49 protein-coding genes and 1 tRNA gene (1 of these 50 running past the window's edge) are annotated in these 57,671 nt (G+C 67.9%); 29 read left to right on the top strand and 21 right to left on the bottom strand.

Annotated features, from left to right (window positions below; translation table 11 throughout):
• A protein-coding gene (locus Q0A27_RS05460; RefSeq protein ID WP_291474049.1) for a hypothetical protein crosses the window boundary here: on the top strand, positions 1-73 show its 3' end. The gene continues 764 nt to the left of window position 1, outside the view; 73 of the gene's 837 nt are visible here — the last part of the coding sequence; its start codon lies beyond the left edge, outside the window; it ends in the stop codon at positions 71-73.
• A gap of 22 nt (positions 74-95) precedes the next feature.
• Here Q0A27_RS05460 and Q0A27_RS05455 read toward each other — a convergent pair whose 3' ends face one another.
• Complete coding sequence (locus Q0A27_RS05455; RefSeq protein WP_291474048.1) at positions 96-515, bottom strand: DUF5319 domain-containing protein; 420 nt, start codon at positions 513-515, stop codon at positions 96-98.
• Positions 516-650: 135 nt separating this feature from the next.
• Between Q0A27_RS05455 and guaB the strand changes: the two genes are divergently transcribed.
• The 3 genes from guaB to guaA are packed head-to-tail and all read left to right on the top strand — an operon-like array spanning position 651 to position 5,006.
• Complete coding sequence (gene guaB, locus Q0A27_RS05450) at positions 651-2,180, top strand: IMP dehydrogenase (RefSeq protein WP_291474047.1); 1,530 nt, start codon at positions 651-653, stop codon at positions 2,178-2,180.
• Between the two features lie 27 nt (positions 2,181-2,207).
• On the top strand, positions 2,208-3,365 hold the full coding sequence (locus Q0A27_RS05445; protein WP_291474046.1) for a GuaB3 family IMP dehydrogenase-related protein: 1,158 nt from the start codon (positions 2,208-2,210) through the stop codon (positions 3,363-3,365).
• A 51-nt stretch (positions 3,366-3,416) separates the two neighbouring features.
• Positions 3,417-5,006 (top strand): glutamine-hydrolyzing GMP synthase, encoded by a 1,590-nt coding sequence (gene guaA / locus Q0A27_RS05440; protein ID WP_291474045.1) that lies wholly within the window; start codon positions 3,417-3,419, stop codon positions 5,004-5,006.
• 31 nt (positions 5,007-5,037) lie between these two features.
• Here guaA and Q0A27_RS05435 read toward each other — a convergent pair whose 3' ends face one another.
• Positions 5,038-5,475, bottom strand: a complete 438-nt coding sequence (locus Q0A27_RS05435) for a hypothetical protein (RefSeq protein WP_291474044.1) — start codon at positions 5,473-5,475, stop codon at positions 5,038-5,040.
• A 411-nt stretch (positions 5,476-5,886) separates the two neighbouring features.
• On the opposite strand from Q0A27_RS05435, the gene Q0A27_RS05430 reads away from it, so the two are divergent.
• From Q0A27_RS05430 to Q0A27_RS05420, 3 genes are read left to right on the top strand one after another with little or no spacing between them, the layout of a single operon-like run.
• Entirely contained in the window at positions 5,887-6,624 is a 738-nt protein-coding gene (locus Q0A27_RS05430) for a hypothetical protein (protein WP_291474043.1), read from the top strand.
• Positions 6,621-8,255, top strand: coding sequence for a DNA polymerase Y family protein (locus Q0A27_RS05425; RefSeq protein WP_291474042.1), 1,635 nt, complete (start codon positions 6,621-6,623; stop codon positions 8,253-8,255). Before Q0A27_RS05430 ends, Q0A27_RS05425 begins: the two co-directional genes overlap by 4 nt.
• Before the next feature lie 11 nt (positions 8,256-8,266).
• Positions 8,267-9,592 carry a sucrase ferredoxin gene (locus Q0A27_RS05420; RefSeq protein WP_291474041.1) on the top strand — a complete coding sequence of 442 codons (1,326 nt, stop codon included), beginning with the start codon at positions 8,267-8,269 and terminating at the stop codon, positions 9,590-9,592.
• 2 nt (positions 9,593-9,594) lie between these two features.
• Here the strand turns inward: Q0A27_RS05420 and Q0A27_RS05415 are convergent, their stop codons facing one another.
• From Q0A27_RS05415 to Q0A27_RS05400, 4 genes are all read right to left on the bottom strand, one after another.
• The gene (locus Q0A27_RS05415; protein WP_291474040.1) at positions 9,595-10,266 is read right to left on the bottom strand and encodes a hypothetical protein; all 672 of its coding nucleotides are present in this window, start codon (positions 10,264-10,266) and stop codon (positions 9,595-9,597) included.
• A 144-nt stretch (positions 10,267-10,410) separates the two neighbouring features.
• Positions 10,411-11,106, bottom strand: coding sequence for a methionine ABC transporter permease (locus Q0A27_RS05410; RefSeq protein WP_291474039.1), 696 nt, complete (start codon positions 11,104-11,106; stop codon positions 10,411-10,413).
• Positions 11,103-12,137, bottom strand: coding sequence for a methionine ABC transporter ATP-binding protein (locus Q0A27_RS05405; protein ID WP_291474038.1), 1,035 nt, complete (start codon positions 12,135-12,137; stop codon positions 11,103-11,105). The genes Q0A27_RS05410 and Q0A27_RS05405 overlap by 4 nt, the downstream gene beginning before the upstream one ends.
• Positions 12,137-13,042 carry a MetQ/NlpA family ABC transporter substrate-binding protein gene (locus Q0A27_RS05400; RefSeq protein ID WP_291474037.1) on the bottom strand — a complete coding sequence of 302 codons (906 nt, stop codon included), beginning with the start codon at positions 13,040-13,042 and terminating at the stop codon, positions 12,137-12,139. Before Q0A27_RS05400 ends, Q0A27_RS05405 begins: the two co-directional genes overlap by 1 nt.
• Before the next feature lie 281 nt (positions 13,043-13,323).
• Between Q0A27_RS05400 and Q0A27_RS05395 the strand changes: the two genes are divergently transcribed.
• Positions 13,324-16,458 (top strand): error-prone DNA polymerase, encoded by a 3,135-nt coding sequence (locus tag Q0A27_RS05395; protein ID WP_291474156.1) that lies wholly within the window; start codon positions 13,324-13,326, stop codon positions 16,456-16,458.
• A gap of 103 nt (positions 16,459-16,561) precedes the next feature.
• On the opposite strand, the gene Q0A27_RS05390 is transcribed toward Q0A27_RS05395, so the two are convergent.
• Both Q0A27_RS05390 and Q0A27_RS05385 read right to left on the bottom strand, forming a co-directional pair.
• Positions 16,562-17,536 (bottom strand): MinD/ParA family protein, encoded by a 975-nt coding sequence (locus Q0A27_RS05390; protein ID WP_291474036.1) that lies wholly within the window; start codon positions 17,534-17,536, stop codon positions 16,562-16,564.
• A gap of 626 nt (positions 17,537-18,162) precedes the next feature.
• Complete coding sequence (locus tag Q0A27_RS05385; RefSeq protein WP_291474035.1) at positions 18,163-19,515, bottom strand: lipase family protein; 1,353 nt, start codon at positions 19,513-19,515, stop codon at positions 18,163-18,165.
• Between the two features lie 114 nt (positions 19,516-19,629).
• On the opposite strand from Q0A27_RS05385, the gene Q0A27_RS05380 reads away from it, so the two are divergent.
• Positions 19,630-20,724: a PHB depolymerase family esterase gene (locus Q0A27_RS05380; protein WP_291474034.1), complete on the top strand. Its 1,095-nt coding sequence runs from the start codon at positions 19,630-19,632 to the stop codon at positions 20,722-20,724.
• Between the two features lie 18 nt (positions 20,725-20,742).
• Here Q0A27_RS05380 and Q0A27_RS05375 read toward each other — a convergent pair whose 3' ends face one another.
• Positions 20,743-22,095, bottom strand: a complete 1,353-nt coding sequence (locus Q0A27_RS05375; RefSeq protein ID WP_291474155.1) for an aminopeptidase C — start codon at positions 22,093-22,095, stop codon at positions 20,743-20,745.
• Positions 22,096-22,122: 27 nt separating this feature from the next.
• Complete coding sequence (locus Q0A27_RS05370; protein WP_291474033.1) at positions 22,123-23,523, bottom strand: C1 family peptidase; 1,401 nt, start codon at positions 23,521-23,523, stop codon at positions 22,123-22,125.
• A gap of 51 nt (positions 23,524-23,574) precedes the next feature.
• On the opposite strand from Q0A27_RS05370, the gene Q0A27_RS05365 reads away from it, so the two are divergent.
• Both Q0A27_RS05365 and Q0A27_RS05360 read left to right on the top strand, forming a co-directional pair.
• Entirely contained in the window at positions 23,575-24,837 is a 1,263-nt protein-coding gene (locus Q0A27_RS05365; RefSeq protein WP_291474032.1) for a circularly permuted type 2 ATP-grasp protein, read from the top strand.
• A 9-nt stretch (positions 24,838-24,846) separates the two neighbouring features.
• Positions 24,847-26,676, top strand: coding sequence for a prolyl oligopeptidase family serine peptidase (locus Q0A27_RS05360; RefSeq protein WP_291474031.1), 1,830 nt, complete (start codon positions 24,847-24,849; stop codon positions 26,674-26,676).
• 161 nt (positions 26,677-26,837) lie between these two features.
• Here Q0A27_RS05360 and Q0A27_RS05355 read toward each other — a convergent pair whose 3' ends face one another.
• Positions 26,838-28,172 (bottom strand): HNH endonuclease signature motif containing protein, encoded by a 1,335-nt coding sequence (locus Q0A27_RS05355; protein ID WP_291474030.1) that lies wholly within the window; start codon positions 28,170-28,172, stop codon positions 26,838-26,840.
• 121 nt (positions 28,173-28,293) lie between these two features.
• On the opposite strand from Q0A27_RS05355, the gene Q0A27_RS05350 reads away from it, so the two are divergent.
• The 9 genes from Q0A27_RS05350 (at position 28,294) to Q0A27_RS05310 (ending at position 36,199) form a co-directional block, all read left to right on the top strand.
• The gene (locus tag Q0A27_RS05350; protein ID WP_291474029.1) at positions 28,294-29,592 is read left to right on the top strand and encodes a M18 family aminopeptidase; all 1,299 of its coding nucleotides are present in this window, start codon (positions 28,294-28,296) and stop codon (positions 29,590-29,592) included.
• A gap of 26 nt (positions 29,593-29,618) precedes the next feature.
• On the top strand, positions 29,619-30,101 hold the full coding sequence (locus tag Q0A27_RS05345) for a tRNA (cytidine(34)-2'-O)-methyltransferase (RefSeq protein ID WP_291474154.1): 483 nt from the start codon (positions 29,619-29,621) through the stop codon (positions 30,099-30,101).
• 20 nt (positions 30,102-30,121) lie between these two features.
• Positions 30,122-30,979: a bifunctional methylenetetrahydrofolate dehydrogenase/methenyltetrahydrofolate cyclohydrolase gene (locus Q0A27_RS05340; RefSeq protein ID WP_291474028.1), complete on the top strand. Its 858-nt coding sequence runs from the start codon at positions 30,122-30,124 to the stop codon at positions 30,977-30,979.
• A 6-nt stretch (positions 30,980-30,985) separates the two neighbouring features.
• Complete coding sequence (locus Q0A27_RS05335; protein WP_291474027.1) at positions 30,986-31,357, top strand: DUF3017 domain-containing protein; 372 nt, start codon at positions 30,986-30,988, stop codon at positions 31,355-31,357.
• Positions 31,358-31,383: 26 nt separating this feature from the next.
• Positions 31,384-32,331: a TIGR03571 family LLM class oxidoreductase gene (locus Q0A27_RS05330; RefSeq protein ID WP_291474153.1), complete on the top strand. Its 948-nt coding sequence runs from the start codon at positions 31,384-31,386 to the stop codon at positions 32,329-32,331.
• A gap of 142 nt (positions 32,332-32,473) precedes the next feature.
• Positions 32,474-33,631: an extracellular solute-binding protein gene (locus Q0A27_RS05325; RefSeq protein WP_291474026.1), complete on the top strand. Its 1,158-nt coding sequence runs from the start codon at positions 32,474-32,476 to the stop codon at positions 33,629-33,631.
• Complete coding sequence (cysT, locus tag Q0A27_RS05320; protein ID WP_291474025.1) at positions 33,628-34,413, top strand: sulfate ABC transporter permease subunit CysT; 786 nt, start codon at positions 33,628-33,630, stop codon at positions 34,411-34,413. The genes Q0A27_RS05325 and cysT overlap by 4 nt, the downstream gene beginning before the upstream one ends.
• Positions 34,410-35,216, top strand: coding sequence for a sulfate ABC transporter permease subunit (locus tag Q0A27_RS05315; RefSeq protein WP_291474024.1), 807 nt, complete (start codon positions 34,410-34,412; stop codon positions 35,214-35,216). The genes cysT and Q0A27_RS05315 overlap by 4 nt, the downstream gene beginning before the upstream one ends.
• The gene (locus tag Q0A27_RS05310; RefSeq protein WP_291474023.1) at positions 35,213-36,199 is read left to right on the top strand and encodes a sulfate ABC transporter ATP-binding protein; all 987 of its coding nucleotides are present in this window, start codon (positions 35,213-35,215) and stop codon (positions 36,197-36,199) included. Before Q0A27_RS05315 ends, Q0A27_RS05310 begins: the two co-directional genes overlap by 4 nt.
• A 73-nt stretch (positions 36,200-36,272) precedes the next feature.
• Here the strand turns inward: Q0A27_RS05310 and Q0A27_RS05305 are convergent.
• The 6 genes from Q0A27_RS05305 to Q0A27_RS05280 form a co-directional block, all read right to left on the bottom strand.
• A tRNA-Leu gene (locus Q0A27_RS05305) sits at positions 36,273-36,358 on the bottom strand.
• A gap of 112 nt (positions 36,359-36,470) precedes the next feature.
• Positions 36,471-37,592 carry a homoserine O-acetyltransferase gene (locus tag Q0A27_RS05300; RefSeq protein WP_291474022.1) on the bottom strand — a complete coding sequence of 374 codons (1,122 nt, stop codon included), beginning with the start codon at positions 37,590-37,592 and terminating at the stop codon, positions 36,471-36,473.
• Between the two features lie 9 nt (positions 37,593-37,601).
• Positions 37,602-38,942 (bottom strand): O-acetylhomoserine/O-acetylserine sulfhydrylase, encoded by a 1,341-nt coding sequence (locus tag Q0A27_RS05295; protein ID WP_291474021.1) that lies wholly within the window; start codon positions 38,940-38,942, stop codon positions 37,602-37,604.
• 163 nt (positions 38,943-39,105) lie between these two features.
• Entirely contained in the window at positions 39,106-40,254 is a 1,149-nt protein-coding gene (locus Q0A27_RS05290; RefSeq protein WP_291474020.1) for a SufD family Fe-S cluster assembly protein, read from the bottom strand.
• A gap of 46 nt (positions 40,255-40,300) precedes the next feature.
• On the bottom strand, positions 40,301-41,026 hold the full coding sequence (locus Q0A27_RS05285; RefSeq protein WP_291474019.1) for an ATP-binding cassette domain-containing protein: 726 nt from the start codon (positions 41,024-41,026) through the stop codon (positions 40,301-40,303).
• Positions 41,027-41,400: 374 nt separating this feature from the next.
• Positions 41,401-43,641, bottom strand: a complete 2,241-nt coding sequence (locus tag Q0A27_RS05280) for an NADP-dependent isocitrate dehydrogenase (RefSeq protein WP_291474018.1) — start codon at positions 43,639-43,641, stop codon at positions 41,401-41,403.
• 532 nt (positions 43,642-44,173) lie between these two features.
• Between Q0A27_RS05280 and Q0A27_RS05275 the strand changes: the two genes are divergently transcribed.
• From Q0A27_RS05275 to Q0A27_RS05265, 3 genes are read left to right on the top strand one after another with little or no spacing between them, the layout of a single operon-like run.
• On the top strand, positions 44,174-45,361 hold the full coding sequence (locus Q0A27_RS05275) for an MFS transporter (protein WP_291474152.1): 1,188 nt from the start codon (positions 44,174-44,176) through the stop codon (positions 45,359-45,361).
• Between the two features lie 10 nt (positions 45,362-45,371).
• Complete coding sequence (locus tag Q0A27_RS05270; RefSeq protein ID WP_291474017.1) at positions 45,372-46,346, top strand: exodeoxyribonuclease III; 975 nt, start codon at positions 45,372-45,374, stop codon at positions 46,344-46,346.
• A 46-nt stretch (positions 46,347-46,392) separates the two neighbouring features.
• Positions 46,393-47,235, top strand: a complete 843-nt coding sequence (locus tag Q0A27_RS05265) for an NAD(P)-dependent oxidoreductase (protein WP_291474016.1) — start codon at positions 46,393-46,395, stop codon at positions 47,233-47,235.
• On the opposite strand, the gene Q0A27_RS05260 is transcribed toward Q0A27_RS05265, so the two are convergent.
• Positions 47,236-48,081: a hypothetical protein gene (locus Q0A27_RS05260; protein WP_291474015.1), complete on the bottom strand. Its 846-nt coding sequence runs from the start codon at positions 48,079-48,081 to the stop codon at positions 47,236-47,238.
• A 203-nt stretch (positions 48,082-48,284) separates the two neighbouring features.
• Between Q0A27_RS05260 and Q0A27_RS05255 the strand changes: the two genes are divergently transcribed.
• The 3 genes from Q0A27_RS05255 to Q0A27_RS05245 all read left to right on the top strand — a co-directional run bounded on the left by Q0A27_RS05255 (position 48,285) and on the right by Q0A27_RS05245 (position 50,993).
• Positions 48,285-49,214 carry a LysR family transcriptional regulator gene (locus Q0A27_RS05255; RefSeq protein WP_291474014.1) on the top strand — a complete coding sequence of 310 codons (930 nt, stop codon included), beginning with the start codon at positions 48,285-48,287 and terminating at the stop codon, positions 49,212-49,214.
• Positions 49,215-49,225: 11 nt separating this feature from the next.
• Positions 49,226-50,233, top strand: coding sequence for a tryptophan--tRNA ligase (gene trpS / locus Q0A27_RS05250; RefSeq protein ID WP_291474013.1), 1,008 nt, complete (start codon positions 49,226-49,228; stop codon positions 50,231-50,233).
• A 127-nt stretch (positions 50,234-50,360) separates the two neighbouring features.
• Positions 50,361-50,993, top strand: a complete 633-nt coding sequence (locus Q0A27_RS05245) for a hypothetical protein (protein ID WP_291474012.1) — start codon at positions 50,361-50,363, stop codon at positions 50,991-50,993.
• Here Q0A27_RS05245 and Q0A27_RS05240 read toward each other — a convergent pair.
• The gene (locus Q0A27_RS05240; RefSeq protein ID WP_291474011.1) at positions 50,905-51,777 is read right to left on the bottom strand and encodes an N-acetylmuramoyl-L-alanine amidase; all 873 of its coding nucleotides are present in this window, start codon (positions 51,775-51,777) and stop codon (positions 50,905-50,907) included. The genes Q0A27_RS05245 and Q0A27_RS05240 overlap by 89 nt on opposite strands.
• A gap of 30 nt (positions 51,778-51,807) precedes the next feature.
• Positions 51,808-52,374 (bottom strand): hypothetical protein, encoded by a 567-nt coding sequence (locus Q0A27_RS05235; protein ID WP_291474010.1) that lies wholly within the window; start codon positions 52,372-52,374, stop codon positions 51,808-51,810.
• 365 nt (positions 52,375-52,739) lie between these two features.
• On the opposite strand from Q0A27_RS05235, the gene Q0A27_RS05230 reads away from it, so the two are divergent.
• Both Q0A27_RS05230 and Q0A27_RS05225 read left to right on the top strand, forming a co-directional pair.
• Positions 52,740-53,384, top strand: a complete 645-nt coding sequence (locus Q0A27_RS05230; RefSeq protein WP_291474009.1) for a hypothetical protein — start codon at positions 52,740-52,742, stop codon at positions 53,382-53,384.
• 285 nt (positions 53,385-53,669) lie between these two features.
• Positions 53,670-54,785 (top strand): YhjD/YihY/BrkB family envelope integrity protein, encoded by a 1,116-nt coding sequence (locus tag Q0A27_RS05225; RefSeq protein WP_291474008.1) that lies wholly within the window; start codon positions 53,670-53,672, stop codon positions 54,783-54,785.
• A gap of 18 nt (positions 54,786-54,803) precedes the next feature.
• Here Q0A27_RS05225 and Q0A27_RS05220 read toward each other — a convergent pair whose 3' ends face one another.
• On the bottom strand, positions 54,804-56,039 hold the full coding sequence (locus Q0A27_RS05220) for a D-alanyl-D-alanine carboxypeptidase family protein (RefSeq protein ID WP_291474007.1): 1,236 nt from the start codon (positions 56,037-56,039) through the stop codon (positions 54,804-54,806).
• Between the two features lie 36 nt (positions 56,040-56,075).
• Here Q0A27_RS05220 and Q0A27_RS05215 point away from each other — a divergent pair, with 36 nt between their 5' ends.
• Complete coding sequence (locus Q0A27_RS05215) at positions 56,076-57,410, top strand: adenosine deaminase (RefSeq protein WP_291474006.1); 1,335 nt, start codon at positions 56,076-56,078, stop codon at positions 57,408-57,410.
• Positions 57,411-57,671 lie beyond the last annotated feature (261 nt).

Below are 57,671 nucleotides of genomic sequence, written 5' to 3'. Positions count from 1 at the left end.
CGTTCCCTCGACCGACAAGGTCGACGACGGCACCACCGGCCAGGCTGCGGCCGGGGCCATCGCCGGCTCCTAGTCGCAGCAGCAGGGGAGGGGGATCAGAACCGGAACCGGGGGTTGCTGGCCCGGTGCTCCTGCTCGATCCAGTCGACGGCGTCCGCGTAGCCGGCGCAGTACTCCCAGGACACGTAGAAGTCCGGGTCGGGGGCGGCGCCGGGTTCGTGGACCGGGACGGCGTCCCCGCTGAGGAGGGTGGAGATGTTGGCCAGGATGATCGGCCAGTCGTAGTAGTGGAGCTCGTCGCAGTCGTCGCACAGCATCGAGATCCCGCGGACGCCGCGGGGCTCGAGCAGCTGGCGGAAGCGGCGGACATTGGTCAGGTCCTCCCGCAGCAGGGCCCGCTCCTCGTCGGAGACCGGCCCTTCGGGATAGTCGTCGTCGGGCTCCAGGAACGACGCCGGGTCATTCGGGTCCCCGGCGAAGGGGTCCGGAGGCATCAGCGCGTCATCGTAGTTCACACCGTCCACCGTACAGGTCTGCTCCGGCACCGCAGTAGAGGCAATGCTGGACGCGTGGACGCCGGGGGTTATTCTGGTGCGTACACGGTTGCGCGGGACCGGCGACAACCACGGATGCAGGAGGAACTCAAGGGCATGACCGACGCTCAGTACGTGACCACCGGAGGCGACGACCCGCGGAAGGTGGAGCTAGTCGGCCTGACATTCGACGATGTGCTGCTGCTTCCCGCAGCCTCGGACGTCGTCCCGTCCAATGTGGTCACGAAGACCCAGTTGACCCGCAACATCACCCTCAATGTGCCGATCATCTCCGCGGCGATGGACACCGTCACCGAGGGTCGGATGGCTGTGGCGATGGCCCGCCAGGGCGGCATGGGGATCCTGCACCGCAACCTGTCCATCGCGGACCAGGCGGAGCAGGTCGAGATCGTCAAGCGCAGCGAGGCGGGCATGGTGTCCGACCCGGTGACCTGCACCCCCGACATGACCATCGGCGAGGTGGACGCACTCTGCGGCCGTTACCGCATCTCCGGTCTGCCGGTCGTGGACGCCGAGGGCATGCTCGTCGGCATCTGCACCAACCGTGACATGCGCTTCGAGGAGGACTTCTCCGCGAAGGTCGCCGACGTCATGACCCCGATGCCGCTCATTGTCGCCGAGGAGGGCGTCTCCGCCGACGCCGCCCTGCGTCTGCTGAGCCAGCACAAGGTCGAGAAGCTGCCGATCGTCAACGGCGCGGGCAAGCTCACCGGCCTGATCACCGTGAAGGACTTCGCCAAGCGCGAGAAGTTCCCGAACGCCGCCAAGGACGGCTCCGGTCGCCTGCTGTGCGGTGCCTCCATCGGTACCGGTGAGGATTCCCTGCGCCGCGCCGGCACCCTCGTTGACGCCGGTGTGGACGCCCTGGTCGTCGACACCGCCCACGCCCACAACACCGGCGTGCTCGAGATGGTCGCCCGTGTGAAGAAGGAGTTCGGCGACAAGATCGACGTCATCGGCGGCAACCTCGCCACCCGTGGCGCGGCCGAGGCCATGATCGAGGCCGGCGCGGACGCCCTCAAGGTCGGTATCGGCCCAGGCTCGATCTGCACCACCCGCGTTGTCGCCGGCGTCGGTGCCCCGCAGATCACCGCGATCCTCGAGGCTGCGGTGCCCGCCCGGAAGGCCGGCGTCCCGATCATCGCCGACGGTGGCATGCAGTACTCCGGTGACATCGCCAAGGCGCTGGCCGCCGGTGCGTCCTCGGTGATGCTCGGCTCCCTGCTCGCCGGCACGACCGAGGCCCCGGGTGAGATCACCGTGGTCAACGGCAAGCAGTACAAGATGTACCGCGGCATGGGTTCGCTGGGTGCGATGAAGGGCCGTGGCCTGCACGGCGAGCAGCGTTCCTACTCCAAGGACCGCTACTTCCAGGCCGACGTCACCAGCGAGGAGAAGCTGGTGCCGGAGGGCATCGAGGGTCGTATCCCCTTCCGCGGGGACGCCGGAGCGATCGTCTACCAGATGGTCGGCGGCCTGCGTGCCGCGATGGGCTACACCGGGTCCCGTACCGTCGCCGAGCTCAATGACGCACACTTCGTGCAGATCACCGGCGCCGGTCTGCGCGAGTCCCACCCGCATGACATCACCATGACCGTCGAGGCCCCGAACTACTACCAGCGCTAACCAGGCGCGGATCAGAAGGATCACCACATGCAGGATCAGGTCAGCATCGGCATGGGCCGCACGGCCCGTCGGGTCTTCGGCCTCGACCAGGTCGACATCGTCCCGTCCCGTCGTACCCGCTCGTCCCATGACGTGGACACCACCTGGAAGATCGACGCCTACCGCTTCGATATCCCGGTGATGTCCCACCCGTCGGATGCCGTGGTCACCCCGGAGTTCGCGATCGAGTTCGGGAAGCTCGGCGGTCTGCCGGTCATCAACGCCGAGGGACTGTGGGGTCGCCAGGCCGACCTCGAGGGCGCGCTGGAGAAGGTCCGCACCGCGGCCGGTGGGGATGACCCGTTGGGCGTGCCGGAGCCGGACTTCGCCGCCCAGGCGGTGCTGCAGGAGCTGCATTCCGTCCCGGTGGACGCCGGTCTGCTCACCGAGCGCATCGCCCAGGTCCGTGACTCCGGTGTCACCTTCGGTGTGCGAGTCTCCCCGCAGCACGCCCGTGAACTGGCCCCGGCCCTGATCAGGTCGGGTCTGGACCTGCTGGTCATCCAGGGCACGCTGATCTCCGCCCAGCACGTCTACTCCGACGGTGAGCCGCTGGACCTGCGCGATTTCGTCGGTTCCCTCGATGCCCCGGTCATCGCCGGCGGCGTGGTGGACTACTCGACCGCCAAGCACCTCATGCGCACCGGTGTCGCCGGTGTCATCGTCGGTGCCGGCACCACGACGAACACCTCGACGCTGGGCATCGACGTGCCGATGGCCACCGCCATCTCGGACGCCGCGGCCGCCCGCCTGGATTACCTCGACGAGACCGGTGGACGCTACGTCCACGTCATCGCCGATTCCGAGCTGCAGTCCTCCGGCGACATCGCCAAGTCCATCGCCTGTGGCGCGGACGCGGTGTCCCTCGGTGCGCCGCTGGCCCTGGCGGAGAGCTCCGGCGGACACGGCTACTTCTGGCCGTCGGTCGCCGCCCACCCGCAGCTGCCCCGTGGCGAGGTCGACGCGGTCACCGGACTCTTCGGTTCCCCGTCCACGGACGCCCTGCCGCTGGAGAAGCTGCTCTTCGGTCCGACCGACAACCCCTACGGCCGGGAGAACCTCGTCGGTGGCCTGAAGCGGTCCATGGCCAAGTGCGGTTACACCGACCTGAAGAGCTTCCAGAAGGCTCCGCTGGTCGTGCGCTAGTCGGGTGACCTGGTAGCGGTCGGGGCGGGGCGTCCGGTAAGGTGGGGGACCGTGACGCACCCAGAGAACCCCAGTACGCCGGGTAACCCACGCCCGGTCCTCGTGGTGGACTTCGGGGCCCAGTACGCGCAGCTCATCGCCCGCCGCGTCCGTGAGGCCCGGATCTACTCCGAGGTTGTCCCGCACACCATGTCCGCCGAGGACGTCGCCGCGAAGAATCCGGCGGCCCTGATCCTGTCCGGTGGCCCCTCCTCCGTCTACGCCGACGGCGCCCCTGCCCTGCAGCCCGGTCTGCTGGAGCTCGGCGTCCCGGTCTTCGGCATCTGCTACGGCTTCCAGGCCATGACCCATGCCCTCGGCGGTACGGTCTCGCAGACCGGTGACCGTGAGTACGGCCGCACCGATATCACCGTCGACGGTGGTTCGCTGCACACCGGTTTCGAGGGGACCCACAAGGTCTGGATGAGCCACGGGGACGCCGTCTCCGCAGCTCCGGAAGGCTTCGAGGTCACAGCGCACTCCGAGGGTGCCCCGGTGGCGGCCTTCGAGTGCCCGGCGAAGCAGATGGCCGGCGTGCAGTACCACCCCGAGGTGCTGCACTCCCCGCACGGCCAGGAGGTGCTGGCCCGCTTCCTCTACGAGACCGCCGGGCTGGAGCCGACCTGGACCGCCGGCAATATCGCCGAGCAGCTCATCGAGGCCGTCCGCGAGCAGGTCGGTCCGGAAGGACGCGCGATCTGCGGCCTGTCCGGTGGCGTGGATTCCGCCGTGGCCGCCGCTCTCGTCCAGCGTGCCATCGGCGACCGCCTGACCTGTGTCTTCGTCGACCACGGCCTGCTGCGTAAAGGTGAGCGGGAGCAGGTCGAGACCGACTTCGTCGCCGCGACCGGTGCCAAGCTCGTCACCGTCGACGAGCGCGAGGCGTTCCTGTCGAAGCTGGCCGGGGTCTCCGATCCGGAAGCCAAGCGTAAGGCCATCGGCGCGGAGTTCATCCGTTCCTTCGAGCGCGCCGTCGCCGGCGTCCTCGATGACGCCCCGGAGGGTGCCGGCGTCGACTTCCTCGTCCAGGGCACCCTGTACCCGGACGTCGTGGAGTCCGGTGGCGGTTCCGGTACCGCGAACATCAAGAGCCACCACAATGTGGGCGGTCTGCCGGACGACGTGGAGTTCACGCTCGTCGAGCCGCTGCGTCTGCTGTTCAAGGACGAGGTCCGTGCGGTCGGTCGCGAGCTCGGTCTGCCCGAGGTCATCGTCGGCCGTCAGCCCTTCCCCGGCCCGGGCCTGGGGATCCGCATCATCGGTGAGGTCACCGCGGAGCGTCTGGACATCCTCCGTGAGGCGGACGCCATCGCCCGTGAGGAGCTCACCGCCGCCGGCCTGGACAACACGATCTGGCAGTGCCCCGTCGTGCTGCTGGCCGACGTCCGCTCCGTCGGCGTCCAGGGTGACGGCCGTACCTACGGTCACCCTGTGGTGCTGCGTCCGGTGTCCAGTGAGGACGCCATGACCGCCGACTGGACCCGTGTGCCCTACGAGACGCTCGAGGTGATCTCCACCCGCATCACCAATGAGGTGGCCGAGGTCAACCGCGTGGTGCTCGACGTGACGAGCAAGCCGCCGGGAACCATCGAGTGGGAATGACGCGTCCGTGAGCTGACGCGTGTGGCCCGGGTCAGCTGCGGACGGGCAGCTTCTCGGCGTTCCGTGTGCCGTCGATGAAGGGGATGATCAGCCAGCTGTAGGCCGCGCCGACGACGGCGATGCCGAGGCCTGCGAACCAGTTGCCCAGCTCGAATCCGGGGACGAGCATGAGGGCGAGCCACAGTGGCAGCAGCGGGATGAGCTGGCTGAACTTCGTGGTGTAGCGGTGACCCCGGGACTCGACGGCCTTGCGCACGTCACGACGGTAGGGGTGGCTGAAGATCCACAGCAGGCCGGCGCCGAGGAAGCCGATGAGCAGGGCCGCCTGGACGGTGCGGTCCAGGGGCGTGGCGAGTGCGCCGACGCCGAGGCCGAAGAGTGCGGCTGCTCCGATCCTCAACTCGGTCGGGGTGTCCGGGACCGGTGCGGGGGTCGGGGTGACCTTTCTCTTCCGTGCCTTGTTCGCCATGCCCGGCAGTCTACCGGGTGGGCCCGGTGCTCAAGTGAGGTACGGGGAGGTGGGAGGTCAGCCAGCCGTTCATCGCGACCCAGGCAGGGACGGAACCTTCGGGCGTCCATCCGTTGGGGGTGGAGATTCCACCGGAGTTCTCGGGAGATCCCGGGCGGCCGGGTCGGTGGCGGCGGGTCCGATGCTGAGGCGTCGGGTGGCGCGGGCATGGTGTTCTCCTGAAACGGTTGAAAGTGCATGCGCCCCCGGAACCACGGACGATCCCCGACTGTGACAAGGGGGTTTGACGATGTATATCGAACGGGTGTTTGATGGTCTATACCGGCTGATACGGCACTGTCCGGCGCCCACGGTACAACGGTGGGGACTGCAAATCACCAGTTCAGAACAAGTGACAAGGAGGTTGGCGGCATGGTTGACGTGGCGGAGAAGGCAGATGCTCCACTCGCTGATGTGGTCGATGACCTGCGTCGTCGGATCACCCTCATCACCGGGGAGCCGCAGGCTGCTCCGACGCCCGGACCGCTGCAGGAGGTGACCCCCGTTGACCACCCGGTCTCCCCGGCGTCCGACGCTCTCGGCGTCCCCTCCTGGCTGGGACGCCACCTCACCCGCGGCGGCTTGCCCCGTGGTGCGGTCACCGACGCCGCCGACTGCCCCGCAGCCCTCATCGATGTCCTCGCCACGGTCACCGCGTCCGGCGGGTGCGCGGCCGTGGTCGGCTACCCGCAGCTCGCCCTCGCCGCGGTGGAGGCGGCCGGCGGGGACCTCGACCGGACTGTCGTCATCCCCGACCCGTCGCCGCACACCGGTGCAGTGCTCGGCACCCTTGTGGAGGGCCTGGACCTGGTCCTGCACCACACGGTGAAACCCGTGGCTCCCACCGCAGCCCGCCCGGTGGACGCCCGGTTGCGCCGCAGCAGCTGTGCTCTCGTGGTCATCGGTGGTTGGCCGGGAGCCCGACTGCACCTCGACTGGCGGGTGGACGGCGTCACCGGCCTGGGACGGGGCTCCGGACGGATCCGTGGTGTGACCCTCACCGGTCGGGCCCGCGGTCAGGGCCAGCCGCCGGTGAGCTTCCGGGAGAGTCTCGGCGGGTCCGTGACGCAGCCTGCGACATCCTCCCGTCTGCTGGAGCGTGCGCTGTGAGGACCATCGCACTGCGGTTCCCGGACTGGCCGGTGTACGTCATCGCCTGGGCGCAGGGCTGGGACCTGCTCGCTCCGGCGGCGGTGGTCGACAACCACCGGATCGCCGCAGCCAACAGGGCCGCCCGGCACGCCGGGGTGAAGGTCGGAATGAAGGCCCGGCACGCTCTCGGCGTCTGCCCGTCCCTGACCGTCGCCGAAGAGGACGCCGAGGCAGAGGCCACCGCCCATGAGGAGGTACTCACCGGCCTGGAGCAGGTCACCGCGTCGGTGGAGACGTTGCGTCCCGGACTGCTCGCTGTGCCCGCCGGGTCGCTGACCCGCTACTACGGCTCCGAGGAACAGGCGGTGGAACTGCTGGTGGACGCCGCCGCCCGTGCCGGTGTGGACTGTGTCCCCGGTGTCGCCGATGACCTGGTGACGGCCGTGTGGGCGTCCTTCACCGGGACTGTGCTCGCCCCCGGGGCGTCGGCGGCGTGGGTAGCCACGCAGCCGGTCGGCATTCTCACCGCAGAACCGGTACTCGGTGCGCCGACGGTGATGGTGGAGACCTTGTCCGACCTGGGCATCCGCACGCTCGCGGACTTCGCCGCCCTGCCGCGTCGCGATGTCGTCGGACGCTTCGGAGCGGACGCCGCCACCTGGCACCGTATCGCCGCGGGGGAACCCGAACGCACCGTCTCTCCGGTACAGGTCACCGGGCAGCCACAGGTCCACGTGGAACCGGATGAACCGGTGACTTCGACCGAGGCGGCCGCCTTCCTCGCCCGGCGGGCCGCAGCTCAACTGCACGCCGCACTCGCCGCCGCCGGGTCGGCCTGTCTGCGACTGTCGGTGACGGCCACGCTCGCGCCGCCGGAGAGCTACGCCGGGCCGGCCAGTGTGGAACGGCTGTGGCGGTGCCGGGAGCCGCTGGGGGAGGAGGACACCGCCCAGCGGATCCGGTGGCAGCTCGACGGGTGGCTGACCAGGGTCAACGGGCGCGGCGGCGGTAGTGACCACAGCAGTGACAGCAGTGACAGCAGCGACGGCACAGCGGACGCCGCAGGTATCCGTTCGGTCACCCTGATCCCGGTCGAGTGCGTCCCGGCCGGGGATGTCGTCGAGACCCTGTGGGGTGGACCAGACGACGGTATCCGTGCCGCCCGGGCCGCCGCCGCCCGGGCCCAGGCACTCATCGGTACCCGGGCGGTGCTGCGTCCGGTACACCGGGGCGGGTACACCGTCACCGGAGGTGTCGTCACCGTGCCCTACGGCGAGGAGGATCCCGAGGAGGTGCAGGCCCTGCCCACCCGGCACTGGGAGGGCGCGGTGCCTGCACCGTTGCCCGGGCTGCTGGCGTCCGGAGGCGGGAAGGTCCACCTGCTCGACGGGACCGGTGCGGAGGTGCAGGTCAGCGGACGTGGGCTGCTCAGTGCCGCCCCGGACCGGCTGGTGCGTGGTGATCGGAGTGACCGGGGAGGCAGGAGTGTGGCCGTCACCGGCTGGGCCGGACCGTGGCCGGTCGATGAACGCTGGTGGGACGCGCCCTCCGCCCGTCGCTACGCCCGGCTGCAGATCGCGACCGACGAACCCGGGGCGCATCTGCTGCTGTGCCGTGACAGTTCCTGGATCATCGAGGGGAGCTACTAGAATCTGCAGGTATGTCCACCATACGAAATCCCCGGTCAGGCACGTCGCAGTCGTGCTCCGACGTGACCGTGGAGCCGCTGCCCGGCACCGCCAAGTCCGGCGGCCTCATCCTCGCCCTGGAGTACACCCGCGGGTGGGGTAGGGACATCCTCGATGGCGAGGCGCTCGGTAAGGAACTCACCGGGCAGATCAAGCGGTACCTCAAGACCTACCGCGCCCAGCTGCAGTTCATCCGGCGTCCCGGCCGGGCCGGGCAGCAGGAGCGGGACCGCGTGGCCCTCTACATCGCCGACGCGACCGCCGAGCCTCCGACACTCGAGTACCTCGAACTGGGAAGCCCGGAGGATCTGCTGCAGGTCGACCTGTCCACGCCCGGCTCGGTGCCCGGGGCTGTGCGGGTCGACCACCCGCTGCTGCTGGTCTGCACCCACGGCAAGCGCGACATGTGCTGCGCGGTGAAGGGGCGTCCGCTGGCCGGTGGGCTGCACCGGGCCTATCCGGAGATCGCGTGGGAGTCCTCCCACACCAAGGGGCACCGCTTCGCCCCGTCGATGATCCTGCTGCCGTGGAACTACTCCTTCGGCACCCTCGACCTCCCCGGCGCGTCGGCCATGCTCGACGATGTCCTCGCCGGGCGACTCCCGGTCACCGGCAACCGTGGCCGTGGGACGCTCGACTCCCGAGCCCAGGTCGCCGAACTCGCCGTCGCCGCGGTGCTGGCTGAGGCGGGGGATCCTGCGGCACCCGGTGAGCTGCAGGTGGCGCCGTACCTGGAGTACAGCGAGCATCCGCTGGACGCTCCGGTCGCGTCGGAGGAACCGGAGCGGGCCACCACCCCGGCCACGTCGGCCACTGATACCCCTGACCCCGCAGAGACCTACGCGGCCGTCGCCGCGATGGTGCCCGAAGAGCTGCGCCGCCGGGCCGGGGAACTGATGACCCAGCGCATCGAGATGAAGATCACCGGACGCTACGAGGAACTCAAGGCGCTCAAGCGCCAGGGGTACTTCCAGCCCGTCTACGACTACGAGCGGGCGGTGAAGGAGGCCGCGGTCGCCCACGGCGTCTACGGCAGGTACAGCAGGTACGGGAAGTACAGCGCCTACGCGAGGACCGGTGTCGCCGGTGGGGCAGGGGAGCGGCGTCCCACGACGAGCCGGAAGGACGCCCCGTTGTTGGTGGCGCGGGGAACTGGCGAGGACGCCCGCTCATGGCGGGTGACCCTGGAGTCGCAGCGCTGCTACCCGGTGATGTCCTCCTGCGGCGACAAGCCGAAGGAGGGGCGGTCCTGGGTCGCCACCGAGGTGGTGGAGCTGGCCGCTGACGTCACTGCCTGACGTCACCGCCTGATGTCGATGACCAGGCGGGTGGGGTCGTCCAGGGTGGTGGCGGAGATGTCGTCGAGTGTGATGTCGCCGTCGGTGAGGCCGATGACGAGGAGCTGGGTCCCCTCGAAGGCGCCCATGGCCTTCACTGAGGCGACGGAGCCTGCCGGGATGCCGGTGACCGAGGGCTCCACGCCGTTGTAGGTGATGCCGTGGACGGCGACGGTAAGTGCCTGGGCGCCGGTGTACTCCACAGGGAAGCCGGAACCGTCGGCGGTGGGGTTCTCGGTGAGACGCAGGGCGGAACCCGGGGTGCCGGTGCCGTCCATCTCGAGGACGATGCGGTCGTAGCCGTCGTGGGTGCCGGCGCGGACCTCGGTGATGTCGAGCCGGGTCCCGGGGCCGGGCATCGTGTCCTCAGGTGGCCCCTGGGATGGGGGAGAAGGTTCCTCGGAGTCGTCGGTGTCGTCACCGTCACCGGGATAGCCCGGGTTGTCTGTGGTGCCGGGGTCCTCCGGAGTGTCCGTCACCCTGTCCGTGACCGTCTGCGTCACGGTGTCGGTGGGGTCTGCGGTGGTGGTGGCGTCCCCGTCTGTCCCGTCGTCACCGGAACAGGCGAGGAGCCCACCGACGACCACCAGGGACGCGAGTGCCCCGGAGATTCTGGTCGGTCGGTAGATGTTCATGGTTTCCACGGTAGTTTCGCCGGCCATAGACAGGACACCCCCGGATACGGCCCCTGGTCAGGTCATGCCCACCGACAGCAGACAACCCCGCCGGGTCGGTGTGAACGACCTGGCGGGGTTGAATGCCGGAAGAAAACGGTTGCTCTAGCGGCGCATGATCCTGCGCGCCAGCCAGTTACCGAAGAGCTGCGCGATCTGGACGATGACGATGATCACGACCAGGGTCACGTAGGTGACGTTGTTGTCGAAGGCACGGTAGCCGTACTGGATGGCGAAGTCGCCCAGGCCGCCGGCGCCGACGTAGCCTGCCATGGCGGACATGTCGACGATGGCGATGAACATGAACGTCGCGCCGAGGATCAGCGGGCCGAGCGCCTCGGGGATGATCACCGTGAAGATGATCCGCAGCGGCGACGCGCCCATCGCCCGTGCCGCCTCGATCACACCGGGGTCGATGCTCACGAGGTTCTGCTCGACGATACGGGCGGCGCCGAAGGCGGCGGCGATGATGATCGCGAAAGTTGCGGCGTTGATGCCGAGGATCGATCCGACCACGACCTTCGTCAGCGGACCGAGGGCGGTCAGCAGGATGATGAACGGGACCGGCCGGACAATGTTGACCAGCACGTTGAGGGTCCAGAACGTCGGCCGGTTGGCCAGCACGCCGCCCTTGCGGGTGGTGTACAGCAGAATGCCGATGATCAGGCCGGCCAGACCACCGCCGACCAGACCCCAGATCGCCATGTACAGCGTCTCGCCGATGGCGTCCTGGAAGATGGGGGACAGATAGTCCCAGTCGGTGTCCTTGGCGAGCACGAGAGTGTCGAGAGTGTCAGTCATCGGATCTCCTCGATCTCGGTCGTGGTGGACAGGGCGCGGTAGAAGTTCTCCACGGCGTCCTTCCCGGCGTCATCCTCGGCGGTCATCCGCACGGTGAGACGACCGAAGGAGTGGGACTGCAGCGTGGTGACACCACCGTGGACGATGTTCACGGACACGCCCGCCCGCTCGACCTCGGAGACAGCGTGGAAGAATCCGGCGCCCTCCTTCATGGTGACCGTGAACAGACGTCCCACACCGGTGTTGAGGTCGGAGGCCTCCACGAGGTCCGGGGTGTTGCGCAGGGACGTGGCGACGAAGTTCGCCGCTGTGTCGGTCTGCGGGTTCGAGAAGACGTCGTAGACGCTGCCCTGCTCCACGACGCGGCCGTTCTGCATCACGACGACCGCGTCGGCGATGGTGCGGACGACCTCCATCTCGTGGGTGATGACCACGATGGTGATACCGAACTCCTCGTTGACCTTGCGCAGCAACTCCAGCACCTCGTGGGTGGTGGAGGGGTCCAGTGCGGAGGTCGCCTCGTCGGCGAGCAGCAGGGAGGGGTTGGTCGCCAGTGCACGGGCGATGCCCACACGCTGCTTCTGTCCACCCGAGAGCTGCTCGGGCCAGGACTTCCCCTTGTCGGCCAGGCCGACGAACTCGAGGAGCTCCTTCACCCGGGTCTCGCGCCCGGCCTTGTCCATGCCCTGCAGCTTCAGGGGGTAGGCGATATTACCGGCGACGGTACGGGAGGTCAGCAGGTTGAACTGCTGGAAGATCATCCCGATGTCGCTGCGGACCTCGCGGAGCTTGCGCTCGGAGTACCCGACGATGTTCTTGCCGTCGAGCAGGATCTCACCGTTGTCGGGGACGTCCAACCCGTTGATCTGACGGACCAGGGTGGACTTGCCGGCACCGGAGTAGCCGATGATGCCGACGATGGACCCGCCGGAGACGGTGATGGAGACGTCGTCGAGGGCGACGATCTCCTTCTTGCCCTGGCGGAACGTCTTGTTGACGTTCCGGAATTCTACTTCGGTGCCGGTGCTCATCAGTCCTCGCTGGTTCCCTGCTCGCGGAACTGCTCCTCGGTGTCCTCGAGGATCTTGTTGAGCTCGTCCTGGGACTTGCCGGTGACCTCGACGGCGGAACCGGAGGTGTCCTCCTGGACGGCCTTCTGGACCTCGGGGTCGTGGAAGATCTCGACGAGCTTGAGGTAGTCCTCGTTGTCGACGTCATCGGCGCGGGCGGCCCAGACGTTGATGTACGGGGCGGCGGCCTCGTCATCCGGGTCATCCTTGATGATCGCGTCATCCGGGGTGACGCCGGCGTTGATCATGAAGTTGTTGTTGATCGCGGCAATCGCACCGTCGTTGTAGGCGATGGCGGTCTGTTCGGCGGCAACGGCATTGACCTTCACCTTGGACTTGGCGGTGTCGATGTCCGCCGGGGTCGGCGCGACGACGTCATCGGACTTCAGGGTGACCAGACCGGCCTTCTCGAGCACGAAGATGGCACGGCCACCGTTGGTGTTGTCATTGGGGATGACGACCTCGCCGGCCTTCTCGATGTCCTCGACGGTCTTGGCCTCCTTGGAGTAGATGCCCATCGGGAAGATCTCGGTGGCGCCGAGGACCTTGAGGTCGGTACCGGACTCGACGTTGTACTGCGCGAGGAACTGGATGTGCTGGAACTGGTTGACGTCCAGGTCGCCCTCGTCCAGGGCCTTGTTCGGCATGTTGTAGTCGCTGAACGGTGTGACCTCCACGTCGAGGCCGGCCTCGGAAGCCTTCTCCTTGAAGACCTTCCACTGGCTCTGGCTGGCCTCGGTGGAGCCGATGACGATGGTTCCACTGTCGCTGTCATCGGACGCGCAGGCGGTGACCCCGGCGGTGAGGCCGAGGGCGACGGTGACTGCGGCCGCGGTGCGGATCAGCGGGTTGCGGCGGATGTGCATGGGTTCTCCTGTGCTGGTGATGCCGGAAACGTCAGTACCCGGACGGTGCCGGGACGATTGTAGTAGTAGTACCGCGTAATGAACCGCTCTGTCTAGTTGAGTTCCGTTCGAGGTGGACGGAAATCCGGCAGCTCCGCGCTAGTATCGAACATGTGAACGACCGTCCGCGCAGTTTCAGCAACCACGCAGCCCTCAGCTGGTCGCGGCTGGAGCGCCTGCTCTCCGGGAAGGACGCCGGCCCGCTCCACGCCGTCGGCTTCGGTGAGGGAGGACGCGAGACGTTGTGGAAGACACGGCAGGACGCCCCGGAGACGGCGTCCTCCACGATCCCCTTCGCCGAGCTCCATGCGGCAGGGTCCTACAACTTCCTCCGTGGTGCCGGTGAACCCGACGACATGGTCGCCACCGCCCGACGTCTCGGTCTCACCGCCCTGGCCCTCGTAGACCGGGACGGCTTCTACGGTGCCGCCCGCTTCGCCACCGCCGCCGCTGAACAGGGGTTGGCCACCGTCTTCGGTGCCGAGCTCAGTCTCGACGGCACCGGGGACAACATCGACACTGCACCGCTCACCGTCCTGTGCCGTGGCCAGGAAGGCTACCGGCGACTGTCCCACGTCCTCACCGACGCCCACCTCGGCACCGGCGGCCACCGCGACAAGGAGACACTGACCTACCCTGACCTGCCGGTCCTCGCCGCGCAGGCAGACGGCCACTGGCTCGTCCTCATCGACCACCGGAACCGGGACGCGGCGTCCCGCATCATCGACTCCTTCGGGACCGCACACTGCGTCATTGAACTGCAGCTCACCATGAGTCCGGCGGACGCCGACCGCAACGCCGCCCTCCACGACCTCGCCGTCTCCCACGGCCTGCGCGAGATCGTGTCGACCGCTGCCACCTGCCCGACCCCGGCGTCCTCCCGGCTGGCCGGGGCGAAGGCTGCGCTGCACGACCGCCTCGACGTCCATGACGCGGCACCTGTGACCCACCCGCTCGGCGGCTCCTGGCTGCACTCCGGCGAGGAGATGCTGGCGATGGCCGGAGACTGCGACTGGCTGCGAGAGGCCGTGGCGACCAGTGTGGAGGTGGCCGCCGAGTGCACCTTCACCCTCAACCTCGTCGCCCCGGAACTGCCGCACGCCGACGTGCCCGAGGGATACACCGACATGGGCTGGCTGGTCGAGCTCACCCGCCGGGGAGGGGAGGAACGCTACGGCAGCCGGGCCGCCAATCCCCGCGCATGGGAGGTCATCGACCACGAACTGGAGGTCATCGAGGGCCTCGGCTTCCCCGGCTACTTCCTCATCGTCCACGGCATCGTCGACTTCTGCCGACGCTCCGACATCTTCTGCCAGGGCCGCGGCTCGGCGGCGAACTCCGCGGTCTGCTTCGCCCTCGGGATCACCAACGTGGACGCCGTCGCCGCCGACCTTCTGTTCGAACGGTTCCTCTCCCCGGAGCGGGACGGCCCGCCGGACATCGACCTCGACATCGAATCGACCCGCCGCGAGGAGGCCATCCAGTACGTCTACCGTCAGTACGGTCGCGACAACGCCGCCCAGGTCGCCAATGTCATCACCTACCGGCGCAAAGGTGCGTTGCGGGACGCCGCCCGGGCGCTGGGCCACGACCCCGGACGGGTGGACGCCTGGTCGCGCAAGGTGGAGGACCCGCCCGAGGTGGTCACCGACCTGGCGTCCCAGCTCGTCGACCAGCCCCGCCACCTCGGGATCCACTCCGGCGGCATGGTCATCTGCGATCGACCGGTGGCTGACGTCGTGCCGGTGGAATGGGCGCGCAAGACCGACCGTTCGGTGGTGCAGTGGGACAAGGACGACTGTGCCGCCGTCGGCCTGGTGAAGTTCGACCTGCTCGGCCTCGGCATGCTCGAGGCGCTGCACCACTGTGTGGACCTTGTCGAGGAGACGACGGGGGAACGCATCGAACTGTGGCAGCTCACCCCGACCGACCCGGAGGTCTACGCCATGCTCTCGCGGGCGGACGCGGTGGGCGTGTTCCAGGTCGAGTCCCGTGCCCAGCTCGCGACCCTGCCGCGGCTGAAACCCCGGACCTTCTACGACCTGGTGGTGGAGGTGTCGCTCATCCGGCCCGGCCCGATCCAGGGCGGCTCGGTGCACCCCTACATCCGGCGACGCAACGGCGAGGAGGAGGTCACCTACGACCATCCCTGCCTGGAACCGGTGCTGAAGCGCACCCTGGGCATCCCGCTGTTCCAGGAACAGCTCATGCAGCTCGCCGTCGTCGCCGCCGGGTTCAGCCCGGCTGAGGCGGATACGCTGCGCCGCGCCATGGGCTCGAAGCGCTCACCGGAGAAGATGGAGCGGATGCGTTCCCGGTTCCTCGCCGGCTGTGCCGAGCTCAACGGCCTGGTCGGGGAGGTGGCGGAGCGGCTGTGGGACAAGATCATCGCCTTCGCGTCCTACGGTTTCCCGGAGTCCCACGCACAGTCCTTCGCCTCGCTGGTCTACTTCTCCGCCTGGTTCAAGTGCCACCACCCCGCGGAGTTCTGCGTGGCGCTGCTGCGCGCCCAACCCATGGGCTTCTATTCACCGCAGTCGCTGATCTCGGACGCCCGGCGCCACGGCGTCCCCGTTCTACCGGTGGACGTCAACGTCTCCGGTGTGGAGGCCGGTGTCGAGAAGGTGGAGGACGCCGGGAGCGACGCTGCGGTGTGGGCGATCCGCCCCGGGCTGGCATCCGTGCGTGGACTCGGGGACGAGGCGGCGTCTGACCTGGTGGAGGCCCGTGACCGGGTCGGTGAGTTCCAGACGGTCGCTGACCTGTCGCGTGAGGCCGGGCTGGGCGTGGACCGGGTCGTGGCACTGGCACGCGCCGGAGCCTGCGACTCCCTCGGGCTGACACGGCGTCAGGCGGTGTGGGCCGCGGGCCAGGCTGCGACGGAACGGCCCGGGATGCTGCCGGGGACGTCCGTGGCGTCGACCCCGGCGCTGCCGGGGATGAGTGCCTTCGAGCTGGCCGCGGCCGATATCGCCGCGACGGGGGTCACCACCGACGGGCATCCGGTGCGGCTGCTCCGGGAGCGGCTGGACGCCTGGCCGGGGCCGTTCCCTGTGGTGCCGGCGTCCTCGCTGCTGTCGGTGGAGGACGGACGCCGCATCCTCGTCGCCGGAGTGGTGACGCACCGGCAACGGCCGATGACCGCAGGTGGGGTGACTTTCCTCGGCATGGAGGACGAGACCGGGCTGGTCAATGTGATGGTGTCGCCGGGACTGTGGCGCTCGCAGCGTGAGGTGGCCTCGGGTGCGCGGATGCTCATGGTGCGCGGGATCGTGGAGAACGGCAACGGCGCGGCGACGGTGCGGGCCGACCGCCTCGAGGTGCTGGAGGCGGGGGAGGCCCAGGCCCTCGCCGGCCGCTCCCGCGACTTCCGGTGACGTGGGCTCCGTCATCGGATCAGAAAGGTGTCACCAGCCGGAACTGGTAACACTTTCCCTGACTGCGCTCTGACTGCATACGTGACTACGTGAGTCCAGCCGGTCACACTGCTGCGTGCCGGTGCCAGGACGCGAAGTCTTCCGCGACAACCGCCGCCAGCTCCCGGAACGCCGCCGTGGTCGCCGGCTGCAGCCGATCCAGGTCCACGACCGCGCCCTCGGACAGGTGCCGGTCGAAGGGCACCGTGCACACCGCCCGGGTGCGCGACTCGAAGTGTGTGGCCAGCACCCCCGGATCCACCGACGCCTGCCCCGGATGCGCCCCGGAGACCACGACGACAGCATTGGCGGCCAGCGTCCCGTGGCCGTGCGCCTCCAGCCAGTCGAGCGTCGCCTCGGCGGACTGCGCTCCGTCGAGCGCCGGCGACGTCACCAGTACCAGCGTGTGCGCCAGATCCAGCACCCCGGTCATCGCCGAATGCATCAGGCCGGTACCGCAGTCAGTGAGAATGATGTTGTAGTGGTGTTGGAGGATGTCGACGGTGCGCCGGTAGTCATCCTCACTGAAGGCCTCCGACACGGCCGGGTCCCGGTCGGAACCGATGACCTCCAACCTGCTCGACGCCTGGCTCATGCACGCCTTCACCTGCGGGTACCGCGAGGCGTCCGGAACTGCGAGCAGATCCCGGACCGTCGGCGCACCGTCCGTGTCCACGACCCGTCGGGCCAACGTCCCCAGGTCCGGGTTGGCGTCCACCGCCACGACCCGGTCACCGCGGGTGGAGGCGAAGATCCCGCCGAGCGCCACCGTGGTCGTCGTCTTGCCGACACCACCTTTGAGGCTCATCACGGCGATCCGGTAGTCGCCGCGCAGTGGCGTCCTTATCCTCTCCCGGAGTTCGCGCGCCTCGATCTGACGTTGCGACTCACCCGGATTCACCCGGCCACGTGACAGGCGGTGCAGCACACGCCGCCAACCGTCCGGCGGCGAAGCGTCCACCGCTCCCAAGAGCGCCTGCGAACCCAGCGCATCCGACACATTTCCCGACAAATCCCCGTTGCTTATTCCCCCGGTCATGTTCACGACCGTACCGTACAGTGATCGACAGGGAAAGCATTTCGGGGAAGAAATAGGAGAACGGGGAGCAGCGGAACCATGGGGTACCAGGGGACGGAACTGGACAGGCGGACCGGCCTGGAGCACCTCGCCCCGCTGCATGTGGTGCAGTGACCGCGACCGGTACGGCTCGAGGAGGTCGGGCGGAAGGCGACCTCCGAATCGGTGGCAGAGACACATGGGGCAGGTCAACGGCCTGTGGGTGCCGAAGCAGAATCTGCGGGACGCCACACTCGTCTCACTCGGCGCGCAGTCGCACCCATGTGGTCCGGCGAATGAGTCGGACGCGCTGACCAGGGCGAGGCTGTGCCATGTGCAGCATCCGCACTGGGTGGTGTCGGGGTGGACGGCGGTGGCGCAGCGGGGGCTGGAGTACTTCGTCGACGACGCGGATACCTCGGTACTGGCCGGTGGAGTCAGTACGGTCGCCGCGTCCTCGTCGGAGATCACCCGACGCCGGAAAGCACGCGCGCTCGGGCAGATCCCCACCTACCGCATCGACCCCGGAGTTCCGGGACCTGCAGGTGACGCCGCCGGTGCTGACCCTGATCCACTGCCTGAAGCCACTGTGGAACGGGGACCAACTCCTAGAACTGGCCGCAGTTGTTCGGTGCCGGGACGTCGTTGAAGCGGTCGTTGATGTACTGGAAACCGGTGCCGACCTGGGTGATCATCGGCACCGCGTGGTTGATGACGAACTTCGGCAGGATCGACGGGGTCTCGTCGGTCGTGAACTTCACGGTGCCACCGGAGGAGCAGTAGTCGGCGGCGGTGTCGCGGGCCTGGGACCAGGGGATGGTGTCGTCGTTGCGGCCGTTGACCATGAGCATCGGGGCGTTCAGCTCCCGCGAGCCCAGCTTGTAGTTGTCGTCGAGAAGCACAGAGCGCAGCCGCTCATCGTCACGGACGATCTCGGCGAAGGAACGGCCGTCCTTGGTCAGGGTGCGGGTGTCTCGCAGTGCCCAGTTGAAGACCGAGTTTCCGATGCACTCGTCTGCGGTGGAGGCCATGAAACGCTTGCCCTCCGCATTGAAGTACTCATCCTGCAGGGGGGCGAGCTCCGGGTGACGGGCCATGGCGCCGTTGAGTGCGTAGCCGAGTACACCGGTGATCGCGTGCTGGTCGATAGCACCGGCGACGGACTCGAGGTCGGCCGGCGGGGCACCGGCGAAGGTGCCCTTGACGTTCAGCTCCGGAGCGTAGGACGCCGCGTGCTCGGCGGCACCGGCGGCAGCACCACCACCCTGGGAGTAGCCGTAGAAGGCGACCGGGGAGTCGGCGGGAGCACCGGAGTGGGCGAGGCCGGCGCGCGCGGCGTCGAGGACGGCGTGGCCCTCCTCAGTGTGGTTGACGTAGGTGTGCTGGCCCGGGGTACCGAGGCCGATGAGGTCGGCGACGATGACGCGGTAGCCCATGGCGGAGGCGGCGGCGTAGAAGGGGTACTCGTAGTTGAGGTTCACCGCGGCGTTGGACAGGTTGACCCCGGCGAACTGGGCACCTGCACGGGAGGGGGCACAGTCGTCGCCGGCACCGCGGGTGCCCGGGGCGAAGACGATGGTGGGGGTCGGACCCTTACCGGTCCACTGTCCGGTGGGTTCCAGGACCACACCACTGGTGGCGACCTTCTCACCGTCCTGGGTGGTGGAGGTGTACAGGATCTTGTCGGCCCGACCCGGGGCGTCCCCCACGTCGAAAGCGTCGAGCAGCTGCGGGGCGAACTGCGAGCGGATCAGCGACCCCGGGGTATCGGGGATCTCGGAGGGTGGAGTGTAGAAGGAGTCGGACGCGGGCTGCGCGATGGACGGGTCGGCGTCCACCATCGACGGTGGGACGCCCGGGGCGGCGACGGCGCCACCTGCGGCGGCGACGGTGCCGAGGGCGAGGGCGGTGACGGCGGTGGCGGAGAGGACAGCGGCGGAGGACCGGCGGAAGATGCTCATGAGAGGAATAATATAGTGTTCGAAATCACAATGTCCGCATAATGAACAGAATGCTCTCACCAGGTCTGAGCGTGGCACGTTGACCTGGCACCGGTGAGTCGATAGAACGGTGGGGTGTACCCCACTCACCGCCCTTCCTGCCCAGGACTCCGCAACCGTCGCCTCCGGATCTCCGGGGGCGTCCTCGCGCTCGCCCTCACGGCGGGGGTGGCCGTCGTCTCCTCGCAGTCGGCGGTCGGGGAGGCCCCGGAAGTGCTGGACTCCTACCGGAACCAGCGGATCGCCGAGTCCGCCGCCATCACCGGCTCGGACAATACGACGACCGGTGCCGCAGAAGCACCGATCGGTGAGGGGAAGAAGCTCGACGGCCCCGCCCCCGGCGACTCCACGACGATCACGCTGCACAGTGGTGACAGGGACCGCACCGCGATCCTCTCGGTACCGAAGGACTACTACCCGAACACGCCGACCCCGGTGCTCTTCGCCTACCCGGGCTACAACCAGACCGCGGCCGACATGCAGAAGTTCGCCGCACTGGACAAGTTGCCGGCGATCGTCGTCTACATGCAGGGCGTGGGGGATGCCTGGGAGGGCGCGCCCTACGCGAAGACCTCCGACGGTGAGGATCTCGGCTTCACCAAGGACATGCTCGCCGCGGTGAACAGCACCTACAACGTGGACGCCTCGCGGATCTACGCCACGGGCATGTCCAACGGCGGCGGGTTCGCGGCGAAGCTGGCGTGCCGTGCCCCCGAGATCTTCGCGGCGACGGCCTCGGTCTCCGGCGCCTACTACCCGGGCACCGGCGGCAACTGTGAGAATCCGGCGACCTCTTTCCTGGACATCCACGGGGTGCAGGACGAGACCATCGGGTACGCGGGAGGAAGCCGGCACGGCACGACCTACCAGCCGGCCCGTGAGCGGGCGGAGGCGGTCGCTGCGCGCAACGGCTGTTCCCCGGACCCGGTGTCCACGGCCCTGGCCGGTGACGTGCGCCGGGTGCAGTGGCCGATGTGCCGGAGCGGACGCGACGTGGTCCACCTCCGGGTCGGCGACGGTGGACATACCTGGCCAGGTGACTCGACGGGCACCTCCGGCGGTGCAGAGGGGACCGCTGCCAGTGACACCGCGGAGGCGACGAGTTACTCGCTGGACGCCACGACCGAGGTCTGGGCGTTCGTCAGCTCGCACCGGCTCGCCGCGCGCTAGCCGGAGCGCTGGAAACAGCTAGTCGGCCAGCGCCCCCATCGGGTCCCATGCGGGCAGCACATGCGGGGTGGCGTCGGAGGCCCAGGCGTCCCGGTACTCCTGCGGCAGCCGGTCGGGGTGGACGGCGATGACGAAGACGTACTCGTCGAACCATGAGCTGCCCGGAGTGTCGTTCATCGTCCAGAAGCCCTTGTCGGCGTTCTTGGAACCCCAGGAGTTCTCCACACGCCACTTGACCGGGGTACCGGATTCGTCGAGGTCCACGCCGGTGATGACCATGGCGTGGGTCATCAGTGATTCGCCGGTGAGGACGCGGGCCTGCTTGTCGAGCGCCTCCACACCGAGTTCCACCTGGTAGAAGCCGGTGTAGTCGTGAAGGTGTGCGTCCCAGACGCCCTTGTCGCGGTCGGACTGGGCGACGGTGTCACAGCCGAACCAGACGGGGCGTCCTTCCTGGAGCGCGGCGACCGCGGCGTCCTTGAGGACGGAGGACGGGGCGTTGAGATAGGTGACCGGGGCGGCGCCGACGACATTGCCGAGGTACTCGACGGTGAATTTCTCGCCGTAGGGGGAGGAGTCGCGCGGGTCGTTGACCAGGCAGACGTACTCGCCGAGGTCGGCGGGCACGTACTTCGCCGCGAACTCCAGCGGGGTGAGCGTGCCCTCGCGGTGGAACTCGTCGTTCTTGTCGCGGTACTGCCAGACGAACTCCTCCGGCGGGACGCCCAGGTGGGCGGTGAGGATCCGGTGGACCTCACCGAGCGCGGCGCGGTGAGCGGTCGCCCCGTCACCACCCTCGGCGATCTCGGCGCGGATCCGCAGCGCGCCGGTGCGGGTGGCGGTGGAGATGTCGCGGTTCATCTTCGCGGTGTGCGAGGACGACCAGGTCTCCGGCATGGCGTACTTCGGGACGATGCCGTACTTCTCGACCAGCGCGACGAACATGTTCCACTGCCCGCCGTCCTCGGCCGGGTGGTCCAGCAGGTGCTGGACAGTCCGGTCGTCGAGCGGTCGGTCAGCGAGCTCGACCATCGCGGTGAGCAGGTAGTTCGCTTTCTCCAGTTTGTCCCAGTAGTGCAGCCAGGACTGCGAGTACTCGAGGTCCTTGATGCCGGTCTCGTCCATGGCGTCGCCGCGCACGGAGTTCAGTCCGGCGAACAGCCAGCACCGACCGGAGCGCTGCTGGTCGGCGACGGTCCACTGGTCCAGCTTCACCGACATGGAGTGGTCGGCGGACGCCAGGATCTCCCGGTCGAGGGTCAGTTTCTGCACGTCCGCGGCCGTCGCGGCATTACGGGCGACCCTCCAGGACGCGTCGGACGCCAGGTCCGCGGCGAATCCGGCGAGGGTGTCTGTGTTGATTCCGTTCATCTTCTCACTCTTCTCACTCATCACCACTCAGGCCATCGCATCCCAGATCGGCAGGACAGTGGTCTCGCCACGGTCCAGGGCGTCGAGGCCGGGGAAGTCGCCCCCGAGCAGTCGACGGTGGACGGCGATCTGGAAGACGTTGTCGTCGAACCAGGCGTCCTTCATGGTGCCGTAGCCCTTCATCGAGCCGGCGCCGGCGAGCTTGGCGTGCCCACCGTGACTCTTCGTGCCCCAGGAGTTCTCGACGCGCCAGGTTCCGGCCTCGTTGTCGTAGCCGGTGAGCACCATGCCGTGGGTCGGCAGGGATTCCCGGGAACGCATCTGGTCGGCCTTGGTCGTGCCGGGTCCGGAGACCGTGGTGGTGCCGTAGAGGGCGTCGCGTTCGTAGAGGTCGGCGGACCAGATGCCCAGGGCGGCAGCGAACTGACGGTTGACGTCACAGGCGAACCACACCGGCTCGCCGGCGTCGATGCTGGCCTTCGCGATGCGCTTGAGCTCGCTGACCTCGGCATTGATGAAGGAGGTGTCCGCCGTGCCCCACATGTTGGTCTCCTCGGCGACGCTGTACGCGGTACCGTAGGGGTTCTCCTCGCGGGGGTCGTTGACCAGGCAGACGTAGTTCTCCAGTCCGCCGGTGAACTCCTCGGAGAGCACCCGGTCCCGGAACTCGAGCGGGGTGAACTCTCCTTCGCGGTGGAACTCCTTGTCTTTGTCGCGGTACTGCCACACGAATCGCTCCGGGGGAAGGCCCAGGTGGGTGGCGAGGACGCGGTGGGCGTCCTTCAGCCCGGCATCGATGATCGGCTCGGTGGTCCCGGCGCTGACAGCGTCTCCGGCGGCGAGGACGGCGTCCCGGATCTTCCAGGCGGTGGCGCGCAGCACGGTCTGCAGCCGGGCGTCCATCTGCCCGGTGTCGCCGGAATTGAAGGTCTCGCCCATCGCCTCCTTGGGCACGACACCGTACTTGCCGATGAGGTTGACGAGGTAGTTCCACCATCCGCCGTCGTCCGCGGCGTGGGCCAGCAGGCTGTTGACCAGACGGTCGTCGGGGTCGGTGACGCCGGAACGGAAGAGTTCGTCGAGGCGTCGCAGCGCGTGGTTGGACTTCTCGATCTTGTCGTAGAACTGGAGGTAGGTTTCGGAGAACTCGAAGTCCTCGACATTGAGGCTCTCGGCGACGCGGTGGCGGAAGACATTGAGCCCGGCGAACATCCAGCAGCGGCCGGACTGCTTCTGGTCGGTGACGCCCAGGGAATCGAGCTTCACCTCGGTCGTCGGGTCAACGGCGGTGACCGCAGCCCGGTTGAGGGTGACACTGTCAATGTCTGTCGAGGTCACGGCATTGGTTGCGACGCGCAGCGCAGGGTCGGACGCCGCGGCGTCACGGAGTTCCGTGAGCACCCCGGCAGAGAGGGAGAAATCAGGCATGTGTCCGTTATACGCGCTGCAGGGCCCGTCGGCCGGGTTTACCCTGGTGAAATGATGCTCCCCGATCCCGCCGGACACGGCATGACCTTCAACGGGCAGCCCTTCGACATCGAACCGGTGCCCCGGATCATCGACGAGACCGTGTGGACCGGACTCGCCGCCGGGGTCGAGCAGCGCGCCCGTGCCCTCGACCACTTCCTCGCCGACGTCTATGGTGCGACCTCCCCGGAGGACGCCGGGATCGTCCGGGCGGGAAGGATGGACGCCGCGGTGATCCGCCGTGCCCCCGGCTACACCGAACTGGGCCACCGGGTTCCCGGGGGAACCATCCGGGCCTGTGTCACCGGTGCTGACCTGGTGTGTTCCGGGACTGAGCAGCAGATCTCCGACTGGCGGGTGCTGGAGGACAATCTCCGGATGCCCTCCGGCCTCACCTTCGCCCTGGCCGCGCGGCAGGTGACGGAGGAACACCACCCGGAGCTCATTGAGGCGATGGGGGACCGGCTGGTGCCGACAGACGGTGCACTGGAGATGTTGTGTGACGCCGTGCGGGATGCGTCCGACCACGCTGTGCTGCTCACCGCTGGTGAGGACGATCCGTCCTGGGACGAGCAGCGCATCATCGCCGAGACCGGTGACCTGGCACCACGGACCTGTGACCAGCTGGAGGTCGTGGAACGCGGGACGCCGGTGCTGTGGGACCTGGACGGTGACCGGCTGGTCGACCTCGTGTACCTGCGGGTGACCGAGTCGCACCTCGCAGCGGGGGTCCCGGGGATCGGCGACGCACTCGCCGCCGGGACCGTCCGTATCGTCAACGCGCCAGGCAACGGTCTGGCCGACGACAAGGCCGTCTACGCCTCCGTACCTGAGATGGTGCGTTTCTACCTGGGGGAGGAGCCCGCGCTGCAGCAGGTCAGGACATGGTTGTGCGCCGATCCCGGGCAGCGCCTGACGGTCCTTGACCGGCTGGATGAGCTTGTCGTCAAACCGGTCGACGGGTACGGCGGGTCGGGTATCACCGTCGGACCGGAGTGCACCCGGGCGCAGCTGGCGGCGCGCCGGGCGGAGATCCTCGCCGACCCGGCGTCCTTCATCGGGCAGGAGCGGGTCGAGCTGTCCACGCTGCCCGCTCTCGACGGCACCGACCGACATGTCGACCTGCGGATGTTCAGCCTCCTGGACTCCGGGGGCGCCACGACGGTGCGGGTGGGGCTGACCCGCGTGGCACCTGCCGGGTCGACGGTCGTCAACTCCTCGCGGGGCGGCGGTGGGCGGGACACGTGGATTCTCACCGCTGATCCTCTCCGGTAGCCTGCAGACGTGAGACACACCACCGCCCCGGACATCGCCCCCGACGGATCCGCGCTCGCCTTCATCCTGCGTGACGACGCCGATCCCGAGGGGCTGCCCGTGGCGATGCAGGCCCCGCTCCTCAACGGGGTCCTGGGGGACGCCCGGCGGATCCGCATCCCGGCGTCCGGCCCTGCGGTGGCGGTGCGCTATTCCCCGCACGCCCACTGGCTGGCCGTGGAGATCGCCCCCGAGGGCACCGAGCGCACCGAGATCTGGCTGGTCTCCACCGATCCCGGGGATGATTCGGCGGTGCTGCTGCGGGACGACACCGACGCGAAGACCTCGTTGGTCGAGTGGGACGCCGGCCACCTCGCCGTGGACGCCGTGCGTGAGGACGGCCTGGCGGAGGGACGCCTCGTCAGCCCGGTTGACGGGTCGGTGCAGGTCATCGACCGCCGCGTGGACGGCAAACTCGTCGCCGCGCACGCCGGCCACGCCCTGATGCGGGTCGGGCCGCGGGCGAACCGGGAACTGCTGCTCATCGGGCCGGACGGGTCGTGGCGTCCTCTCCTGCCGCCACAACCCGGGGCGACCACCGACGCCGGGTGCATTCTGCCGCCGCGCGAGGACGGCGAACCGGTGATGCTCGTGTGCTCGGATCATCACAGCGACCGGCGTCGGGTGCTGCGCATCCACGCCAAGCACGGGGTGATGCGCAGCCGTGAGCTCATCCACTACCGCGAGGCCGATGTTGACGAGTTCTGCATCAGCGGCTCCGAGGAGGCCGGTGCGGTGTTGTGGAACCTCTCGGGGCGCTCCGCGTTGGAGGTGCTGCGGCTCGACCCCGACCAGCGGGTGACCGCGCGGCGGGAGGTGACCCTGCCGGGGATGGTGGCGCACGGGCTGCGGATCACGGATGACGGGGCGTCGCTGGTGTGCACGGTGGAGAGTCCGGACGCCCCGCCGACGGTCTACCTGGTGGACACCCGCACCAGCAGGATGACACCGGTGACCGGGGTACCTGTCGACGGCGATGTCCGGCTGCTGGGGGAGCCGGAACTGCTGCGCTACAGCGCACATGACGGGGTGGAACTGTCCGGTTGGCTGTACCGGGCCGTCGGGTCCGACGGTGCGCCGGTGACGGGGCCTGCCCCGATGCTGCTGCACTTCCACGGCGGGCCGGAGGGGCAGTCGCGTCCCGGGCACCATGACGTGCTGCGTGCGGTGATCGACGCCGGCGTCTCGGTGTTCACGCCGAATGTCCGCGGCTCCTCCGGGGACGGCCGTGCCTTCCAGCACGCCGACAACCGCTACGGGAGGTTCGCCGGGATCAGGGACCTCGAGGACTCGGCGTCCTTCCTGGTGGACGCCGGACTGGCCGACCGGTCACGCCTGGCGGTCTCCGGTCGGTCCTACGGCGGCTACCTGGTGAATGTGGCGGTGACGTGGTTCCCGGACCTGTTCCGGGCGGCGGTGTGCGCGTGCGGGATGAGCGACCTGGAGACCTTCTACCGGGACACGGAGCCGTGGATCGCCTCTGCGGCGTTCCCGAAGTACGGTTACCCGATCCAGGACGGGGAGCTGCTGAAGGCGGTGTCTCCGCTGGTCAGGTTGTCGGGTATGCCTGTCTCGGGGGCCGGGGCGGCGACGACGCCGGTGCTGTTCATCCACGGGCTGCACGACACGAATGTGCCGCCGAGCGAGTACCTGCAGATGAGTGCGGCACTGGCGCAGCGCGGTGTGCCGACCGCTGCACTGGAGCTGGAGGACGAGGGGCACGTCTTCGTCCGGCCGGTGAACCGGCAGCGTATCGCCGCTGCGATGGTCGACTGGCTGACGGCTCACGGGGTGTGCTGACCTGTCCTGACGCGGACGCGCAGACCATCGCCACCCATGACTGGGACCGCGGTAAATGGTATCTGACCATTACCGGAGCCCGGGTCGACATGAGCGTCGAGAACGGTCGGGTCTGCGTGGCGGGAGTGGAGGCAGCGTAGTTGTTTTCCCTCCGGAACCCGCTAGAACGGCACCTCCTCTGAGTCTTGGGCCGTGGCGTCCTGAACAGAAGTCACGGCGTCGCGTACCCGGTGCTGCTCGGCCAGTCGCCGTTCATTGTGCTCGCGCAGGGTGCGGTACCGACGGGTGGCCCGGGAGGAGAAGGTGGACCGGGCGTAGGCGGCCAGTGGGCCGGTCGGTTCGGTGAGGTAGACGTGACCGTCCCCGATGCTTGTCCACATCTCCGTCCCGTCGGGCGCCATGGTGATGTCCTGCCATCCCATCGTCTTCATGAGGTGGTGGCGCTGGCACAGGCAGTGGAGGTTCCGGGTGGCGGTGGGGCCACCGCCCTGGTGACGCATGATGTGGTCGATCTGGCACCGGTCGGCGGGCACGTCGCAGCCGGGGTGACGGCAGGTGCCGTCCCTGCCCCTGACGAAGGCGACGATCGCCTCGGTGGGGGTGTAGGTCCCGGTGGACTCGTGCGCGAGAATGCGCAGGTGGGACACCCGCTCCATGAACGTGTCGGTGGCTGCGGCATCCAGCCATGTCCCGGCCTGGGTGGCTGCGACCGGCGACTCCGGGTCACGGTAGAGATTGAGGGTGACCTGCACGTCCGCGGTGCCGCGGGCCAGGTGCATCAGCGCGTCGGCCCGGGAACAGCCGAGCTTCCGACCGACCGCGTCGAGGATGAGAGTGAACTCCTCCGCTTCCTCCGTGGGCAGGGTCGCCGTGATGACGATGGTGCCGGGATCGTATCCCCCGGCGACGTCCACCCGGCGCTGCCTGGTGCCGGTTGCCGGTGTCGTCCTTTCTCCGGGCTCCGGTGGACGGGCCAACGCGTCCCGCTCGGTGATGATCCGACGGACCCGGTTGCGCAGCGCCGCGACGCCGGGCAGGGACAGTCCGTCGCGCCGGGGAGCCAGCAGGACGAGGAGATCACCTTCGACGTCGCGGTCATCCTCGGGGGAGACACCGGTGACGGACCGGGCGAGCATCGTGAGATGGTCGGGGCCGAGGAATCCGCCGGCGATACGACGGGCGAGAACCGGGAAGCGCCGAAGGAACAGTCCGATGTCGGTGAGCATCTCGGCGCGGTGCCGGGGCAGGGAGAGACGGGCGCTCAGCTCACTGAGATGCGCCTCGACATCCGCGTCCGGCTCCGGGGTGCACTCGGCAGCCATGACGAGCAGGGCACGGTTGTGCGCGCGGGTGGCTTCGGACAACAGGTCCGTGGCCGTTTCCAGGGACCACTGCGGAAACGGTGCCGGGACAGGGCCGAAGTAGATGTCATGGAAGGCGAGGTCGACGATGTCGATGCCGTCCTGGGGAGGTGGTGGTGCCGGTGGTGCGGTCATGACATGGACTCTATGAGGGGGTCGGACGTGGAATTCCGGAACAGGTCGCTGAATAGAACACATGATCTATACCGGGGAGGTGGTCGGGTTCCACGGCGGCCCCGGTGGTTAACTGGTCCCCATGACCGACTCTGCCCCAGCAGCCACCCTCGCCCGCCGGTTCGCCGACTTCATTGCCGCGTCCCCCTCCAGCTACCATGCCGCCGCCGAGGTCGCCCGACGCCTGGAGGACGCCGGCTACGTCCGCGAGGACGAGCGGACGCCGTGGGGAGTGGATGCCGTGAGGCCCGGCGGGCACTACATCGTCCGCGGCGGGGCACTCATCGCCTGGGATGTTCCGCAGGGTGCTGACCCCGCCATCAGCGGTTTCCGCATCATCGGCTCCCACACCGACTCGCCCGGCCTCAAGCTCAAGCCGATCGGTGATCTCCCGGGCACCGCCGGCTGGAGGCAGGCCGCCGTCGAGATCTACGGCGGGGCGATCCTGGCGTCCTGGCTGGACCGGGAACTGCGGCTGGCCGGACGCGTCGTGCTCGCCGACGGCACCGAGAAACTCGTCGCCACCGGGCCCGTGCTGCGCGTCCCGCACCTGGCGATCCACCTCGACCGCAACGTCAACGCCGACCTGAAGCTGGACCGTCAGCTGCACATGCAGCCGGTCTTCGCCGTCGGGGAGGACACCCCGACGATTCTCGATGTGGTGGCGCAGGCTGCGGGAGTCGAGGCCGACGACATCGTCGCCCACGACCTCATCACCGTCGATGCCCAGCACGGCGGGATCTTCGGTGCCCGGGAGGACTTCCTCGCCGCCGGGCGGATGGACAACCTCTCCAGTGTCTTCACCTCGCTCGAGGCGTTGCTGGCGGCGTCCCCGGCCTCCGGCCAGGGGAAGGACATCCGGGTCCTCGCTGCTTTCGATCACGAGGAGATCGGCTCGGCCACCACCTCCGGCGCCGCGGGTCCGGTGCTGGAGGATGTGCTGGTGCGCGTGGTGTCCTCGCTCGGGGCGGACGCCGCGGCGACCCGCGCGATGTACGCCCGGTCGGCCTGCGTGTCCGCGGACGCGGCGCACAGTGTCCACCCGAATTTCGCGGGCAAGCACGACGGCGTGAACCGCCCGGTGATGAACGCCGGTCCGGTGCTCAAGGTCAACGCCAACCAGCGCTACGCCACCGACGCCGTCACCGCTGCCGCCTGGCGCCGCGCCTGTGCTACCGCAGGTGTCCCTGACCAGGTTTTCGCCGGGAACAACGACGTTCCCTGCGGGTCCACCATCGGCCCGATCACCGCGACCAGACTCGGCATCCCCACCGTGGATGTCGGCATCCCGTTGTTGTCGATGCACTCCGCCCGGGAGATGGCCGGGGTGAAGGACATCGCCTGGTTCGCCGAGGCGCTGAAGGCGTGGTGGGAACTGTGAGCGACGCCGTGAACTCCGCGATCCCCGTGAACCCCTTCTGCCACGTGCTCTTCGACCAGCCGGTCATCCCGGGGAACACCGGTAACACCATCCGACAGTGCGCCGGCACGGGTGCAGCGCTGCACCTCGCCGGGCCGCTCGGCTTCAACTTCGACGACAAGCACGTCAAGCGGGCCGGACTGGACTACCACGACCTGGCGTCCGTCATGCTCCACGAGAACCGGGACGCCGCACTGGCGGAACTCGCCGATGAGGGCGGCCACCGCGTCTTCGCCTTCACCGCCCACGCGGACACCTGGTTCACCGACATCACCTACGAACCCGGCGACGTCCTCCTCTTCGGCACCGAGCCCACCGGACTGGAGCAGGAGGCGCTGGACGACCCGCGCGTCACGCAGCAGGTCCGTATCCCGATGCTGCCCGGCCGGCGCAGCATGAACCTCGCGAACGCCGCCGCCGTCGCCACCTATGAAGCCTGGCGCCAGGCGGGTTTCCCGGGTGCGGTGTAGGGCGCGATAAGGTAGACCGCGTGACTGCGATGAAGCTGGACGGAAAACTGTACCAAGGTGAGATCTTCGAGGACCTCGCGCAGCGGGTGGCCGCGCTCAAGGCGAAGGGGATCACCCCGGGCCTGGCGACGGTGCTTGTCGGCGACGACCCCGCCTCCCATTCCTACGTGAAGATGAAGCACAGGGACTGCGAGAAGATCGGCGTCACCAGTATCCGCAGGGATCTGCCGGCGACTGTCAGCCAGGACGAGCTCAACGCCGTCATCGACGAGCTCAACGCTGACCCGGCCTGCACCGGTTACATCGTCCAGCTCCCGCTGCCGGAGCACCTCAACGAGAACGAGGTCCTGGAGCGCATCGACCCCGCCAAGGACGCTGACGGCCTGCACCCGGTGAACCTCGGCAAGCTCGTGCTCAACGAGCCCGCCCCGCTGCCCTGCACCCCCAACGGTGCGATCAGCATGTTGCGCCGCTACGGCGTGGAGATCAACGGCGCCAAGGCCGTCGTCATCGGCCGTGGTGTCACCGTCGGCCGCCCGATCGGTCTGATGCTCACCCGCCGCTCCGAGAACGCCACCACCGTCCTGTGTCACACCGGTACGAAGGACCTGGCCAAGGAGACCCGCGACGCCGACATCATCATCGCCGCCGCCGGTAAGGCCCACATGCTCACCGCCGACATGGTCAAGCCAGGCGCCGCCGTGCTCGACGTGGGAGTCTCCCGCGTGGACGGCAAGTTGACCGGCGACGTCCATCCAGACGTCTGGGAGGTCGCCGGTGCCGTCGCCCCGAACCCGGGCGGTGTGGGCCCGCTGACCCGCGCCTTCCTGGTCGGCAACGTCGTCGAGCGCGCCGAGCGGCTCGCGGCGCAGGCCTGACCTGCCGTGGCCACTGAGGGAGACCGCGCGGACCTGGTGCCGCTGACCGACGAGGAGCGGCGTGCGCTGCTGGCGAACCCGCACGACGTGAACCAGCCCGCGTCCCGGGTCACCCGGAACCTGCAGATGCTCTCCGTCATCTTCTTCTTCGTGGCGATCATCGCCGGTGCGGTGCTGATCCTCACCGAGCACTGGCGCCGCGGCACACTCGCCGTCGGTGCCGGCATGATCTGGCTCGGCCTGATCCGCTGGTGGGTGGATTCGAAGATCCTCGGAGTCTTCGCCGTCCGCTCCCGCCGGTTCGACTCGGCCTTCTGTCTCATCGTCGGCGTCCTGCTGTTGGCCACCGCCTGGTCCGTCGACTCCCTGGGAAGCTGATCACGGTGCGTGAACTCCCCGAGATCATGCGCCTGTCGGAGGACCCGCCGACGACACTGCCCGGCTGGCGGCGCACTTTCGCGCCCGGCGAGCTGACTCTCGGTCTGTCCCCGGTGACACCTGACGGCGACCTGGCGCGGCAGGTCGCGCTCACACAGGCCGCGGAGGACGCCGGTTTCGCCGCGGTGTGGTGCCGCGACATCCCGCTGAATGTGGAGACCTTCGGCGACGTCGGTCAGATCCACGACCCCTTCATGTACCTGACCTGGCTGGCGTCGCAGACGTCGACCATCGCCCTGGGGACCGCGGCGCTGGTGCTTCCGCTGGCGCATCCGCTGCTGCTGGCGAAGCGTTCGGCCGGGCTGGACCGGCTCAGCGGCGGGCGCTTCCTCATGGGTGTGGCCTCCGGTGACCGACCGGAGGAGTTCGCCGCGTTCGGCATGGACAACGGCACCCGCGGTGAGGATTTCCGGGAGAACCTGTCGGTGCTACGCAAGGCATGGGAGACCCGGATGCGTCCGGTGACGTGGTCGAGGGGACGCATGGGCGGCGCAGAGGTCGTGCCGAAGCCCACCGCAGCCGGCGTCCCGGTGCTCGCGGTGGGGTCCTGCCTGCAGACCACCGAGTTCAACGCCGCGCACGCCGACGGCTGGCTGACGTGCCACCGCAACCTGCATGACCAGAAGGTCATGGTCGACAGGTGGCGGGCGTCCTGTGAGGAGCAGGGGGTGGGGTTCCGGCCGGTGGGGGAGTCGTTGTGGATCGACCTGGCAGAGGACCCGTCCTATCCCGCGGAGGGACGCGACTTCGGGTTCCGGTTGGGCCGCAACGCGCTGCTGGAACTGCTGCATTCACAGCAGGATCTGGGGCTGAACCACATCATGATCAGCCTGCGCCACGGCAACCGGCCGGTGGAGGACGCCCTGGCGGAGCTCGCCGAGCACGTCGTCCCGGAGTTCCGCGCGCTGGGGTAGGTCGTGTATAACACGTACTGCCACGATCTGTCAATAGTTTCATTCATGCCCGTCCGATGACGCGGCGTGGCCACTGATGCCCGGATAACGTTCCCTCCTGTTGTAGACAGAGCAGTCTGTCTGAGTATCTACAGGAGGATGCATGAAGACAGGAGCAGTGCTCGCCGCGACCGGCGTGGTCGCCCTCGGCGTCATCTTCGCCCTGCCCGGTGGCACCACCGACGACCCCGACGGTACCGATGTCTCCTCCGGCGACCACCGGGTGAACCTCGTCGCCTACTCGGTGCCCAAGCCCGGCTTCGAGGCTGTCATCGCCGGCTACCGGCAGACCCCCGCGGGGGAGGACACGGGGTTCGCCGAGTCCTACGGCGCCTCCGGTGACCAGTCCCGCAAGGTCGCCCGGCACGTCCCGGCCGACCTGGTGAACTTCTCCCTCGAACCGGACATCACCCGGCTGGTGAAGGAAGGCCTCGTCGACGAGGACTGGAAGGAGAACGTCCCCGACGACGAATCGGAGCGCTCCGTGCCCTTCGGCTCCGTCGTCTCCTTCGTCACCCGGGCCGCCAACCCGGAGAACCTGGAGAACTGGGACGACCTGCTCGCCCCCGGTATCGAGATCATCACGCCCAACCCGGCGTCCTCCGGCTCGGCGAAGTGGAACCTCCTCGCGCCCTTTGCAGGCTGGTACTTCCAGGCCCTGGACAGTGGGAAGGACGCCACGGACGCCTACGACGAAGCGCTCGCGAAGGTCAGCGAACTGGTCCACCAGCACATCCACGTCCGACCCAAATCCGGCCGTGAAGCCACCAGTGCCTTCGAGCAGGGCCAGGGTGATGTGCTGCTGTCCTACGAGAATGAGGCGATCCTGCTGGCCCGTGACGGCGACGACATCAGCTACCTCAACCCGACCGACACCTTCCGCATCGAGAACCCGGTCGCCGTCGTGACCGGGGATGAGGTCGGTGACGATGACGCGGCCACCGACTTCCGCGACTACCTCTTCAGCGAGGACGCCGGGACCCGCTGGGCATCCCAGGGCTTCCGGCCCGGCTCCGACCTGTTCAACGAGGACGGTGAGACACCCGTCATCGACGCCCTGCCCCCGGAGCAGCGCGACGCCTTCCGGCCCACGGAGAATGTGTGGACCATCGACGACCTCGCCGAACAGTTCACGGACCTGTTTCCGGAGCTGGCCGGTGGTGGGGACGGCACAGAGTCCAAGACCGGCTGGGCCCTGGTGGACGCCGTCCTCTTCGGTACCGACGGTGCCATCACGGAGATCTACGGAGGAGATGAATGAGAGCCTCGAAACTGAGCATGGGCACAGCCGTCCTCTGGCTGTCCGTCATCGTGCTGCTGCCGTTGGCGGCGCTGGCCACCCAGGCCTTCGAGGGCGGCGTCCCCGCCTTCTGGGATGCCGTGACCACCTCCGGGGCGCTCGACGCGCTGCGGGTGACGGTGCTCGTCTCCGCGGTGGTCGGCCTGATCAGCGCGGTCACCGGAACACTGGTCGCCTGGGTGCTGGTCCGCGACGACTTCCCCGGCAAGAGGATCGTGGACGCGCTGATCGACCTGCCGTTCGCCCTGCCGACCATCGTGGCGTCGCTGGTGCTGCTGAGCCTCTACGGGCCGGACAGTCCCTTCAACATCACTCTCAACGCCACCCGACCTGCGCTGGTCATCGCACTGGCCTTCGTCTGCCTGCCGTTCGTCGTCCGAGCGGTCCAGCCGGTGCTCATCGAGCTCGACGGTGACGTCGAGGAGGCCGCAGCGTCCCTCGGTGCGAGCAACGCCACGATCTTCCGGCGCATCATCCTGCCCGCCCTCATCCCCGCGATCCTCTCCGGTACCGGCCTGGCCTTCGCCCGCGCACTCGGCGAGTTCGGGTCCGTGGTGCTCATCGGCGGGAACATCCCCGGTGAGACGCAGGTCGCGTCCCAGTACATCCAGGAGCAGATCGAGTCCGATGTGCCGCAGGCCGCGGCGGCGGTCTCGGTGGCCCTCCTGGGCATCACCTTCCTCGTCCTGCTGGTCCTCCGCATCGTCGGTGAAGGCCGGTCCCGAAAGGAGCAGCGCGCATGACGCTCTCACGCAAGACAGCTCTCACGCTGCGCATCCTCGCTCTGGTGTGGATCGGCGTCCTCGTCGTGCTGCCGGTCGGCACCATCCTGTGGCGTGCCCTGTCGCCCGGGCTGCCCCAGTTCTGGGAGTGGATCACCACGCCCGCCGCGATCTCGGCGCTGAAGACATCGCTGCTGATCGTGGTGATCGTCGTACCGCTCAACGTGGTCTTCGGCATCGTCGTCTCACTCGGGCTGGTCCGCGGCCGTTTCCCGGGGAAGAACATCGTCCAGGCCATCGTCGACCTGCCGTTCTCCGTCTCGCCGGTGATCGTCGGTGTATCCCTGATCCTGCTGTGGGGTCACGGTGGCTGGTTCGGCGGCATCGAGTCCACCGGGTTCCAGATCATCTTCGGACTGCCCGGAATGGTGCTGGCGACGATCTTCGTCACCCTGCCTTTCATCGTCCGGGAGGTTGAGCCGGTGCTCCACGAGATCGGCACCGAGCAGGAGCAGGCGGCGTCCACCCTGGGCGCGGGCCGCTGGCAGACGTTCCGGCGGATCACCCTGCCCTCGATCCGGTGGGGCCTGTCCTACGGCATCGCACTGACCGTCGCCCGGTCGCTCGGCGAGTTCGGTGCGGTGATCATGGTCGCCTCCGGATTCGCCGGTGGTGGGCAGACGCTCACCCTCCTCGTCCACTCCCGCTACATCGACGACCACAACGTCTACGGGGCCTACGCCGCAGCGACACTGCTCATGCTCGTCGCTGTCATCGTCCTCGTCATCATGACCGCACTCCAGAAGAAGCAGGTAGCGAAATGACCATCTCCGTCTCCCACGCCGTGAAGACCTACGGCGATTTCCAGGCCCTCGACGATGTCTCCATCGATATCCCGGAGGGGTCGCTGACAGCACTGCTGGGTCCCTCCGGCTCCGGCAAGTCCACGCTGCTGCGCACCATCGCCGGCCTGGAGCAACCGGACTCCGGGTCCGTCATCATCGACGGGCGTGACGTGACCCGTCTGTCGCCGCAGGACCGTGGCATCGGCTTCGTCTTCCAGCACTACGCCGCCTTCAAGCACATGACGGTGCGCGACAATGTCGCCTTCGGTCTGACGGTGCGTAAGCGTCCGAAGCAGGAGATCGACAGACGCGTCGACGAACTGCTCGAGATCGTCGGTCTGGCCGGGTACCAGACCCGTTATCCGGGGCAGTTGTCAGGTGGACAGCGGCAGCGCATGGCACTGGCCAGGGCACTGGCGCCGAACCCCGGCGTCCTGCTGCTCGACGAGCCCTTCGGTGCGCTGGACGCCAAGGTCCGTGAGGACCTGCGGTCCTGGCTGCGTCACATGCACGAGGAGTTCACGGTGACGACCGTGCTGGTGACCCACGACCAGGAGGAGGCGCTCGACGTCGCCGACCGGATCGCGGTGCTCTCGGCAGGACGTATCGAGCAGATCGGCGAGCCCTCGGAGCTCTACGACCGGCCGGGGACCCCGTTCGTCCAGGCCTTCCTCGGCCATGTCACGGAACTAGACGGGCAGACGGTGCGTCCCCATGACATCCGTCTCGGGTTGACGGCCGACCTCGCGGTGCCGGGTAACGAGGTGCCGGCGACGGCGGTGCGTGAGGCGGTCGTCGAGCGGGTCGCACATCTCGGCTTCGAGGTGCGTGTCGAGCTGAAGGACGCCATGACGGGGGCCCCGTTTACCGCGCAGATCACCAGGGGTGACGCGAATGCGCTGGGGTTGACCGACTCGACGGTAGGGGAGAAGGTCTACGCCAGGGCGACTGAGCTGGGGTAGGGGCGGCTGCCGGCAACCGTCCGCGAATGCAGGAAACCCGCCGCAGTGAGCACACTGCGGCGGGTTCTGTCTGTGTCCGGAGGGGGACTTGAACCCCCACGTCCGTTAATAGGACACTAGCACCTCAAGCTAGCGCGTCTGCCATTCCGCCACCCGGACATGGATGGACTTCCAGCACGGAAAACCGGAGATTCTCTGCCCTGAAGACTCGCATATACTAGCGCGACCGGGGAAAGAATCGCAACTCTGTGATGCGCCGCAGGTGGGAGGTCTACCGCTCCGCCAGGATTTCGGCCTTGGTGAGGAACCTCTCCAGGATCACCGTCATCTGGCGGGTCTCCGTGAGGAAGCCGTCGTGGCCGGTGGGAGAGGTGATCTTCGACAGGCCGATGAAGTCACCGAGGTTGCGCGACAGGTGCTCCTGCTGGTGGTACGGGTACAGGATGTCCGTGTCCACGCCGGCCACCATCGTCGGCACCTGGGAGGTCCCCAGCACGTGGTTCAGCCCGCCGCGTCCCCGCGAGATGTCGTGCCGGTTCAGCGCGTCGGTGAGGATCACGTAGGAACCCGGGTCGAACCGCTCCACGAGCTTCTCGGCCTGTCGGTCCAGGTAGCTCTCCACGGAGAACCGCTGGTCCCGGGACCAGTAGGGACCGTAGGGGTCTTCGTTCTTCTGCGGGTCGGTGCCGAAGCGTTCGTCGATCTCCAGCTCACCGCGGTAGGTCAGGTGTGCGATGCGTCGGGCCTGGCCCAGTCCGGCGACCGGGGCATGTCCGGTGCCGTGGTAGTCCCCGGCATGCCAGAACGGGTCACCGGTGATGAAGCGGATCTGTGCGGACTGCATCCCGATCTGCCAGGCGGACGCCCGGGCGGACACGGCGATCGGCAGGGCCGCCTCGACATGCTCGGGATACATGAACGTCCACTCCAGCACCCGTGCGCCACCCATGGATGCGCCGACCACGCCACGGATCCGGTCGATCCCCAGCACATCGACGATGAGCTGCTTCTCGGCCTCGACCAGGTCACGGATGGACAGAGCGGGGAACCGGGAACCCCAGAACCCGCCGTCGGGGTGCTCCGAGGCGGGCCCTGTCGACCCCTGGCAGCCGCCGAGACAGTTCGCGCAGAGCACAAGGTACTTCGAGGTGTCCAGGGCGAGTCCCGGGCCGATGATGCCCGTCCACCAGTCCGCGGCGTCCCCGTCGCCCGTCAACGCATGCTCGATGACGATCACGGGGCGGGACGCGGCGTCCTGCGCGGTTCCTTCGTAGTAGGCGAACAACCGGAGTGAGGCACCGGGAAGGTCGACCCCGGCCTCGGTCCTGAAGTCGCCGATCGGCAGGGTTGTCGAGTCGTACGGGGTGGGGAGGAGGGCGGGGTCGAGGCTCACGGTGTCAGCCTATGCCAGGGCGTCGAGGCCGAGCTGGAGGTCGGCGAGGATGTCGTCGATGTTCTCGATGCCGACGGACAGGCGGACGGTGGCGCGGCTGATGCCGGCGCGGGTCAGGCCGTGCTGGTCGGACTGGGAGTGGGTGGTGGTCGCCGGGTGGACCACGAGGGAGCGCACGTCGCCGATGTTGGCGAGGTTGGAGTGCAGCTTCAGGGCGTCGATGAAGGTCCAGGCCCTGGCCTGTGCATCATCGGACCAGGCGTCGTCGACGGCCAGGTCGAAGGAGAGCACCGAACCGGTGTACTCGATGCCCAGCTTCTCCTTCACCGCGTACCACGGGGAGGACGGCAGACCGGCGTAGTTCACCTTCGCGACCAGCGGGGAAGCGTCGAGGAACCCGGCGACCTTCTTCGCGTTCTCGTTGTGCTTCTCGACGCGCAGGGCGAGGGTGTCGAGACCCTGGATGGTGACCCAGGCGTTGAAGGGGGACAGGGTGGCGCCGGTGTCGCGCAGCAGACCGACGCGGGCCTTGAGACCGAAGGCGGGAGCGCCCAGGTCGGCGTACTTCAGGCCGTGGTAGGCGGGGTCCGGGGTGACGAAGCCCGGGAAGACCGGCTGGCCGTCCTTCTCGACGGTCCAGTCGAACTTGCCGCCGTCGACGAGGATGCCGCCGAGGCCGGAACCGTTGCCGGTGTAGAACTTCGTCAGGGACGCCACGACGATGTCGGCACCGAGCTCGATCGGGCGGACCAGGGCGGCGGTGGCGACGGTGTTGTCGACGATCAGCGGCACGTTGTTCTTGTGGGCCAGCTCGGCGAGGGCAGGGATGTCGAGGACGTCGGCCTGCGGGTTGGCGAAGGTCTCGCCGTAGAAGGCCTTGGTGTTCGGCTGGACGGCGTCCTGCCAGGCATCGAGGTTGTCGGCGTCTTCGACGAAGGTGACCTCGATGCCGAGGCGGGCCAGGGTGACGGAGAAGAGGGTCTCCGTGCCGCCGTAGAGGCGGGCGGAGGTGACGATGTGGTCACCGGCGCCGGCGAGGTTGAAGATCGCGGCGGTCTCGGCGGCCTGGCCGGACGCGAAGGCGACGGCGTGGACGCCGCCCTCCAGCGAGTTGATCCGGTTCTCCAGGACTTCCTGGGTGGGGTTGGTCAGTCGGCCGTAGACCGGGCCCAGGTCCTCGAGGGCGAACCGCTGCCTGGCGTGCTCGGCGGAGTTGAAGACGTAGGACGCCGACAGGTAGATCGGCTGGTTGCGGGCACCGGTGTCGGAATCGACGGTCTGACCGGCGTGGACGGCACGGGAGGCGAAGCCCCAGTCGTCGACGTTGCTGTTGTCGTACTTCGTTGCCATGTGGTGTCCCTTCGGTGAGGATCATGTCGTAGTGCTCAGTTTTGCTGCACAGAACGATAGACCACAATCTGCCGGACAGCAAACAGCTCGGTCTACTTTCTCGCATAACTCCAGTTCAGGAGGGTGATGCAGGTAGACCGAGCTGTTCAGGTGTGGCAGGGTGTCACATTTTCTCGGCACCGCGGGCGGCGGAGACCAGTTCGGTGACGCGGTCGCGGACCGAGGCCGGGATCCGGCTGTCCTCCAGGTTGAGGAAGCCCTGGACGATGAGGTCGCGGGCGGAGTCCTCGTCCATACCGAGGGACTTGAGGTAGTCCAGCTTCTCGTCGTCGATCATGCCGACGGACGCCTCGTGGGACAGCTGGGCGCGGGCGATCCTGGCGTCCAGTGACGGGACGGAGTTGATGCCGCCGCCGTCGCGGAGCAGCAGGCCGTCACACTCGAGGAAGCCCTTGACGTCCGGCGCGGTCGAGGTCAGGGTGGACGCGTTGCTGATGCGCCCGCCGTCGGAGACCATGCGGGCCACCATCTCGGCCTGGGCACCGGGTCCGGTCAGGACGGTCACGTCCTCCATCTCACGGCCGGTGCCCTCCGGCGCGAAGACGATGGAGTGCGAGGTGCAGCGCGAGTCCTTGCCCAGTTCGGTGACCGAGGTGGAGCGGGCCTCCTTCAGGGCGGAGACCGCGACGGACACGGAACTGATGGTCGCGCCCTCGCCGACCGTGGTTCGGTCGTAGGTGTGCACGGACATCTCCGGGCCCCAGCGGTCCACGTCGACACTGCGTAGCTTCGCGCCGTCGCCGATGAAGGTCTCGCCGACGGAGACGTGACTGCCCCGCGTCAGGCCGGGGGCCACCGCGGCGCCGGAGACCGAGTCGACCTCGGCGTTCTTGCCGATGACGGTGATGTCGTGGACGAACTGGCGTTCCTGCGGGACAGTCATCACGGTGAAGGACTGCCGCGGCATCTCAACCTTGGCGTTGTCCTTCACCCAGGTGAAGGTGCCCAGCGGGGTGCGGGTGGACTCGAAGGCGCGTCGGAGGATCTCGTCCTCGTCGGGGCTGATGAGACTCCACATGAGGTCCTGTACCCAGGGGTAGGTCAGGAGGGCGTCCGCCAGGGGCATGACGATGACATCCGGGTCGGAGGAGTCCATGGTGGTGTAACCGTGGTCCAGGACGATGGTGGTGGAGGCGCGCTTGGCAGGATCCTCCCAGCCCACCTGGGTGAGCAGTTCAGGGGTGGCTGCCTCGGGGCCGACGGCGGCGGTGAACTCTTCGACGGTGGAACGGGTGGTGGCCGGGGCGGTCATGGTGATCGCGACCTTTCTGTTGTGGGTTGTGGTGTGTTGTGGTGTGTCAGCGGTAACCGTCGACGCGGATGCGGTCGAACATTGCCCGGGGCTCGCCGGTGGAGACGATCGTGCCGTCGACCATAAGGTGGGCGACTGTGGCGTCCAGGCTGTCGAGGATGAATCCGGTGTGGGTGATGATGAGGCCGGCGCGGGGACGTCCCTGGTCGTCGGAGGAGCTCAGCAGGTCGCGCACGGCGCGGCCGACGACACCGACCTGCTCCATGTCGACACCGGACTCCGGCTCGTCGAACAGGCACAGCTGCGGCCCCTGCAGGGCCAGCTTCATGACCTCGAAGCGCTTGGCCTCACCGCCGGAGAAACCGCAGTTGACGTCGCGGTCGCCGAGATGGTCGAGGCCGAGCTCCTGCTCGACCTCCGCCAGCCGGTCACCGGCGCCGATGGCGGCGGCGAGTCGGTCGACGGACACCCCGGCCAGGGCGGGAGGACGCTGGAAGGCGAGTCCGATGCCGGCACGGGCACGGTCCTCGATCTCCAGGGTGGTGATGTCCTCGCCGCGCAGTGTGGCGGTGCCTGCGGTGATCCGGAATGGGTGCAGGCCGATGATGCCGGCGAGCAGGGTGGACTTCCCGGAGCCGTTCGGGCCGAGCAGGATGTGACGCTCGCCCTCGTTGATCGTGAGGTTCACGTCGTGGCAGATGGTGTGCCCGACGCCTTCATCATCGACGGCGGCGATGCTGACGTTCTTCAACTCGAGGAGGGGAGTGGTCATGATGTCCTGCACCCGGCTTTCTGTCGGAGTTCTCTGCCGGCGGGAACGGTCCGGTGGAACCGGTAACTGTGTCCGCCGATCACGGTTGTGGGATTTCTCCCGACCTTCTGTGTCCTTCACCTCTGATTCTACGGTTGATCACCCCCGAAACGGACTGTGATCATGGCCGTACACCCCTATCTGGGGCCATTGACGGGTGATCTTTAGGCGAGCCATGCCTTTTTAAACGTCACCCCTGTATATACCCCTGCTTGGCGGCCACGGGGAACGGGTCCGCATACGACGGAACCCCTGGGCACCGTGCCGTGGAGGGCAGGTACCCCGGGGTTCCGGGTGCGTCAGGGAAGGACGCTGAAGGACGCAGAAGGCGCAGTCTAGCGGGCGGCGAGCCCGTCGATGACGGCGTTGAAGGTCTGCGACGGGCGCATGACCTTGGTGGTCTTCTCGTCGTTCGGCCAGTAGTAGCCGCCGAGGTCGACGGAGGTGCCCTGACCGCCGCGCATCTCGACCTTGATGGTCTCGAACTGCTTCTCGAGCTCGTCGGCGACCGGGGCGAAGATCTCGGCCAGTTCCGGGTCCTCGGTCTGCTCGGCAAGGTTCCGGGCCCAGTAGGCGGCCAGGTAGTAGTGGCTGCCGCGGTTGTCGATCTCACCGATCTTGCGGGCCGGGGACTTGTCCTCGTTGAGGATCTTCTCCGTGGCCTTGTCCAGGGCGTCCGCCAGGACCGGGGTGCGCGGGTTGTTGTCCGTCTCGGCCAGCTTGCGCAGCGACTCGGCCAGGGCGAGGAACTCACCCAGGGAATCCCAGCGGAGGTAGTCCTCCTCGATGAGCTGCTGGACGTGCTTGGGGGCGGATCCGCCGGCACCGGTCTCGAAGAGTCCGCCACCGGCGATCAGCGGGACGATGGACAGCATCTTGGCGCTGGTGCCCAGCTCCATGATCGGGAAGAGGTCGGTGAGATAGTCACGCAGAACATTGCCCGAGACGGAGATGGTGTTCTCGCCGGCGCGGATGCGGTCGATCGAGACCTGGCAGGCCTCCTCCGGGGAGAGGATGCGGATGTCCAGGCCTTCGGTGGAACCGACGAGGTCGGCGTCCTTCAGGCACTCCTCGACCTTGGTGATGACGTTCCGGTCGTGGGCGCGGGTGGCGTCCAGCCAGAAGATGGCGGGCCAGCCGGTGGAGCGGGCACGGTTGACGGCCAGCTTGACCCAGTCGCGGACCGGGATGTCCTTGGCCTGGCAGGCGCGCCAGATGTCGCCGGTGGCGACGGTGTGGGACATGAGAACCTCACCGGCGGAGTTGACGACCTCGACGGTGCCGTCGGAGGGGATCTTGAAGGTCTTGTCGTGGGAGCCGTACTCCTCGGCCTTCTGCGCCATGAGGCCGACGTTCGGGACGGTGCCCATGGTGGTCGGGTCGAAGGCGCCGTTCCTGCGGCAGTCGTCGATGACGACCTGGTAGACACCGGCGTAGGAGGAGTCCGGGAGGACTGCGAGAGCGTCCTGCTCCTCGTTGTCCTTGTTCCACATGTGACCCGAGGTGCGGATCATGGCGGGCATGGAGGCGTCGACGATGACGTCGGAGGGGACGTGCAGGTTGGTGATGCCCTTCTCGGAGTTCACCATGGCGATCGACGGGCCCTCGGCGAAGCCCTTGTCGAAGGCGGCGCGGATCTCGTCGGCCAGCTTCTGATCCTCGAACTCGTCGAGGCCGGAGAGGATCGCGGCGAGGCCGTTCTCGCCGTTGAGGCCGTGGGAGAACAGCTCGTCACCGTACTGCGCGAAGACATCGGCGAAGTAGGCGCGGACGACGTGGCCGAAGATGATCGGGTCGGAGACCTTCATCATGGTGGCCTTGAGGTGTGCGGAGAAGAGGATTCCCTCCTCCTTGGCACGCGCGACCTGGGCGGCGAGGAAGCCGTCGAGCGCGGCGGCGTGCAGCACGGTCGCATCGACGATCTCCTTGTCGAGGACCGGCAGGGACTCCTTGAGTACGGTGACGGTGCCGTCGGCGGCGACGAGGCGGATCTGCAGGGTGTCGTCCCCGTCGATGATCACGGACTTCTCGTTGTGACGGAAGTCGCCCTCGGTCATGGTCGCGACGTTGGTCTTGGAATCCTTGTCCCAGGCACCCATGGTGTGCGGGTGCTTGCGGGCGAAGTTCTTCACGGCCTGCGGTGCGCGGCGGTCGGAGTTGCCCTCCCGCAGGACCGGGTTGACGGCGGAGCCCTTGACGGAGTCGTAGCGGGCGCGGGCGTCCTTCTCCTCGTCGGTGGCGGGCTCGTCCGGGAAGTTCGGGAGCGCGTAGCCGTCGGCCTGCAGCTCGGCGATGGCTGCCTTGAGCTGGGGGACGGATGCCGAGATGTTCGGCAGCTTGATGATGTTCGCGTCAGGGGATTTCGCGATCTCGCCGAGCTCTGCGAGGGCGTCGTCCACCCGCTGCTCCTCCGGGAGCAGATCGTCGAAGGCGGCGAGGATGCGGGCGGCCAGCGAGATGTCCCGGGTCTCGACCTCGACGCCGGCGGTACCGGCGAAGGCCTCGATGACGGGCAGCAGAGAGTAGGTCGCAAGGAGCGGTGCCTCGTCGGTACGCGTGTAGATGATTTTGGCCATGGGCAGGTACTCCCTTGTGTTCTATTGCTGTGGGCGGTCAACCGATACGGTGCTCAGTTAATGCCCGTGTATTCGCATGTCATTCGGTGGCGATCGATGTCGCCGGAATCCACGGGACCTATGATACGGCAAAGTAATGGACGCCACTCTCTCCGGGGGAGGTAGACGAGCGGTGGCGTACACATAACTGTCGTGCAGGTCACAGTGGGCGGATCGCGGTCCGTCGCCGTGCGACTGACACGTCACACACGACCGGCGTGGGCTTGCGGTATCCGCCCGGACGTGGTCGCATAGGTGCTTCCCCGAGGCCCCTCAACGTTCGCGGTCCGAACTCCTGTCGCCCGGGATGCCGTCACCACCGAATCCCGACCTCCACTTTTCCGCTCTAAAAGGTGATGAATTAATGCTTGATTCTTTCCCGTCATCCACCGACCCTGACACCGACCCTGACACCGACACCACGACCGCTCCCCGTCGACGGCTCCTCCACGTCCCGCACCCGCACCGCACCCCGTTGCCGCGACAGACCGAGATGGGACGCCGCCGTCGGCCCATCGCCATGCTCGCCCTGGCCCTCGGCGGCTTCGGCATCGGCACCACCGAGTTCGTCTCGATGGGTCTGCTGAGCTACATCGCCGACGACTTCGGCATCACCGAAGCCCAGGCCGGCCATGTCGTCACCGCCTACGCCATGGGCGTCGTCGTCGGTGCTCCGCTGATCACCACACTCACCGGACGCATCCCCCGACGGCGGCTGATCATCATCCTCATGGTGGCCTTCACCCTCGGCAACGGTCTGAGCATGTTCGCCCACTCCTACGGACTGCTCATGGTGGCGCGGTTCATCGCCGGCTTCCCGCACGGCGCCTACTTCGCCGTCGCCAACCTCATCGCCGCGTCCATGGCCGAGCCCGGCAAACGGGGTCAGGCCATCGCCCGGATCTCGTTGGGACTGGCCACCGCGACAGTGGTCGGTGTTCCGGTGGCACAGTGGATCGGTTCAGTGCTGGGCTGGGCGGCGGCATACGGCGTCGTCGCGTTGATCGGCCTGGCGACCCTGACCGGGCTGTGGATCTCGATGCCGCACCTGACACTCATGCCCGTCACCCGACCCCGTACCGAGGCCGGCGCCCTGGTGAACCCACAGGTCTGGCTGACACTGCTGTCCGGGGCGATCGGCTTCGGCGGCATGTTCTGCGTCTACACCTACATCTCCTGGACGATGACCGAGCGCGCCCACTACCCCGAGAACATGATGTGGTTCGTGCTCATGGTCTACGGCATCGGCATGGTCATCGGGAACATGGTCGGTGGACGCCTCGCCGACCGCAATATCCCCCGATCCATCGTCGGCGCGTTCCTGACGATGATCGTCATGCTGGTCGGCTTCTACTTCGCCAGTACCGTCGCCCCGCTGGCGATCCTGATGTTCGGCCTGGTCTCCGTCGGCGGCGGCATCCTCGTCATCGTCATGCAGACCCGTTTCATGGATGTCGCAGGTAAGGCCCAGAATCTCGCCGCCGCGATGAACCAGTCGGCGTTCAACATCGCCAACGCCTCCGGTGCGGCCATCGGTGGCGCGGTCATCAGCGCGGGGTACTCCTATTCGGCACCCGCGCTGGCCGGAGCGGGCCTCGCGCTGGCCGGTCTGGTGATCTTCGTCCCGACCCATCTGCTCTACCGGAGGCAGCTGGCCCGGGAGGTGCCTGCCGCCGGTTAGGGTGGTGCGCATGAGCCTCACCGTCGCCACCGTCAACGTCAACGGGATCCGCGCCGCCGCAAAGCAGCGCAATGAACTGAATCACGGCATCCTCCCCTGGTTGGACGCCACCCCGGCGGACATCGTCCTGCTGCAGGAGGTCCGCGCCACCCCGGAGCAGACCGAGGCGACGCTCGCCCCGGCGCTGGCGTCCGGCTGGCACCTGGTGCAGGCCGAGGCGGCGGCGAAGGGGCGCGCCGGTGTCGCGATCCTCTCCCGCGCGCGGATCGACGACGTGCAGGTCGGGTTCGGTGAGATGCCCGGTGCCGAGGAGTTCGGGGACGCCGGGCGGTGGATCGAGGCGAAGACCGCCGGCATCACCGTGGCCAGCGTCTACCTGCCCTCCGGCGCGGAGAACACCACCAAGCAGGATGAGAAGTACCGCTTCCTCGATGTCCTCGGTCCCTACCTCGCCGCCCGTGCCGCGAGCGGGGAGGAGATGGTCGTCGGCGGTGACTGGAACATCTGCCACCGCCGCGCCGACCTGAAGAACTGGCGTCCCAACCGGAAGAAGTCCGGCTTCCTGCCCGACGAGCGCGCTTTCATGGACTCCCTGCTGGGCACCTTCCCGGACGCTACGACGCAGGTCGGGGACGCCACGGACGCGGGACGCAACGGCAATCCGGCCGGTGGGGCAGGGGACTTCTTCGGCGCAGTGGACTACACGCCGGGGCAGGTGGCCCGAGCCCGGGTGGCCGGGGGAGCATCCGGTGACCCGCAGTGGTTCGATGTGCTGCGTCAGCTGCATGCCGATGAGGAGGAGGGGCCGTACTCCTGGTGGACCTGGCGCGGGAAGGCCTTCGACACGGGTGCCGGTTGGCGCATCGACTACCAGATCGCGACCCGCCCGCTGTTCGAGCGCGCTGTCGCGGCCTGGGTGGACAAGGCACCCGATTACGACCTGCGGTGGAGCGACCACTCCCCGGTGCTGGTGGAGTACAACTAGGCGGAAGTCGCCCCGCCGCGTCCTCCCGGCGGTTAGGGTTGCCTGCATGAGTAACTCAGCAACCCTGGCAGGCAGGACCATCCTCATGAGCGGCGGTACCCGCGGCATCGGCCTGGCGATCGCGCTGCGGGCCGCCCGCGACGGCGCGAATGTCGCCGTCCTCGCGAAGACCGACACCCCGCATCCCAAGCTGGAGGGCACCATCCACACCGCGGCCGACGCCATCGAGGAGGCGGGCGGGAAGGCCCTGCCGATCCACGGTGACGTCCGCAACGACGAGGACATCGCCCGCGCCGTCGCCACGACCGTCGAGATTTTCGGCGGGATCGACGCGGTGGTGAACAACGCCAGCGTCATCGACCTGTCCCGTACGCTGGACCTGGCGGAGAAGAAATACGACCTCATGCAGGACGTCAACGTCCGCGGTACCTTCATGCTCTCCCGGGCGGCCGTGCCGTACCTGAAGCAGGCGGAGAACCCGCACATCATCTCCCTGTCCCCGCCGCTGAACACCACCCCGCAGTGGCTCGGCGCGCACACCGGCTACACCCTGGCGAAGTACGGGATGACCATGGCCACCCTGGGCCTGGCCGCCGAGTTCGCCGACGACGGCATCGCCGCCAATGCGCTGTGGCCGGCCACCACGGTCGCCACCGCCGCGGTGAAGTACGCCCTCGGCGGCGACGAGATGATGCGTGTCTCCCGTACCCCGGACATCGCCGCGGATTCCGCCTACGCCCTGCTGACCACGGATTCCCGGGAGATCACCGGGCAGTCGCTGATCATGGAGGAGTTGCTCGCCGAGCATGGTGTCACCGACCTGTCGGGCTACGCCGCGGTTCCTGGGACCCCGGACTCCGCACTGCACCGGGACATCTTCCTGGACTGATCAGCCGAGGTGCCGCCGACGTACGGCGGACGCGGTACCGATGGCGGCCAGCGCCACGTGGATGCACAGAAACAGGAGTAGCCCGGCGCTCACCGCGTCCACCCACGCCACGCCCGTCACTGCCGCGAGAGTGTGCGTCCCCAGACTGCAGGTGCCGACCGGGAAGGTCGCGGCCCACCACGAGGGATTCGGCATCGGACGGTGGAGGAGTGCGCCCCAGTGGTTCACGGCCGCCCAGCCCGCCGCGGGAAATCCCAGGCACAGCACTGTCACGGCGTAGACGACGCCGACCGTGGCCCCGTCGGTGAGCAGCAGTGCCGCAGCGGAACTCTGGCCGACCACCCCGAGCGGGATCCATGTGGCCGCCGCGGTCTCGGCGGGAGGGCGGCGTCCGGCACAGAGGTACACGCGCGCGAAGGCGGGGACAGCAGTCAGCAGGGACGCGGTGAAACAGAGCACGCCGGGTAGCGGGTGGCCGAGCTGGGCGGCATTGGTCGCGGCAACCATCGGGGTGACGAGGGGGAGGACGCCGGGGAAGGTCGCGGGTACCTCACCGCGCAGGAAACGGACACCCTGGACCATCAGCACGACCACAGCGGCAACCGAACCGAGGACCCAGGTGACGGCGTGTGCGCCGGACCAGCCGAACGTGGTGTCCACAGCGGATCCGAGAGCGAGGACACCCATCGTCATCATCGACCAGGCAGGGATGTCGCTGAACCGTGGTGCCCTCACCGCACCGGCGACCAGGATGAGGAGGACACCGGCCGCCAGGACGGTGACTGCGGCGCCGAGCGGGGCCGCAAGACGGATGCCGAGCAGGGACCCCGTGACAGACAGTCCCATCACGGCCCCTCCCCAGGCGGCCCCCGGACCGGGCAGTGCCGGTGCCGCCACGGGCGCAGTGACCGGCCCCGGACTCTGTGCCGGGCCTGGTGCAGATCCGGCGACCCGGGCGGTGGTGTGTTTCACGGACATGGGTTTCACGCTAGTCCGTATTCGTTCTAACCGGGGATAACGAGTTTCACCGTCGGGGGTACAATGCGAGCATGTACCCCAACGTGCCGCCGGTCGACCAGCTCGTCACACTCATCGCCGTCGACGAGCACCGCAGCATCGCATCGGCGGCCCGCGCTCTCGGGTTCAGCCAGCAGACGGTGAGTGCGAGGGTGGCGTCCGCCGAGAGGACCCTGGGGGTGAAGGTGTTCCGGCGTGGTATCGGCGGATCTGAACCGACCGAACGGGGGCGGGCGGTCCTCGATGCCGCGCACGAGTACCTCGACGCGGTGGGCGGCTTTTCCCGTGTCATCGCCGGGGCCGCCCGTCCAGACGCCGCCCGGTCGTTGCCGGTGGCGGTCTCCAACACGGTCGCCGAACTGTACTTCCCGTCGTGGGCGGCCCGCTTCCACAAGCAGAATCCGCAGGTCCGGTTGCTGCTGCGTCCCTGCAACTCGGCAGCGGTGGGGGAGGCGGTCTCCGACGGGGACTGCCCGCTCGGTTTCGTCGAGGGGACGACGGTCAGTCACGGCCTGGATTCTGCGGTGGTCGGGGTGGACGACCTTATTCTCGTGGTCCCGGCGTCCCACGCCTGGGCGCAGCGTGATGTGCGCACGGGTCCGGGGGTGACGGCGGCGGAACTGCGTCGGACGCCGCTGATCATGCGCGAGGCAGGCTCGGGGTCACGTGATGTCGTCGAGGACGTCCTCGGCACGGTCGCCACCCCGGCCGGTGAGTTCGGGTCACTGTCGGCACAGCGGGCGGCGGTGACGGGGATGGGGGAGCCGACGCTCATCGCGGCACGTGCGGTCGCCCGTGAGCTCAAGCTGGGTGAACTGGTCCGCGTCCCCGTGCAGGACGCCACGTTCCGCCGCCTGATCCGCGCGGTCTTCCCCCGTCACGGCGCCCTGGAGAGGGACGCCGCGGCGCTGCTGGACATCGCCCGGGAGGGAATCGGTGGAGCGGTCGGGTCACCGATGTAAGGTTGCTGGTCATGAGTGAAATGCAGCGCGTCCTGTCCGGAATCCAGCCCACCGCGGACTCCTACCACCTCGGGAACTACCTGGGAGCGGTCAAGCAGTGGATCGACCTGCAGAACGACTACGACGCCTTCTACTTCATCCCCAACCTGCACGCCATCACCGTGGACCAGGATCCGACGGAGCTGCGCGACCGCACCACGGCCGGGGTCGCCCAGCTGCTGGCGCTCGGGATCGACCCGGAGAAGTCGACGATCTTCGTGCAGTCCCAGGTTCCGCAGCACGCAGAGCTGGCGTGGGTGCTGACCTGCCTCACCGGGTTCGGCGAGGCGTCCCGCATGACGCAGTTCAAGGACAAGTCCTCCAAGCGCGGCGCGGAGCGTACCTCGGCCGGCCTGTTCATGTACCCGATGCTTATGGCGGCGGACATCCTCCTCTACAGCCCGCAGCTCGTGCCGGTGGGCGAGGACCAGCGTCAGCACCTGGAGCTGACCCGCAACCTCGCCGAGCGGTTCAACGCGCGCTTCGGTGAGACCTTCGTGGTGCCGGACGGGTTCATTCCGCAGGGTGCGGCGAAGATCTACGACCTGCAGGAGCCGACGGCGAAGATGAGCAAGTCGGGAGAGAACCCGAAGGGCATCGTCAACCTGCTGGACGCACCGAAGACCTCCGCCAAGCGGATCAGGTCCGCGGTCACCGACAATGACGGTGAGATCCGCTACGACAGAGACAACAAGCCGGGCGTGTCGAACCTGCTGGTCATCCAGTCCGCACTGACCGGCCGGTCGATCGACGAGATCGTGGCAGGCTACCAGGCCACAGGTGCGCAGTACGGCGCGTTGAAGGTGGACACCGCCGACGCCCTCGAGGCGTTCACCACGCCGCTGAAGGCCCGCTACGACGAATACATGGCTGATCCGGCGGAGCTCAAGCGCATCCTCGACCGGGGTGCGGAGAAGGCCGCTGCCGTCGCTGAGCCGCTGGTGGCGAAGGTCTACGAGCGGATGGGTCTGCTGCGGTAGAGCGCTGCAGGGCGCTCGGGGCATCGCATGGTGCCCTGGCCGTCCAATCTTCGCCATGATGGTCGCCTCCATTCCCACCAGTGTTGCACTGACGGTTTGAGACTAGGGCGCCTTTTTGTGAAGGTGCGTGAGTTTCTCGTCCGGCGGCCGGATCGACTCCACGATCCAGACCGTGACACGCGTGCCGTTCACCGGCGCTGACGAAGCCCCTCCTCGCCCCTCCTCGTCCCTGGCAGCTGCATCGTCGACCGTCCCAGGTTCCCTGGATTCCCTCGACGACCTCAGCGAGGACAGGATCTCTGCGGAGCGGACCATCGATCTGCCCGTCCTGTACACCGTCGATGCCGAAGAAGAGCAGGGCGGCGAAGCCGAGATCACCGACGCCATCAACGAGGGCGTCGAGGGCATGAACCGTACCCTGGACCGTTCCGACATCGAGGGCAAGGTCAACCTCGCCCACGCCGGGAAGATCGACTTCCAGGAGCCCGACAACCAGGGCCCGCGAGGACGACGCGGTGTCCAGGAACTGCGCGACGAGTACAGCGCAGACCTGGTCTCGGTCGTCGTGTCCGGCGCGGAAGACGGCGACCGATCGTCCAACCTGAAGAAGCTCTTCGACGAGACGATTCCGTTCGTCGCCGACTACCGGTGGAGAAGTCCGGGCGACCGGATCAGGCCAGGTAGGTGGCGATGCCTTCCGCCACCGCCTGGGCGCGCTGCTGGCGTCCTTCCGGGGACCGCAGCGCCGCCAGATCATTGAGGTCACGCATGTTGCCGAACTCGATGAGGATCTTCGGCTTCGTCGAGAGGTTGAGTCCGGAGAGGTCGGCGCGCGGGTTCAGTCCGTCGACCCCGAGATAGTTGGAGGTGGGAAGCCCGGCGGCGACCATGGTGTCCCGCACGGTGGACGCCAGCCGGGAGGACTCCTCCGACAGGTTCTGCGGCAGAGGGTCGGTGACCGCGGAAATGTGGAACCCCGTGTTCCCTGGCCCGGATCCGTCGGCGTGGAGACTGACGACGACGTCCGCCGCTGAGGCGTTCTCCTTGTACGTCCGCTCGTCGATGCAGTCGGCGCGGTTGACGTCATCGGTCCGGGACAGTAGGACGGTGGCCCCGGCGTCCTCGAGGATGGCCCGGAGCTGCTGACCGATCTCCCAGGTGAAGGTGTGTTCCGGCCACCCGTCGTCGGATGCCGTGCCTGAGGTGTTGCACGATTTCGTGCCGCCCCGGCCGTCGTCAGCCGTGAGCTCCGCGGGTGGGGCAGTACCGGCGTGGCCCGGGTCGAGGTAGACGGTGCGGTCTGCGAGTGCGGCGAGATTTCCGGCGGGTGCGGACACGGGAGGATCACTTTCCCGGGCGTTTTCCTGGGCAGCTTCCAGGGTAGGTGAGGGCGCGGCATCTGAGTCGTCAGATGACGACCGGGTGACGGTCACGATGGTGGGACCGTCGTCGGAGGTCTCGACATCACCGATGGTGCAGGCGGAGAGTGCCAGCAGTGAGATTGCGAGGGCGCTACCGACAGTCAGTCGGGTCTTGAGGATCATGAGGTTCTTTTCTGCGGGCAGGTCGGGTGATCAGGGATAGACGTAAACGATACTGTTGAACTCGGTCGTGCACTTCCAGAGGAAATCCCGGTCACTGTCCTGAGCCTTCAGGCAGGAGAGGTCGACGTTCTCGCTGCGGTTGTAGCTGTAGACGGTGATGTTCCGCGATGATCCTTCGCGGACCGTGGTCCCAGACAGCACATCGCCGACATCGCGGGCGAAGTCGCATTGTGCGGTGCCGGCACCGGTGAGGACATAGCTTGCCGAGGTCCCGGTGGATCCGCAGTCCTGCTGAACGTTGAGTCCTGCACCGTAGTACCCGCTGCCGATGCTGCCCGATCCGGAACTGCTTCCCGAACTGGCGGAGCCGCTGGAGCTGCCACCTGAGTTCCCGTCGGACGACGGAGCGGACTGCACTGCCGTGGGCATCGAAGCGCTACCGGAGTCTGGGTCAGGGTCGGAAGAATCAGGCTGTTCGGTGATGACGACGACCGTGGTCTGGGCCGGTGCCGCAGAGTCCTTGTCATCACCGCCGGACGCGACCAACCAGACGACGAGAGCTGCAACGACCACCAGTGCAGTGACGCCGACGATCACAGGGATCACCCAGGCCGGTCGTGACGGTTGTGGGGAACCGAAGGGAGCAGGAAACTGGCCCTGAGGGGAGAATTGTCCTTGAGGCTGCTGGGGGTAAAAGGGATTCGTGTTGCTCATCGACGTGTGTGCCCATCCGTAGGTGGGGTTAGGTGGAGTTAGGTGGGGTTAGGTGAGGTCATGAAACCAGGGGTTGTCAGGAAGAAGAATAGACCGTTACCGGGGTTTCCTCTATTCGGGTGAGTCTGCGGTGAGCCCCAGGTTCTGGGCGCTCTGTGTCTGTGAAACCCCGGCGCAGAATCTGAGAGATACGCCAGGGCCCGGGATGATCCTCGGATACCCTGAGGAAGACTGATGAAGGAGACCATATGAACGACAGTCGGCAGACTCCCGCCAACCCGTGGGTGAATGCCCCTCAGCAACAGTCGCAGGGGAGTCCACGCCGGAGGAAGGCCCTGGCGACCGTGGCGGCCGTCCTCGTTGTGGTGGTGCTTGTCGTGGTCGGTGCGTGGGCACTGACCGGCAATGACTCAGACGACAGTGACACCGCCGCGACGACATCTACCGAATCACCCGAAGTCACGTCGGACGCTCCGGCCACACTCACGACGGTGACGGTGGCTCCGGAGGAACAGGCCGAGGAGACCACGACGCCGACGGCCGTACCGCTTCCGGAGTCTTCCCCGGACCCTTCCCCGGAGGACGCCCCCTCCGGCTCCGGCCCCTTGGCCTGCGACGGACGCGGCGTCCTTATCGTGAATTCGGTCATGGACGACGCCCAGAACTTCGACCAGCAGATGACAGACTCCCGGACACAGTGGCCGGACGCGATTCTCATGGAGCCGGGCGACTGCCCCTCACTGCGCCCTGCAGAGCCCAAGAGCGGCGCCTCGGTCTACGCGTTCGTCATCGACTACGGCGATGACCTGGCGGCACTGTGCACCGCAGAGCGCAACGGCGGCGGCAACGCCCGCCTCCTCAACAACGACACCTCGTACTCCTCGCCCTGCTGACGGGACGGCTCCGGCACCCCGATCGCCAGGCGCGGCCGGTCGTACTCGTCCGAGGGCGCCCGCAGATTGTCGAGCCGCCCGTCGGAGTGGTCGGTGACCGGGAAGTCGTCCTGGTCCCTGACATCCACGCCGGACATGGTGTTCTCCTGATCGTCGTGCGCCCGGTTCTTTCTTCCGACGCAACAGTCGTGATCGATGTACCGTGCCAATTGCAACGTATGCCCGGTGTTTTCCGCATTAGTGTGGAGAACTGCCCCTAGATCAGACGACCGTGAGGATGTACCGATGGCCGCCAGCACTGAAGTCACGACCACAGGCACCGACGACAACGGCGACGGTGGCGCCGAAGAGAAGCAGTCCGCCGTGGAGAAGTTCCGGGCGAAATGGCCCTGGCTCGACCACGTCATGCACATGAACGACCGGTACGGGGAGCAGGGCGGAAACTACTATGCCGCGGGTATCACCTACTTCTCGGTGCTGTCGATTTTCCCGCTGATCATGCTGGTAGTGGCCGTGGTGGCCATGATCCTGGCGGGTAACGAGGATCTGCTCAACGACATCATCGACGACATCAAGGACTCTGCTTCCGGCGATCTCGGCGACACTCTCACCGACATTCTGAATACGGCGATCGGACAGCGCGGAAGTATCTTCGGTATCGGTCTTGTGTTGACTCTCTGGACCGGTCTCGGCTGGATCGGGAATCTGCGCGCCGGTATCTCCGCGATGTGGAAGGCCGACCTGACAGCGGATAATTTCATCAAGGGAAAGCTGAGCGACCTCATCGCCCTGATCGGTCTGCTGCTGGCCCTGATCGTCGCCTTCGCCGTCACAGCGGTCGGCTCCGGCGGATTCACCTGGACGATCATCGAAGCACTGAACCTGGACAACATCGCGGGAATCCGTGTGTTCGTCTGGATAGTCGCGCTGGTGATCGCCCTGGTCGCCAACTGGGTGGTCATGTACTGGATGCTGATGTTCTTCCCCCGCACCCACGTGCCCCGTAAGGCCGCGGTGCGCGGCGCGATCATCGGTGCAGTCGGACTGGAGTTCATGAAGCAGTTCGCCACCGTCTTCTTCAACAACACCATGTCCAACCCGGCCGGCGCGGCATTCGGTCCGATCATCGGTGTGATGGTGCTGCTCTACCTGCTGTGGCGCATCACCCTCTACTGTTCCTCCTGGGTCGCCACGTCCCCCGAGGCGCTCGCCGAGGTCATTCCGGACGCCCCGGCCCCGGCCGTCATCCAGATCCGACGCGACTCCCATCCGCCGGCCAGGACCGAACAGAATGTCCGGCAGGCAGGTCTGGTCGGGGCGGGAGCCGCGATGGGCGTCCTGCTCGGCGGGGTTGTCATGAAGGCGGGCGGCGCAATCTGCGGGCTGTTCACCAGGAAGTAGGGCCTGCCCGCCACCGGTTCAGCGCCGTCGGCGGATGAGGATCCACGCCCCGGCGGCGAGGACGCACACCATACCGGCGACGATGAGGGACACCCCGGTGGTGGTCAGGGAGTTCTCCGACCGGTCGGGGTCCGCAGCCGGGACGGCTTCGTTCTCCACCGGGGACGCCGTATCCACCAGCTGCCCGACCGAGGCGTCCTCCGGAGCATCGAAAGCGGCGTCGAAGATCCCCTCCGCCTGCTGCCACGGACGCCCCGCCGCGACGGTCGAATTGAGCATCACCACGCCCAGCGTCCGCCCCTCACGGGAGACCGCGGCGGCGTAGGTGTGCCGGGCATTGTCGGTGAAGCCTGTCTTCCCGCCGATCGTGCCGGGGTAGTCGTAGAGCAGCCCGTTGTCGCTGGCGATCTGGAACTCCGGGTTGTCCCCGAAGCCGGGGAATGTCGCCTGCTCCGTGCCGAGGAGTGTCCGGACGTCCTCCCGCTGGAACGCCGCACGGTACATCAGCGCCAGGTCGTAGGCGGTGGTCTGGACCTCGGGGGTGTCCAGGCCGTTGACCGTGGTCACCTTCGTCGCCTGCACGCCGAGGTCATCGGCGAGTGCCTGCATCCTCGCCACCGTGGCGTCCGTACCGCCGAGCGCTCCGGCCAGGGCGAGGGCTGCGTCATTGCCGGAGTTCATCACGAGCCCCTGCAGCAGCTGCTCCGCGGTGTACTTTCCACCGGCCCCGACCCCCACCTTCGAGCCGTCGACATCGGCCATCTCCTCAGTGACCTTGACCTTCTGGTCCATGTCCAGTTCGTCCAGCGCGATCATGACGAGCAGGATCTTGATGACCGAGGCCGGACGGTACAGCCCGTAGGGGTCCTTCGCGGCGAGCACGTCGCCGGAGTCCATATCGTAGAGTACGTAGCTGCCCAGGCTCAGCCGCTCCGGCATGTCCACCCCGTCCGCCGCGACATTCCCGCAGGTGTCCAGGTCTTCTCCGCCCGGACCCGGACGCTCCACGGTGATCACCGGGTCCACGTCCGCACCGCGCACGGCGTCCTTGTCGAAGGCCCGTGGCAGGCGCTCATCGTAGCGGCAGTCGTCGGTCCACAACGCATGGTCGCGTGGCAGCGGCGTCCCCACCGGGGCGGTCAACGGCAGCCACTGGTCCCGCGGCATGCCGTTGAGCCCTTCCTGCGCGGCGGCGGGGGAGACGGTGGCGGCCGCCATGAGCACGGCAAGTCCGGCGGAAAGGAGAGTACGCATCGTGGAGGAACTCTACCGGCGGTATCGTGGTGCACCATGACTGAACCCGCGTACTCCACCGTCGATCCCGAGATCGTCCGCACCCTGCCCAAGGTCGTCCTCCACGACCACCTGGACGGCGGGCTGCGTCCCCAGACCATCATCGACATCGCCGCCGAGACCGGCTACGACGGACTGCCCACCACCGACGCCGGCGAGCTGGAGAAGTGGTTCTTCGACGCCGCGAACTCCGGTGACCTGCCGACCTACCTCACCACCTTCGACCACACCACCGCCGTCATGCAGACGAAGGACGCCCTGGTCCGCGTCACGAAGGAGGCCGTCGAGGACCTCGCCGCCGACGGTGCGTGCTACGCCGAACTGCGCTACGCCCCCGAGCAGCACCAGGCCAGGGGCCTGAGCCTGCAGGAGGTCGTCGACGCGACCGTGCAGGGTGTCAAGGAAGGTGAGCGTGCCGCCGCTGCCGCGGGCCACCGCATCCACGCCCGCCTGCTGCTGTGCGCGATGCGCCACGCCGACCGTGCCCTGGAGATCGCCCAGCTGCTCGTCGACAACTACGGCGAGCACAGCCCGGGCGAGGGCTACGTCGTCGGCTTCGACATCGCCGGTGCCGAGGACGGGTTCCCGCCGTCCAACCACGTCGCCGCTTTCAGCCTGCTGCGCGAGAACCTCATTCCGGTGACTGTCCACGCCGGTGAGGCCGCGGGTGTGGAGTCCATCGCCGACGGGCTGCGCCAGGGAGCGGTGCGCATCGGCCACGGCGTCCGGATCTACGAGGACATCGAAGCCACCATGGGCGGGCTCGAGCTCGGGAAGGTCGCCAGGTTCGTCCGCGACCGCCGGATCCCGCTGGAGATCTGCCCGACCTCCAACACCCAGACCGGCATCTGCGAGACGGTGGAGGAGCACCCCTTCAACCTGCTCTACGAGCTCGGCTTCACCTGCACCGTGAACACCGACAACCGTCTGGTCTCCGGCTGCACCATGAGCGGTGAGATGGTGAAGCTCGCCGAGGCTTTCGACCTGGAGTACTGGCAGTTCCTCGAGCTGACCACCAATGCGCTGGAGACCGCGTTCTGCGACCAGCCGCTGCGCGACGAGTTGGAGCGCGAGGTCATCTACCCCGCGTACTCCGAACTGGGGGACGCCATGGACCTGGCCGTTGACGAGGTCGAGGGTCGTGCCGCCGCTGCCGGCATCGATGCGCTGCACGGTGAGCACGTCCACTCCCACGGCGTGGGTTCCGAGGAGGTCGAGCTGTCGATGGAGAACCTCAAGGCGGAGCTGGAGCAGCTCGGCCTGAGCCTCGACGACGGTGAGGATGAGGCAGAGGACGCTGACGGGGACGCAGGGGACGACGCCGGGAAGTAGGGCCCGGGATGTGGGGGGGATGCCGGGAGAGCGGATGTCCGGGCAGGGGTCCCCACCGGGTATCTGCGGGGTGACGCCGGTGGCATCCCTCCCTGCAGGGTGGCAGCTCTTCCTGTCGCCTGGACCAGCTGAGGCGACTGGAAGAGATGCCACTGTGCACGTAGCAATGCCTCGCAGTGCCGCCCCAGGGCCGACGGCGACTACTCCGGGGCGGTGCGGGGCGGTGACCGGCCGGCAGGTGCAGGGGCCGAGGGATGGGGG

This window comes from Corynebacterium sp. (assembly GCF_022712275.1).
GTDB lineage: Bacteria > Actinomycetota > Actinomycetes > Mycobacteriales > Mycobacteriaceae > Corynebacterium.
The sequence above is the reverse complement of the archived record's forward strand: the minus strand, read 5'-3'. Positions and strand labels throughout refer to the sequence as shown.

Coding starts and splice junctions, on each gene's coding strand:
- Q0A27_RS05350 (WP_291474029.1), top strand. CDS start 28,294: ATGACCGACTCTGCCCCAGCAGCCACCCTCGCCCGCCGGTTCGCCGAC.
- Q0A27_RS05270 (WP_291474017.1), top strand. CDS start 45,372: ATGAGCCTCACCGTCGCCACCGTCAACGTCAACGGGATCCGCGCCGCC.
- Q0A27_RS05240 (WP_291474011.1), bottom strand. CDS start 51,777: ATGATCCTCAAGACCCGACTGACTGTCGGTAGCGCCCTCGCAATCTCA.
- Q0A27_RS05285 (WP_291474019.1), bottom strand. CDS start 41,026: ATGACCACTCCCCTCCTCGAGTTGAAGAACGTCAGCATCGCCGCCGTC.
- Q0A27_RS05295 (WP_291474021.1), bottom strand. CDS start 38,942: ATGGCAACGAAGTACGACAACAGCAACGTCGACGACTGGGGCTTCGCC.
- Q0A27_RS05220 (WP_291474007.1), bottom strand. CDS start 56,039: ATGCGTACTCTCCTTTCCGCCGGACTTGCCGTGCTCATGGCGGCCGCC.
- Q0A27_RS05260 (WP_291474015.1), bottom strand. CDS start 48,081: ATGGGACTGTCTGTCACGGGGTCCCTGCTCGGCATCCGTCTTGCGGCC.
- Q0A27_RS05215 (WP_291474006.1), top strand. CDS start 56,076: ATGACTGAACCCGCGTACTCCACCGTCGATCCCGAGATCGTCCGCACC.
- Q0A27_RS05315 (WP_291474024.1), top strand. CDS start 34,410: ATGACGCTCTCACGCAAGACAGCTCTCACGCTGCGCATCCTCGCTCTG.
- Q0A27_RS05280 (WP_291474018.1), bottom strand. CDS start 43,641: ATGGCCAAAATCATCTACACGCGTACCGACGAGGCACCGCTCCTTGCG.
- Q0A27_RS05290 (WP_291474020.1), bottom strand. CDS start 40,254: ATGACCGCCCCGGCCACCACCCGTTCCACCGTCGAAGAGTTCACCGCC.
- Q0A27_RS05370 (WP_291474033.1), bottom strand. CDS start 23,523: ATGCCTGATTTCTCCCTCTCTGCCGGGGTGCTCACGGAACTCCGTGAC.
- Q0A27_RS05225 (WP_291474008.1), top strand. CDS start 53,670: ATGGCCGCCAGCACTGAAGTCACGACCACAGGCACCGACGACAACGGC.
- Q0A27_RS05445 (WP_291474046.1), top strand. CDS start 2,208: ATGCAGGATCAGGTCAGCATCGGCATGGGCCGCACGGCCCGTCGGGTC.
- trpS (WP_291474013.1), top strand. CDS start 49,226: ATGAGTGAAATGCAGCGCGTCCTGTCCGGAATCCAGCCCACCGCGGAC.
- Q0A27_RS05365 (WP_291474032.1), top strand. CDS start 23,575: ATGATGCTCCCCGATCCCGCCGGACACGGCATGACCTTCAACGGGCAG.
- Q0A27_RS05230 (WP_291474009.1), top strand. CDS start 52,740: ATGAACGACAGTCGGCAGACTCCCGCCAACCCGTGGGTGAATGCCCCT.
- Q0A27_RS05265 (WP_291474016.1), top strand. CDS start 46,393: ATGAGTAACTCAGCAACCCTGGCAGGCAGGACCATCCTCATGAGCGGC.
- Q0A27_RS05330 (WP_291474153.1), top strand. CDS start 31,384: ATGCGCCTGTCGGAGGACCCGCCGACGACACTGCCCGGCTGGCGGCGC.
- Q0A27_RS05420 (WP_291474041.1), top strand. CDS start 8,267: ATGTCCACCATACGAAATCCCCGGTCAGGCACGTCGCAGTCGTGCTCC.
- Q0A27_RS05375 (WP_291474155.1), bottom strand. CDS start 22,095: ATGAACGGAATCAACACAGACACCCTCGCCGGATTCGCCGCGGACCTG.
- Q0A27_RS05415 (WP_291474040.1), bottom strand. CDS start 10,266: ATGAACATCTACCGACCGACCAGAATCTCCGGGGCACTCGCGTCCCTG.
- Q0A27_RS05355 (WP_291474030.1), bottom strand. CDS start 28,172: ATGACCGCACCACCGGCACCACCACCTCCCCAGGACGGCATCGACATC.
- Q0A27_RS05385 (WP_291474035.1), bottom strand. CDS start 19,515: ATGAGCATCTTCCGCCGGTCCTCCGCCGCTGTCCTCTCCGCCACCGCC.
- Q0A27_RS05400 (WP_291474037.1), bottom strand. CDS start 13,042: ATGCACATCCGCCGCAACCCGCTGATCCGCACCGCGGCCGCAGTCACC.
- Q0A27_RS05325 (WP_291474026.1), top strand. CDS start 32,474: ATGAAGACAGGAGCAGTGCTCGCCGCGACCGGCGTGGTCGCCCTCGGC.
- Q0A27_RS05390 (WP_291474036.1), bottom strand. CDS start 17,536: ATGACCGGGGGAATAAGCAACGGGGATTTGTCGGGAAATGTGTCGGAT.
- Q0A27_RS05405 (WP_291474038.1), bottom strand. CDS start 12,137: ATGAGCACCGGCACCGAAGTAGAATTCCGGAACGTCAACAAGACGTTC.
- Q0A27_RS05275 (WP_291474152.1), top strand. CDS start 44,174: ATGGGACGCCGCCGTCGGCCCATCGCCATGCTCGCCCTGGCCCTCGGC.
- guaB (WP_291474047.1), top strand. CDS start 651: ATGACCGACGCTCAGTACGTGACCACCGGAGGCGACGACCCGCGGAAG.
- cysT (WP_291474025.1), top strand. CDS start 33,628: ATGAGAGCCTCGAAACTGAGCATGGGCACAGCCGTCCTCTGGCTGTCC.
- Q0A27_RS05435 (WP_291474044.1), bottom strand. CDS start 5,475: ATGGCGAACAAGGCACGGAAGAGAAAGGTCACCCCGACCCCCGCACCG.
- Q0A27_RS05410 (WP_291474039.1), bottom strand. CDS start 11,106: ATGACTGACACTCTCGACACTCTCGTGCTCGCCAAGGACACCGACTGG.
- Q0A27_RS05430 (WP_291474043.1), top strand. CDS start 5,887: ATGGTTGACGTGGCGGAGAAGGCAGATGCTCCACTCGCTGATGTGGTC.
- Q0A27_RS05255 (WP_291474014.1), top strand. CDS start 48,285: ATGTACCCCAACGTGCCGCCGGTCGACCAGCTCGTCACACTCATCGCC.
- Q0A27_RS05310 (WP_291474023.1), top strand. CDS start 35,213: ATGACCATCTCCGTCTCCCACGCCGTGAAGACCTACGGCGATTTCCAG.